The sequence below is a fragment of the Dyadobacter psychrophilus genome, assembly GCF_900167945.1.
GTDB lineage: Bacteria > Bacteroidota > Bacteroidia > Cytophagales > Spirosomataceae > Dyadobacter > Dyadobacter psychrophilus.
In genome coordinates this window covers 980,417-1,038,087 of sequence record NZ_FUZA01000002.1, presented here as the reverse complement: position 1 = coordinate 1,038,087, position 57,671 = coordinate 980,417, and the positions used below count along the sequence as shown (strand labels likewise).

The window sequence follows — 57,671 nt, the reverse complement described above, 5'->3', positions numbered from 1 at the left end:
CTACTCCACTCCCGCCGCATCCGGATCAAGCGTTGTCATTACTTCAAGTGACAAAAATATTTATTGTGTTGATATAAAATCCGGCAAGCTCAAATGGAAATTCAGCGCTGAAAAACCGATTGTTGCCAATCCTGTCATTGCGAACGGCAATGTTTTTACAGGCGGCTCGGATGGACATTTCCGGGCATTGGACCTGGAAACGGGGCAATTAATCTGGGACTTCAAAGATGTAAAAGGATTCGTAGTCACGAAGCCATTGATTTACCAGGGCAAGATCTTTTTCGGATGCTGGGCCAATGACTTTTATGCGCTTGACTTGAAAACTGGTGCGTTGGTTTGGAAATGGAACAACGGTTCTGCTAGCAGAATGTATTCACCAGCAGCTGTTTATCCCGTCGCTTCCGGGAACCGCGTCTTCATTGTTGCACCAGACCGTTTTATGACCGCGCTTAATGCTACTTCCGGCGAAGTAATCTGGCGCAAACAAATCCCAACCGTGCGTGTGCGTGAATCCATCGGACTTTCGTCAGACAGCAGCCTGGTTTTTGTCAAAACCATGGACGGCGACATTTATGGCATTTCTACCAAAGCCGATTCTATGGAACTGAGCTGGAAGGCGAAACTGAAACTCCCATACGAAATTTCCCCAACGGCCTTGGTCGAAACCAACAACATTCTTTACGTCCCCAGCAACTCCGGAATGGTTTGCGCCATTGACCGGAGCAGCGGGGAAACGATCTGGAAACATAAAATCTCCAATGGTCTCGTCAGTGGCATAACGCCTATTGGTAAACGCAAAGTGCTGGTTACGACCATGGACGGGAAGATTGCCCTTTTAAAATCGCGCTAATCGTGCCTGAACATTTCAGGAAATCACCATTCAGCAGCGCTTCCGTCTTCATGTTTCCAAAGCGGGTTTTTCCAATTGTGCCCCACTTCGGCCATTCTACGCACCTGATCTTCGTTGATCTCAATGCCTAAGCCAGGACCAGAAGGGATTTTTACAAAGCCGTTTTCATAAGTAAAAACCGTTTTGTCTTCCAGGTAATCCATCAGATCATTTCCCTGATTGTAGTGAATGCCCAGGCTTTGTTCCTGTATAAATGCATTGTGGCAAGTTGCGTCCACTTGCAGGCACGCAGCCAGCGCAATGGGTCCCAGCGGACAATGTGGTGCAGCTGCAACATCAAAAGCCTCAGCCATGGAAAGGATCTTTTTGCATTCGGTAATGCCTCCGGCGTGCGATAAATCCGGTTGGATAATGTCTGCATATCCTTGTGTCAAAAGCTCTTTGAATTGCCAGCGGCTGAACATTCTTTCGCCCGTGGCGATCGGAATGCATGTATGATTGGCAATTTCGCGAAGTGCCTCGTTGTTTTCTGGCAGCACCGGTTCTTCAATAAACATCGGCCTGAATTGCTCTAATTCTTTTGCCAAAACTTTCGCCATCGGCTTATGTAAGCGGCCATGAAAATCAACCCCGATATCCAAAGCATAACCCACCGCCTCCCGGATAGAAGCAACCCGGAGCAAAACCAGATCGATCTTTTCGTAGGAATCAATGTATTGCATTTCGTCCGTTGCATTCATTTTGATAGCTTTGAAGCCGCTATCCAGCGACAACTTCGCCGCGATCGCTACATCCGAAGGCCTATCGCCTCCAATCCACGAATAAACCTTGATCTTATCCCTGCATTTTCCGCCAAGAAGCTGATAGACAGGTGCATTGTAAAATTTCCCTTTAATGTCCCAAAGCGCCTGGTCGATGCCCGCAATCGCGCTCATCAAAATAGGCCCACCGCGGTAAAAACCGCCTCTGTACATGGTGTTCCAATGCCCTTCAATGTCCATCGGATCTTTCCCTATCAGCGTATCCATCAACTCAATCACCGCCGCTTTCACCGTCGCCGCCTTCCCTTCAATAACAGGCTCGCCCCAGCCAACAATCCCCTCATCCGTCTCTATTTTAAGAAATAACCACCTAGGCGGCACCTGAAAAAGCTCGTAACTTCTAATTTTCATTTTTGACAATTAATTAATGGTGCATTAAAGGAAACATATTCCTGTTGTTGATGAAAGTGTTGGACGGGGATTTTATAATGGATTGGTTTTTGGCAAAGGTTTAAAAAAGCAGAGCGATAAAATTTCGGAGACGGCAGGACGTCAGAAAAAAGCATTAATACTGAAAAAAATCCCGGAGGGATATAATATCGGTAGAAAAATATCAATGATAATGAAAATCAAATCCCCGAGGGATGAAACGACGTGCATGATGTTTCATCCCTCCGGGATTTTGCGGTTGTGCTGATTTGCAAGTTCTCATCAACGAGAAGATTTCATCAATCTGAGGTTTTGTAATTCGCTCCTGCCGGGGCTATATTTGTTCTGCATCATTAGCCAAACTTCCGAGTGTCCATGAATGAGGGTAAATACATCCTGTTTTTCTTTGGTGCGCTTGGCGCCTTTAATGGCCTTATTCTGGGAGTTTACTTCCTCTTTCTGTTTAGAAAACGAAATCTTTCCAGCTTTTTTCTTGGGTGCTTGCTGCTGGCATTGAGCATCCGGATCGGCAAGTCGGTGTTTGCTTATTTCAATCCTGCCCTGCCCAGAATTTACTTGCAAATTGGCTTGTCAGCGTGCTTTTTGATCGGTCCTGCGTTGCTTTATTTTATAAAATCAACATTGCAACAAACGGTTAAGGCGCCGAATAGCTGGAAAATACAGATTGCAGTTTTACTGGGAATCATCGTTGTGACTGGCATCCTGGTTCCGTACGCCACTTATCCGGCGATTTGGAATAAATATTTTGCCAAAATCATCTATACAGTTTGGCTTGCTTATATCATTGCATCGGGTTTTCAGCTAAGGGTGCTGATTTCAAATTTGATCACAAAAAACAATGTTAAAAGTGCAGAAAAATGGATTCTGGCTATTTTCTCTGCGAATGTAATCGTGTTCATTTCGTTTGCAATGGCGTTGTTTTTCGGTCGCATGTACAACACTTATTTCGGTGGCGCGCTTATTTTCTCGTTTGTGCTTTACAGCATGGTTTTCATGTATTTTTTGAAGGGAAAGGAAGATCCGTTTGCTTTGAATGCCAGCAAAACGGCTGCTAAAAAAATCAGCTTCGACGAGGCCTCTGCATCATTACAAAAACTGGACCAGCTCATGGAAAGCCAGGAGTTGTTTAAAAATCCAAACCTTACATTAAGCGAACTGGCCAAGGCCGTCAATATAACTCCTCACCTGCTGTCCCAGATTTTGAATGATCACGGTGGCAAAAATTTCACATCGTACATTAATGCTTTTCGCATTCAGGAAGCCTGCAAAATGATGGAAGCGAACCGTCCGTTTTCGCTGGAAGCCATCGGTTATGAGGTTGGTTTTAATTCAAAATCCACATTTTACACGGCATTTAAAAGGATAAAAAACACCACCCCTCTTTCCTACAAAGAAAAGCTGAGCAAAACCTCTGCTTTTTAAACACTTGAATAACAAGAATTTACGAATTTCAATGTGTGCAGATTTATAAATCCGTACACCTGAAACCAGAAGTCTAAACTCCTCTCCAATATCCCGAGCCTACATTTGAGCTGTTCAATTCCGCGTACAGTTTCAAATGTTAGCCATGCTCAAATTCATTACTATTTTCCTCTTCCTGTTTTTCGGGACATTACCACTTCACGCCCAAATCAATATTCCCGCCGCCGTCTCCGACAGTGCTAACCTTGCCGGTTATACCCTGACACGGGATTCGATCTTGTTAAACTCGGTCGTCATCAGGGGCGAAAAAGTCGCTGTACAATATCATTCCGACAAAATGGTGCTGAACATTGCCGGCAACAGCATTTTCAAAACGTCCGCGAACGCAATGGACATTTTGAGAAAAGCACCCGGCGTAGCCGTCAATCCCGACGGAACTTTGCTGCTCTCCGGACGAAACAATCCGGTGATTTTCATCAATGGCAAACCGGTGGAAATGAGCCCCGAAGAATCGCAGGCATATCTGAATAGTCTGAACCCAGACCAGATCGAGACCATTGAAATTATCAGCAATCCGTCTTCCCGTTACGATGGCCGTTACAAAGCAATCATCGATATTCGTCTCAAAAGCGATCTTTCAGTGGGTTGGAAGGGCAATTTAAATACGACTTTCAGGCAGAACATTTACGCGCTTTCTGACAACAGCCTGAATCTTGCTTACAAAACAAAAAAGGTTAATTATACGCTTCGGGGAAGCTATTTGCTGGGCCACGATTACTATCAATACGACGCGCTGCAACGGCTTGCCAACAAAAATTACATGACCACCAACACCTGGACTAGGACCTTCAATAACAATCCAATGGTACAGCTGGGCGCCGATTATGCGCTCGGCAAGAACCAGCATTTGGAAATCACATTGAAAACTTACCATGCTAACCGCAAGCTGGACGCACACAACACGCTGACTTTTGCCGATTCGCTGAAACAAAATACGGTCGGGATCAACCAAACAGAAAACCGGTCGGCTCCGACACAACGCAATTATTCTGTGAACGGCAGTTACGACATTGCATTGCGTAATGGGAAACTGACACTTTTCGGATCGCTAGCGAAGATCGGTAACCGGCAGAATGAGGACATTCAGATCCGGGATGTGTTTAAGGAAGCGCTGAGAAGTTATTGGAAAACAGCTTTGAGAAACGACATCACGATTCGAAATGTGCAGTTGGATTATATCAAAAACCTAAAAAAGGCAACGCTCGAAGCGGGTGCCAAATATGTGGCTATCGCAACAAACAATGATTTGAAATATGATACCCTGGCTCAAAATGGGACATTCGCTCCCGACGCAGGACGTACAAACCGCTTTCTTTACCGGGAATACATTACCGCCGCCTATGCTTCCTATGTTTACAAATTCAGTAAATTGGATGTAAATATGAGCTTGCGAACGGAGCAAACCCGCACCATTGCGAATGCTGTTACGGAAGAGACAATTTTGAAAAGAGATTATTTCAACTGGCTTCCCGGTGCTAATATTTCGTATGCTTTCAATGACGACGAGCGGCTTAGCTTAGCATTTACAAAGCGCATCACACGCCCAAACTTTGACCAGTTGAATCCCTTCCGTTTTTATCTGAGCCCATTAAACTATCGGGTCGGTAATCCAAACCTCCGCCCGTCCGTTACTAGCTCAGTTCAATTATCTTACAGCGTTAGAGAATTGAGCACAATCTTGTCCCTAGGCCGTGAAAAGGACTTTATGGTTCGCTATCCTGAATATAATCCGGTGACAAACGACTTGCTTTATCTCGGCATGAATCTGCCGTTTAGCGACTTTGCGAGCCTGGAAACGAGTTACACTTTGGCGATTTCGAGATGGTGGAAGGCGACGCACAATGTGCTGATTTATTATAACAAACAGGAAATGCCCTACCTCGGCAAAACCTACGCGATCGGCGTTACGGATTTTACGATCAATGGCAGCCAGGTTTTCAATTTGGTAAATGGTTTTACGCTGGACGCGACTTATCGTTATAAATCAAGAAGCGGAAGCAGCTTGTACATTGCCAAATCGCAGGGTAACCTGGATCTTGGTTTACAAAAATCATGGCGAAGCGGGAAGCTGAGCACGAAGTTGAATGTTTACGATATTTTTTACACGCACCAATACAGTCTCATTTTTCGCGAGAAATCAATCATTGACAACCAGTTTACACACCGCTTTAAAACCCGACGCGTGGCATTAACATTAACCTACAACTTCGGAAAAGCGGATTACAGCATTAAGAAAAGCAGAACTAACGTCGAAGAAGGACGGGCTGGTAATTAATAAAGCACATTGGCAGGCTGAAAAAAATAGGTGGGAATCTGCAACGTTTTCCCAGTTGAATCGTCATTGCGATACGACGAGACCAAACTCCTAGCCATGAGAAAATTTTTATTTACGATCGCTGCACTTACAGCCACCATTTGCCTTTCCTATGCCCAAAAAATCAAGATTTCAGGATTATTATTAGACTCCACAGCGGCCAAACCAGTTGAATTTGCAACCGTAGCACTCCTGAAAGATGGAAAGATCATTCAGGGTGTCAATTCTGATTCCAAGGGGCGGTTTATTTTTAATAAAGTGGAGAAGGGCGCGTATGCGATTCAGGCTTCATTGATGGGCTATGTTGCCAAAACCGTAGACAACGTCACTGCTGGCGGCGAAGACATCGAACTAGGCGTTGTCAAACTCGCCCCAACAGTTCAAAATCTGAGTGAAGTAACTGTTACTGAGCAGAAAGCATTATTTGAGGAAAAGGCTGACCGCATGGTTTACAATGCTGAAAAAGATATCAGTATCAAAGGCGGTGATGCGACCGATGTCCTTAAAAAAATACCGTCCGTTGCGGTGGACATTGAGGGGAATGTCCAGTTGCGTGGCAGTTCCAATATCAAGGTTTTAATCAATAATAAGCCGTCGAGCATTGTAGCGCGCAGCGTTTCGGATGCGTTGAAGCAAATCCCGGCAGACATTATCAAGCAAGTGGAGGTAATTACTTCTCCATCAGCAAAATATGATGCCGAAGGCACTGCGGGGATCATTAATATTATTACCAAGAAAAACACTTTGCGCGGCACGAGCGGCTCGGTGAGCCCGAATTTCGGGCAGTGGAACAACTGGCAAAACGCGAGCATTAATCACCGAATGAAAGCTATCAATATTTCTGCGAACGGTGGTTTTAATGATTGGAAAAATAAGCGTGTTATGCAACTGCGCCGCTCATTCACAAATGGCGACACGATCACCAACCAGGATCAGCCGCAAAGGATTACCGGAAAAGGGAAAAATTTCTATGGTACTGTCAATGTTGACTGGGATGTGGATTCGCTAAACCGGATCGGTGCGGGCCTCAATTATTACAACGGTGCGAATACTAATTTTTTCGACATTGAGTTCACAGAAAGCAGCTTGGGAACGGTCAGGCAATATTTCCAGCGGGATATGAGCCGCACTTACGATTGGGCAGGCGCCACGGTGAATCTCGATTATACGCGCTTGTTTAAAAAGCCGAAAAAAGAAATCAATCTGTTGATGATGTACTCGTTCGAAGAAGAGGACAGTGATTATTGGTCCAACCTGCTCAACCGCGAGAATACAGTTTACTATCGGGAGAAAAGTTATAACATCAGTAACAACAAAGAGGGCACGATTCAATTGGACTTTACCAATCCGCTCGATAGCATTAGCACGCTTGAACTGGGCTCGAAAACCATTTTCCGCCAGATCCTGAGTGATTACCGTATTTCCAGCGCATCCGACGGCTCAACCGATTTCAGGGACATGCCCGAGCTCGCCAATATCTTTGACTATGCGCAGCAAGTGACATCGGCATATGTTGTATACACCCGGATGCCCAAGAAACGCTGGGGCATTAACCTGGGGGCGCGTTACGAACATACATTCATTCAGGCCGATTTCCTGAATGGTACAGCTTCATTTTCAAATAATTATGGAAATCTGATCCCCAGTGTCAGCTTGTCACGCAGCATTAAAAAAGACCAGCAGCTGCGGCTGAGCTATACGCAGCGCATCCAACGGCCGCAATTTTATTACCTGAATCCCTACGTAAATCAAGCTGATTCTAAAAACCGATATGGCGGAAACCCTTATCTCAAACCTGAGCTAACGCATTCTATTGAAGCTAATTACAGCGTTTCCATTAAACAAACTAGCTTTAACGCCTCGTTCTTTTTACGCCAGACGAACAACGCCATTGAAAGCATCAACACCGTGGACACCAGCGGCGTACTGACACAGATCTTTCAGAATGTCGCCCAGAATTCAGCATATGGCTTAAACCTGAGCGCTAACACGAAGATTATCAAACAATGGAGTGTAAACGGCTCATTGAATGTATTTTACAATGTGCTGGAAAGTGAAGAGCTAAAAACCCGTAACGCGGACTGGATGTATCGGATCAACCTCAATTCCAGCATTGACTTCGGAAAAGGGATCAAGGCACAGCTTTTTGGATTCTATAATTCTGCACGTGTTAATCTGCAGGGAAAATATGGCGCCTTTGGATTTTATAACATGGTGCTGCAAAAAGAAGTGTTCAAAAAGAAGGGCACCATTGGTTTTGGCTACGACAATCCTTTCAACAGAAGGATCAAATGGCGAAACGATTTTGTTGGGCCTAATTTTGTACAAATCCAGGATGTAGCCATGTATCGCCGCGGCTGGCGGATTAATCTGAAATATGAATTCGGCCAGATGACGAGTGGTCCGCGTCAGAAAAAGCGGATCAGCAATGATGACAAAAAAGGCGGCGAAGGCAATAACTAGTGATTTTACTTCACTTCAAAAGTAGTAGAGCAACGACGGGATTAGTAGACAACCGTTGAGCCTCTCAAACCGCGGTTTCACTTCCTCTATTTTTTACGCAGTTGGTCGACAATATATCGTGGATTAAATTCTTTTCCTTTCATTTACAATACTCAAAAATACCCATTGATTTCCAGTAATTTAGGGAAATCATGCGCCACGATTTTAACAAAATAAAGATGGATTTCTTTGACCGAAATGTTAAAATTCCGTTTTCAAAACGTGAGATAACAGTCAAATACGCGCTGTTGCATGCTGCTTACTGGATATTCATCACCGGTTTCTTCATTTACGAGAAACGCTATCTGATCTATAAAGCCAGCATGCCGTATTTCGTGATCTGCGTTGTGGGCCGGATTTTAATGCTGATCGTGATCGCGTACTTAAACCTGCATTATTTCCTGCCTAACCTGCTGCTGAAAAAACGATACGGCTTATACGTGACGGCTGTTTTTCTTTCCATACTCGGCTATCTGCTTATGCAGAGCCTTTTCGACTTTTACCTTTATGGCTATGTCATCGGGCCGATGCGCAACAGCAACTGGATTGAAACATTATCCTATAATTTTTTCAGCACACTCTGGTATGTCGGGTTAATGCTCGCGCTGAAACTGAGCCTTGACTGGTATGAACAGCAGCGGATTTTGCAGAAAATAACCGTTGAAAAATTGCAGGCCGAAGTCAATTTTCTGCGATCGCAGGTGAACCCGCATTTCCTGTTCAATGTGCTGAACAACCTGTATGCACTTACATTAAAAAAGTCGGATCTGGCGCCGGATGTTGTGCTAAAATTGTCTGAAATGATGGAATATATGCTTTATGACAGCGACAATTCGCGCGTACTTTTGCAAAAAGAGATCGGTTATCTTAACACTTACCTTGAACTGGAAAAATTGCGTTTTGGTGATCATTCTGATATTATCCTGAATGTCAGCGGGGACGTAAATGGACAGGTTATCGCACCCTTGCTATTGCTGCCGCTGGTTGAAAACGCGATGAAGCATGGCGTCAGCCAGCAAAATGGCACGGCATGGCTCCATGGAGATTTGCGGGTGAATAAGTCGTCGCTTAAAATGGACATTGAAAACAGCAAACCCGCCATCCACGTGCCGGTTGGTAAAGGCGGCATCGGACTGGATAATTTGCGGAAACGCCTCGAACTGCTTTATCCCGCCAAACACACTTTAAAGACCCAGGACAAGGGAAACTCTTTCCTGGTTAATCTCGAAATTGAATTTTAGGACCTATGCTAAAATGCGTGATCATCGACGATGAGCCCCTAGCCCGGGAAGTTGTGGAAGGATATTTAAAAAAACTTGATTTTATTGAATCCATAACGCAATTCAGCAATGCCTCGGACGCGAAAAAACATCTGGAAATCAACGAGGCGGACCTACTTTTCCTAGATATTGAAATGCCGGAAATGACTGGCATTGAATACCTTAAAACATTGGAACAGCCGCCTTTAACCATTTTCACAACCGCTTACCGCGATTACGCTTTTGAAGGTTTTGAATTGGGCGTCATTGATTTTCTGCTCAAACCGATTTCTTTCGGCCGGTTCATACAAGCCATTGAAAAAGTAAGGGATTTTTTGGCGTTAAAAGATCAGAATGTCAACATTGAGGATAATGCCGGCGAAATGCACGGATCTGTGTTTGTTAAAAGCGGCGTTCAGCGTATCAAGTTGCAGTTCGACGATGTGACGCATATCCAGGGATTGAAAGACTACGCGATCATTTACACGCATTCTGCAAAAATCGTCATTAAAGGCTCCATTAAAGCGATGCTTGACATTTTTCCCAAAGCCAAATTTCTCCGCGTTCACAAATCCTTCATCGTTTCCATTGCCAAAATCACCCGCATCGAAAAAAACCGGATCGCATTGAATGGCCACCAAATCCCCATCGGCAGAAATTACAAAGAAGAGCTGGAAAGAGTGATCGGTGAGCAATAATTGCGCATGGCATACTTTTTGACCTCCTACCCGCTTTAAGGACCTCTAAATTAAATCACAAACAAAATATGGCAGGTAAGGCAACTTTTACTTTAAAAGACGGTGAGTCAGGCGAAATTGAGCTGCGTAGCGAGGACATTGAGGAAATTGTCCCGGATGCGGATTTCAGGTTCAGCCTTTTGATCCTGAAAAATGGCGATAAGTACTTTGTGAGCGGGACAAAGGACGAAATTGAAGAAAAACTGGGAGCAAACGCATCATTATAAAAATGGAAAATATTGAAAATGTAAATCTGGATCATGTGCTTATTCATGCCGCGCGATTAGGGAACAATCCGGTGGTGGAGGAAATCCTGAGCCGCGGCACCGACATTAATGTTCAGGATGAAAAAGGTTACACACCGCTGATTATTGCCTGCTATAACAACCGGTTTGAAACAGCTAAGTTGCTGCTTGAATCCGGCGCGGATGTAAATGCATATGATTTTGGCGGTAACACTGCATTGATGGGCGTTTCGTTCAAGGGTTATGCAGACATTGCGGAATTGCTCATAGCCAATGGCGCAGACCTGAACATGCAACACGGCAACGGCGGAACTGCTCTGATGTTCGCAGCAATGTTTGGCAGAAATGATCTGGTAAGGCTGCTTCTGGACCGCGGGGCGGATAAAACGATTCTTGATAATCGCGGACTTTCTGTGGAAGATCTGGCTTTGCAACAGGGCAATGATGAAGCTGTCGCGCTTTTGGCATAATCAAAAAATAAAACAAAACCCCGCACAACATAATGCTGTGCGGGGTTTTGTTTGTTTCAATCAGTCGGTTATGCCGGAACCTTACGTGGTTTTTCGCGCTCCCAAAACCGGTGCTGTGCAATGGCAAGGATAAATTTATCAGCTAGCCCATTTGCGTCGTCACCTACGATCACACCTTCTGCGAGAATGCTTTTGTCAGAAAAATCAGCTGGCAGTTTCTTTCCGAAATAAGTCGCTTCCAACACTTGCATAGCAGACGCATCCGCCGCAATTGCCTTGCAATGCCTGAACGCCTCATTCAGGAAATGGATCGCGTCTGCATCCGCCTCTATTGTAGCCACACTATTGGTGCCACCTGCAACATATACCGCATCATAAAATACGGATGCGACTGTAAGCAAACTGTGGGTTACCGGAATTTTTTCGTCGTTTTCCGCAACAATGTAGTTATGGTTTGGCGCCAGGATCTCAACAATCGCTCCTGCTCCTTCCAATGCAGTTTTCACGGTTTGCATTGAAGCGGCATTCACACCGTCGGCCGCTAAAAACGCAATTTTACGCGTCTTAATGCTGTCCTTTGGCGTATTAGCCATACTCAGTGCTTCTGAGGAAGTGAGTGAGCTCTCAAAAATGTATGATTCAAAATCAGCAGGATCGCCATCGGCTGGAATGCTATGATTAACTGGCTGTTGCGGTATTTTCGGAACTGGCAAACGCAAGGCAAATGCAACCTGTCCGGCCAGATCTTTGTCGATGAGGCCGAGAATACCCAGCATTCTTTCGCGGATTTCAGGAAAGTTAACCTTACCAAGCTCGAAACTCAATGCATCCACAATGTGATTTTTCTCAGGATCAGACTGGCTGTTGAAAAACAGCTTCGCCTGACTGAAATGATCGAAGAAACTTTTGCTGCGTGCCCTCACTTTCCGGGCATCAATGCGCTCTGGATAAGTCGTGAAACCGCCCTCCGATGCTTTCGCCTGCAACGGATAACCATTGCCTAATGTGTTCGGATTATAGCTCGATTTGCCCCGGTTGATGGTCTGGCGCATATGTCCGTCTCGCTGGTTGTTATGCACCGGCACTATGGGACGGTTAATGGGTATTTCGTGAAAATTAGGCCCTCCCAGGCGAAGCAGCTGCGTATCCGTGTAAGAAAACAGTCTTCCTTGAAGCAATGGGTCATTGGTAAAATCAATTCCCGGAACAATGTGGCCAACGTGGAACGCGACTTGCTCGGTTTCGGCAAAGAAATTGTCCGGATTGCGGTTCAATGTCATTTTCCCGATCCGTTGAACCGGCACAAGTTCTTCTGGTATAATCTTGGTTGGGTCCAAAAGGTCGAATTCGTATTTAAACTCATCCTCCTCCGGAACGATCTGCACGCCCAACTCCCATTCGGGGAAGTCGCCGTTCTCAATCGCATCCCATAAATCCCTTCTATGGAAATCCGGGTCTTTACCCGAAATCTTTTGCGCTTCGTCCCAGGCCACTGCATGCACGCCTAAGAGCGGTTTCCAGTGAAATTTCACAAAACTGCTTACTCCCGCCGCGTTCACAAACCGGAAAGTATGGACTCCAAACCCCTCCATCATGCGATAGCTGCGTGGCAGCGCACGATCGCTCATGGCCCACATGATCATATGCGCAGATTCGGGCATGATCGAGATAAAGTCCCAGAACGTGTCGTGAGCCGAAGCGGCCTGCGGAATTTCGTTGTCCGGCTCTGGCTTCACAGCGTGGATCAAATCCGGAAATTTGATCGAATCCTGAATAAAAAACACAGGCATATTATTGCCGACCAGGTCAAAATTTCCTTCCTGCGTATAAAATTTAACAGCAAATCCACGCACATCCCGCGCCAGGTCAGTTGATCCTCTTGATCCCGCAACAGTTGAAAACCGTACAAAAACGGGTGTTTCTATGCTTGTATCATTCAAAAATTGAGCTTTTGTTACATCACCCATCGGTTTGTAAACCTTAAATACACCGTGAGCACCCGATCCTCTGGCATGAACAATGCGTTCAGGAATTCGCTCGTGGTCGAAATGGGTAATTTTTTCTCTCAGGATAAAATCTTCCAGCAATGTGGCCCCGCGCTCACCTGCTTTCAGGGAATTTTGATCATCATTAATGCGCAAACCATGATTTGTGGTCATCAGCTCGTTTGTGGCGTCTGCAATATGCGGGTCCAAATTTTGAATTTTGGCATTGTCGGGTTGCTTAACTTCCTTGTCCGACGGCTTACTCGTTTTCATAAGGTGAATAATTTTTGGTGGCGGCGTTTGTTAACCGGATTTTTAGCCGTGTACTACAATATGCGTTCCACCTCAGGAAAATGCTCAACAGCCGCTTCTCGTACGAAACGGGCATCGAGTTACCTTAAAATTGAATAAAATGAGGGTTATTAGCAGTAACTGTGGAGATATTGCCCGAAAAATGGATAAATTTATGATATTGAACCGTATGCCGGATTTGCGCAGCCCCAGTTATCCCTTCTAAAAAATGGCTTTTAAAAATATATTGCTGATTGATGACGACGAAGATGAACATGACATTTTTCGATCTGCATTAAACCAGCTTTCCGATAACGTATCCTTTGACGCAATCTTTGATGCCAGTGACGCACTGAACAAACTGGCCAGCAAGCAATTGGAACCCGATGTTATTTTCCTGGACCTCAATATGCCAAAAATGAACGGCGAAGTTTTTTTGAGTCAGATAAAAAATAACAACAGCTTAAAAAATATACCCGTCATTATTTTTTCAACGGCTTCAAGCCCGTCAACTATTCGCACCGTGAAAGAAATGGGCGCTGCGGATTACATTACGAAACCCGACAGCTTTGAAGGCCTTCTGAACATTATGAAGCCATTGATAGCATAACGGTCAATTACCTTTATGAAAAAGCATTACTTCTGTTGAGCGGGACCTGCCTCATCCCCAGCGTGAAAGTCTTCCAGTAAAAAGACGATTTCCGTTTGCCATTTGTCCGGATTAGGCTCAAAGTCAGGATCTACCAGGTAAAACTCCGTGCGCCCGCCCCATTGCGTGCGGCCATTTTCACGGTGTGCCTTTTCAATGAACCCTTTTTCCCTGATCCAGTTTTCCAATGCAACGTGCGCTTGCATCATATCTTTAAAATGTCCGGTGTAAATGATGCTGGCATAATGTCCTGCCGGAAAACTCCCCGCAATTACACGTTCATCACCTTCCACAGGCTTGCTGACAGGAAAACCTGCCTCGCAATCCAGTTCACCCTTTTCATTCATTGATCTGTACAAAAAGAAATCCGGCCCGGCCGCGTCAATGTTTCGTTTTTGCATCCAATCCTTCACTTCCGGAATAAGCGGAGGCAGGATGTCCGGGATATCATGCATGTGGACGGTCTTGGATATAGACAGATAATGCAGCTCTTCCCGGCGCTCGGTTTTTGGTTCTGAAAGCATGGCGGATTTGGATTTGTTGTATTACAAATCTAGCAGTTCAAAACATAACCCTAAGAGGCTAATTGCGACAAATACAAGGGCTTGTTGCGACAAAAAATAAACTCACTTCCTTATTGCAATGTCAATCGAGGCACCAGCGTCACCTTGTTGCTTCATCCACGCTTGCAACTCTTTTTTGAATGTTTCGATCCGTTTCGCCTGGGCAGGGTCGCTTGCAAGATTATTCAGTTCGAAAGGGTCATTTTGCAAATCATAAAATTCAACTGGTGGCCGGTTTACGAAGCGGGATGTGATCTTTTTGGCATTCGGATCATCCGCAGCCTTATCAACCCAGGAAAACCAAACTGTGTTCCTGTCCTTGCGCTCCCGCGTCATCATAAAGCGATTATAATATTCAGTCTCAGGCAACAAGTTCACTATCAACTTGTAACGATCATCACGAATGCTGCGGATCGGGTAAGGATCGCCTTCGGGGATATTGTTATGAATGCCATACGCATAAGCTCTGGCCGTTTTGCTTTGGCCTTTTAAAACAGGGAGAAAGGTCTGCCCATCCAACCCGGCAATTGCTTTTCCGCCTGCAATGTCGATCAATGTGGGCGTAATGTCTTCATACTGGACGATCGCATTTGTTTCGGCTTTCGCTTTCACTTGTCCAGGCCACCTCACGATCATCGAGCTTTTTTGTCCGGAATCCCACAAATTCCATTTTGCACCGGGAAACTGTGCGCCTTGCTCACCGAGGAAAATCACGATCGTATTTTTATCCTGTCCCGTTTCTGTCAGCAGCTTTGTGATATCGCCTACCTGGTTATCCAGGCGCCTTATTTCAGCCAGATACTTCACATATTGGCGCCGCGTCAGCGGCGTATCCACCCAATCCGAAGGCAGTTTCAGCTTTTTTTGATCAAATTCTGTTGTATCGCCCGATGTCCACGGCGTATGCGGGTTAATGCTCATCACAAACAGACAGTAAGGCTTTTCACTTGCTGTCATGTATTTTTTGACAGCTTCCAAGCTGTATTCGTCCGTTGGAGACACGCAATTGGGTTCAAAACCTTCGATAATGTCGAACGGAAAAACCGCTTTTGGTTTCGTAACATGGTCTTTTCCCGTCAAACCAACGCGATAGCCCAGATCAGCCAGGTAATGTCCGACACTTTTGAGGTTGTCATAAACAGGTTTGTGATTTTGATAAGAGCCGTGGCGCACTGGATACAGGCCTGTGAAAAGTGATGCACGCGTAGGCACGCACATCGCTTCGGAAGCATAAATGTTGTTGAATTTCAAACCCTGCTCAGCGAGTTTGTCAATGTTCGTTGTTTGAAGATTCTGGCCGCCATAGCAGCTCAATTGCTTGCTATCCAGATCGTCCGCCATAATGATAACAACATTAGGCCGTGCTTCCTTTTGTTTATTTGCGCCGTTACACTCAGGGATTAACCTGAAACTCAGCATGGCTAAAACCGCTGAAAAACCTAGTATGTACTGGCCTGTAAATGAGATGATTTTTTTCAAAGCAATAACAGATGTATCCTGCTAAATAGATAAAATATTTTGCAGGAATCCAAATACAATTTCGGTAACTTTTGAAAGTAAATGCTTTCTTTAATAGGGAACAGATCCAAAACCTTTACAACGAACAATTATGAGCCAGATTAGAAAAGAGGACATTAAGCAAGAGGTGTTTGACCTTTATGACGACTATGCACACGACCGGATCGACAGGCGGAATTTTATGCAGAATTTATCCGCTTACGCTGTCGGCGGCATCACCGTTGCCTCGCTGATGAGTTTCTTAATGCCTGATTACCAGGGAACAATCCAGGTGCTACCCAATGATTCCCGGTTAAAATCGGACTATATCAACTATGATTCACCGAAGGGCGGCAAAACGATCAAGGCGTTGTTCTCAACGCCGGAAGGCGCAACCGGGAAACTGGGCGGCGTAGTGGTAGTCCATGAAAATCGTGGCTTGAACCCTTACATTGAGGACGTAGGCCGAAGAGTCGCATTGGCGGGATTCATTTCCATCGCGCCGGACGCTTTGACACCACTCGGCGGCTATCCCGGAAATGATGACAAGGGACGTGAAATGCAAAGCAAACGCGACCGGAATGAAATGTCGGAAGACTTCATTGCGGCTTATGAATATTTAAAAAACCATAAAGATTGCAACGGAAAAATCGGAGTTGTAGGTTTCTGTTTTGGTGGTGCGATCGCCAATATGATGGCTGTCAGAATTCCAGAACTTGCGGCTTCTGTGCCTTTTTACGGTGGCCAGCCTGCCGTTGAGGATGTCCCCAAAATAAAAGCGCCCCTTCTCCTTCATTATGCAGGCCTGGACACCCGCGTGAATGAGGGATGGCCTGCATATGAAAATGCTTTGAAGGAAAATAAGAAAGAATATACAGCCCACATGTATCCAGATGCAAACCACGGTTTCCACAACGACAGCACGCCCCGTTACGACAAAGCAGCCGCGGAACTTGCCTGGAAACGCACGATCGACTTTTTTAAAGAAAAGCTGGCGTAGTCCTTTTTAGTAACCTGGCAGAGCTGATCACATCCGTTTCTGCCAGGATTTGCTGGGGTGTCGGATAAGCAATATAATCGGCGTAGAGCGTTTCAGTAACATGGCGAATGACCATATTTCGGCTCCTTAAATGCTCAGGCACGGAGAATTCAAGGATCCGGTGCTGGCAATGCCAGGGCGTATGCTGCGGGTTGGTTTGCGCGTAAAGCACGATCATTGGAGTCTGCATTGCGGCGGCAATGTGGATCGTTCCAGTGTTAACTGAGATCAGCAGGCTCGCTTTTTCGAGCAGACAAATAAATTCTCCAATTGAAAAAAGCCCGGCAACCGAAACGGCGGATTCGCCTATTTTGGTTGCAATCCGGTCGGTTAGCTGCTTTTCTGCCCCTGAACCTGAGATTAAAATTGGTAATCCATACTTTTCTAAAAGCGCTTTTCCCGTTTCGATCCAGTGCTCTGCGGGATACTGCCTTTTTTCCTCTGAAACGCCCGGATGAAGCACGATAAACGGTTTTTGAATGTCAATTTTAATGTTGGCAACACTTTTCGTTAGCGCTGCACGGTCAGCGTCCCTTGTATCAAGGATAAGCTGGCTTTCTTCCGTCTCAGCGCCGATATGTTTAACCAGTTCCAAATCCCGCTCAACCTGATGGCGAATCATTTCATAAGGTTCCAAATCTGGTAACCAATGTGTTAGCAATTGGTAAGGATTTTCCCTTGCATAAGCCAGTCGCACAGGAATGCCGGCCATGTATGCCAACATTGCAGCCGGCAATGCACTTTGGCTGTAAACCGTAAAAATAACCACTGCGTCAAATGCTCTTTGCTTCAATTCTGCTGCCAGGGATTCGAGCGTTGGATTTTCGGCGTTCGTACTCTGGACCCAGGGAAGATCAGCGACCATCACGTCATCCACACCTGGAATGTGAGGTGCTATAATAGAGCCCGCCTTGGAAGTTAACAGGGTAATTTTGCTATCAAATGTCTCCTTTAAAGCACGGAATGCAGGTGACGCCATAATGACGTCGCCCATATTATCGGCACGTATGCAAAGCACATTTTTATATTTGTTATGCCTGTACATAGGACGTGGTAATTTTGGAATAAATGAAATTCACTGCTTCCGTAAAGTCTTTCGCAAGACAATCGGGCGTTCGGAAAGGTCCGGCGAGCCATTCCGTTTCGTTGCCGTTATTGATCAGAACAGTTTGGCAGCCAGCGCGGTTGCCGGCTTCCACATCATTCAAAATATCACCTATCATCCACGATTGCTGTAAATCAATTTCCAACGCCGCTGCCGCCTGCAAAATCAGTCCGGCCTGTGGTTTTCTGCATGTACAAAGATCCGGGTTTTCACCCGGACGGTGCGGGCAATAGTAAAAGCCCGAAAGTGTGAGGCCATTCTGTTCGAAAATTTGATAAAAATAAGTGATCAAATCATCCAGCTGCTTCTGAGAAAACAACCCCAACGCTATGCCGGGCTGATTAGAAATAATCACTAACTGGTATCCCATCGCCTGCAAAGAAGCCAATCCCTGGAAAACGCCAGTTTCAAATAGCACTTTTTCAGGATCGGCATTATACGGCACATCTTTGATCAATGTGCCGTCTTTGTCTAAAAAAACGGCTTTGGCTGGCATATGCTCAGGATGTGGCATAGGTTATGGCGCCTGGTTGGTAATTTTTCAGTCCATTTCTTCCAAGCTCTTTTACATGCAGAAGGTAAACGCGGCCGCTGTAATTGCGGTTGGTTACTTTCATATAAAGCTGATGCGCACTTTTAGCCACTTTATCCCATGTGAACTTTTCATTCACCCGGCTCAATGCATTCCGACAAAGATTCCGGTATTTTTCAGGGCAGGAAATGCCTTCACGCAATGCTTTGGCAAGTGCTTCCGGATTATGGGGCGGGACCAGAAAACCCGTCCGGTTATGCTGTACTGTATATTTTATGCCTCCCACATTAGATCCGATCACGGGCGTTCCGCAAGCCATCGCTTCCAGGGGTGTGATGCCAAACGGTTCATACCAGGGTGTAGAAATGAAGAAATCCGCTGCCTGATAATAGTCACGCAGCTGCTGGCGGTTCCGGCGACCCACAAATTCCACGTGGTTTTGAACGCCTTCTGCATCTGCAATCTCTTTAAGCCTTTTCAATTCCAGGTTCTTTTCAAAATCAGGCTTCTCATCCGATCCTCCCACAACGAGCAGTTTGATCCTGGGAACGTCTGTGAGATGGCGCATGGCCCGGATCACATTATCAATGCCTTTGCGAGGCACCATTCTGCCTAATTGTAGTAAAATCACTTCATCTTTTTTCAAACCAAGTCTCCGTCTGGCGGCGGTTTTGGAAGCTGGATAGAATTCGTCCGAACTAAATCCGCACGGAATAATACTGATGCGACTCGGGTCGGCATTGTAATAATCGATAAGGTCCTGCCGGTCTTGCGGACATTCGGCAATAATGAAATTGGCATCATTCACAATCATCTGCTCAATGTCAAGACGCGCTGCGGGAAATGCATCCTTTTCCTTTTGATGGATCATCCTGATTTTTCCCAAAGCATGAAATGTGATCACGTACGGAATTCCCAGTGCTTTCTTGATAGAGGAAGCAACCAAACCCGACATAAAGAAATTGGCATGGATCAGATCATATTCAATACGGCTGTTACGGATAAAACGGATCATATTGGTTGTAAAATCATCCATATAGCCCAATAAGAGCTCTTTTGCTACTTCTGTTGCAGGACCCGCATCAACATTAATCACCCGGATGTTGGGCAGCCATGAGACAATTTGCGGCAGTTCCTCATTATCCTTTCTGGTAAAAATGTCGATTACATAGCCAAGTTTCGCAAGTGACTTGCAGATCTCGGCCACATATACATTTTGTCCTCCGCTATCCACCCCTCCCAGAACTGCAAGCGGAGAAGCGTGTTCACTGATAAATGCTATCCTCTTTTTCATGATTGCGAATATTTAATTGAATAGTCTGTCTGAAGATTTTTTCCCAGTCACTGGTAAAGCGGTCAATGCTGAATTTGGCCAAAGCAATTGCTCTGGCATGTTGACCCAGGCGCCTCGCTTCGCCCTGGTCCGCGATCAGCCTGTTCATGTTTTCGATAAGATTGTCAATGTTGGTATCAATAAATCCCGACTCACCGTTTTTGATCACAGTCACATATTCCGTCGTCGCCATAGCCACCACGGGCATGCCTGTCATCATGGCTTCGCAAACGGCCAGGCCAAAACTGGTGTAGCGGATCGGGTTGAAAAAGAACCGATAATGGCTGATAAACTCCGGCAATTGTGGGTTCAGCACCTCTCCCAGCCCGCCGGATTCCAATGTACCCATTCCCACAAGATCGATCGGTACATGCTTTCTTACTTCATCAAAAACATCCCAACCCGTAACTCTGCCGCGTTGCTGGATGTGGTTGATGACAACGATTCCTCGCGGGATGTCGCCCTGGTAAGTAACATCGGGAATGCAAACCCCATGCTCAATCACACGCACATTGCGCAAGCCGGCGCTATCCCACATCAATTTGTTGAAATGTGTCACGTGAACCAACGTAACCTCCGGGTCCGTCATGACATGCCTCGTATTCGTAGGGTGTTGCTCGGGCGTGTTATGCTCAACGTATACTCTGGGGAGTCGCTTCTGCCAGTCGGCAAGTATCTCATGCTGGTCTATCAGGAAATTTCTTTCGGATTGGAACAGGATACAGTCGAAGTCCATGTTCCGGACTTCCGCCGCGGGAATTTCTATGACATTAGGCCCGAAAGGAAATGTGGTGCCACGACCATAATAACCTTCATCTTTGGCCCCCCTTACCGGAATAAAGATGTCATATTCTCCCTGCGAAAGATAGTAGAGATAGCTTCCATGTATGTGCCATGTGAAAATTTTAAGCCTCTTTTCCGTACTGATATTCCCGTTCATATTTGTTGCATTTTCCGTTAAACAGAACGCCCCTTGTAAAAAACGGTGCCATCCCGAAAGAACCGCTTCCCTGATACACACTATTTTAGCAGATTTTATGCCTAAACGCAGGAGAAACGCTTCTAACTCAACGTATAAGGATACAGCCGTAAACAAACTGGGAATAGAAGAATGTCCACAGTTTATCCCCACTTGCAAGCAGGGCTAAACAACAGAATTGTTGAATTTTTGCATTCAAATACATGAAAAGCTATTATATGTATAGCATGCCATATGGCAATTCGCTTTCGGGGTAAATTAATCCTGCTCAGCCACCCGCGTTGGCATAATCCTTGTAAGGTCGGGCTGCATTTTAACCTGACCGATGAGCTATGTATATTTTAGGGATTAACGCGGCATTTCATGACACCGCTGCTGCCCTCGTGAAAGACGGCAAGATCATTGCCGCAGCCGAGGAAGAAAGATTCACACATATCAAGCACGGCAAGCGCCCCGTGCCATTCTCCACTTGGGAATTGCCATTTCATGCCATTGACTACTGCCTGAAAACGGCTGGTATCACGATAAAAGATGTCGACCGTATTGCCTATTCATTTGATCCGGAAGGTGTTAACGAAGCATCGGTTTACGAGGAAGATCTGCTTTCAGGATCTGATGTGCTGGTCCAGGCTGACGTTTACAATGGCTGGGACACTTTGTTCCTGAATTATATCCGAAAAGCACCCGAGCAGTTGCGTGACGGTTATCCGCATCATTTACAAAAACGCCTGGCTGGCGCCGGATCCCTTACAGAAAAATGGGAATTTGTGAACCACCACGTTGCCCATGCAGCAAGTGCATTTTTTCCTTCGCCATTTACCGAGGCAGCTGTAATGACGCTGGACGGCCGTGGCGAAAAAGCAACCACGGGTTATTTTTTGGGTAAGGATAATTCGCTGGTGCAACTCGCGACGGTCGACATGCCCCACTCGCTGGGAATGTTGTATGAAAAAATCACTACATATCTGGGTTTCCTGCATTCATCCGACGAATACAAAGTGATGGCGCTCGCATCATACGGCAAGCCGGTGTATCTGGAAGATTTCCGTTCCATCATCCATGTTCAGGAAAATGGCCGGTACACGATCGACGAATTTGACCCGCAACAATGGTGGGGTCCGGGGCGCACAAAGGAAGATCCTTTTGAACAGCTGCACCATGATATCGCGCATTCCCTGCAAAAAGCGTTGGAAGAAACCGTTTTGAAACTGGCCGACTGGCTTTATCAGGAAACGCAGGCAGAAAACCTGTGTATGGCAGGCGGCGTTGCATTGAACTGTGTGATGAACGCAGTAATCCGTGACAAAGGTCCATTCAAAAATGTATGGGTGCAACCTGCGGCGGGCGATGCCGGAACTGCATTGGGCGCGGCGCAGTGGCTCGATGTGCAGCTAAATGCGCAAAACGGTGCTCGATATACGGCGCCGATGGATCATGTCTACTGGGGACCTGAATATACAGATGATGAAATTGAAAAATTTATGATCTGGGCCAAAATGCCTTATAAACGCTTATATGATGTTGCCAAAGAAACAGCTGCAATACTGGCCGAGGACAAGATCATTGCCTGGTACCAGGGCCGTATGGAATTTGGCCCGCGGTCGCTGGGAAGCCGGTCCATCCTCGCTTCGCCGATCCATCCCGACATGCAGGCAAGGTTGAATGATATCAAGGACCGAGAGGATTTCAGGCCGGTTGCGCCGGTGGTTTTGGAAGAAGATGCGCCCGATTGGTTTGAGCATGCCGATGTCTCACCCTTTATGCTTTTCGTGTATCCGGTCAAAGATGAAAAAGCAGATCAGATCCCGGCCGTCAGGCATACGGACGGAACGGCTCGGGTGCAGACAATTAATGCACAGCAACATCCGCTTTATTACAAGCTGATCAGCGAATTCAAAAAGTTGACAGGCGTGCCTGTTCTTGTGAATACATCATTCAATACGCGCGGAGAGCCTATCGTATGCTCACCCAGGGACGCAATTGAATGCTTTTGGACTTCGCCCTTTGATGCATTGATCATCAATTCCTTTATACTTGAAAAATAATGCGAACCGCGAACATCAGTGTCATTATCCCTACTTACCGGCGTCCGGCCTTACTCAGCAGGTGCCTCGACGCAATCCGGCAGCAACATTGTCCGGATTGCTCGTTTGAAGTGCTGGTCGTTTCCGACGGCCCGGATGAGGCAACGCGTTCGCTTATAGTGAGTTTAATACGCGAACATCCCGATTTCCCGCTATCATTCCATGAATTGCCTGCCAAAAAAGGTCCGGCAGCTGCGCGGAATTATGGCTGGAAAAAGGGCGCAGGCGAATTGATCGTTTTTACAGATGACGACTGTATCCCTGAAAGTCGCTGGCTCGATGCATACTGGACCGCATACCAGCTTCGTAACCGACACTTTATCGGCTTTACGGGCAAAGTAATTGTTCCGGTTCCGGCACGTCCGACGGATTACCAGAAGAATGTAGCGCATCTTTCAACCGCGGAATTCATTACTGCCAATTGCGCCTGTTCCAAGGCTGCACTTGATCGTATCGGTGGCTTTGATGAAGACTTTCCCATTGCCTGGCGCGAAGATTCTGAGCTGCAATTCAAGCTTTTAAAGGAAAATTTGCCCATCATTCATGTGGCCGAGGCAGTGATTTGCCATCCCGCAAGGGCAGCTTCCTGGGGAACCAGCATCCGCGACCAGCAAAAAAGTATGTTCAATGCGTTATTATTTAAAAAGCATCCACAACTGTACAGGGAAAAAATTGCCCGGAGCCCCGTCTGGAATTACTATACGATCATAATTTCAAGCATTATTGCCATTATAGCATTCATATCAGGGTTCAATAGCCTGGCAATAACAGCATTGTCGGTCTGGGCTGCTGCTTTGATTTTGTTTATTATAAAACGGCTGAGAGGCACAGATATGTCTTTCGCACATCGGGCGGAAATGATCATCACGTCATTGGTAATCCCATATCTTTCCGTTTACTGGACACTTCGCGGAGCATTGCGATACAAAGTCTTTTTCCTATGAAATTCCCTGCCGATACCACCCACAAAATCGCCGTTTTCCGGGCTTTGCAGCTAGGTGACATGCTTTGTTCCGTTCCCGCATTGAGGGCGCTGCGGAAGCAATATCCGGATGCTGAAATTACACTCCTGGGCCTGCCGTGGGCCTCTGGTTTTACGGAGCGCTTTTCGAGCTATATCGATAAATTCATCCATTTTCCTGGTTATCATGGCTTGCCCGAGCAACCTTTTGACCAGACATTATGGAACGATTTCGTAAGCCGCATGCAACAGGAAAAATTTGACCTTATCCTGCAAATGCAAGGCAGCGGCGGGATCGTGAACGATATGCTGGAAAGTCTCCGCGCCGGGCCGGTTGCAGGATTCCATAGCGCGGGAAGTTACAGGGAAAGCGGTTTATTTACTGAATATCCCAATGGCATTTCTGAGATCGAAAAGCACTTATTAATGCTGGCTAACCTGGGGATCCAGCCACAGGGAACAGCACTGGAATTCCCGGTAAACGAAATGGAAACAGAGCATTTGAATAAAATAAAATCTAAGCTGCCGCAAGGGCCTTACGTATGTGTGCACCCGGGCTCTCGCGGTGCGTGGCGACAGTGGCCAACCACCCACTTTGCCTGCCTCGCCGACCAGTGTGCGGGAATGGGTTTCCAGGTTTATGTGACTGGAACCAAAGAAGAAGCCGACATTACAGCCGAAGTTATAGACCTGATGGACTTTCCGGCCATTGACCTTACCGGAAAAACAAACCTGGGTGAAATCGGACAGCTTATTAAGGATGCCAAACTGCTGATCAGCAACTGTACCGGGGTGTCACACATTGCAGCAGCCATGGAAACCCCCAGCATTGTGATCAGTATGGACGGCGAACCGGAACGCTGGGGGCCATTAAATAAGGATCTTCATAAAACCATCGACTGGACAAAAGCACAGGATTTCAACTCTGTGCTTGCCCTCGTCGATGTTTTGAGATCGCCAGTCGTTTGAATCAACCAAGATGGCATTTCAGCACAAGCACTGAACGCCCCTGAACTTTAATGCTGCTACCCGGTTCAAATTCCTCGGTATCATCACCGATAAAGCCGTCGCTTGTATCGATGGCTTTTTTCCAGTTGTTGTTGCACTGATCGGCCGGAAGCACATAATCCAGCGCTTGCTCATGTGCATTGAAAATGATGTAAAAACTATCGTCCGTAATCTTCCGACCGTCATAATTTACACATCTGATTCCCTTGCCATTGAGATAAACGCCCAAAGATTTCGCAAAATCATGCTCCCAGTTCTCATCGGACATTAAGTTGCCGTCAGGAGAATACCATCGGATGTCTTCTACATCTGATCCGGTCACCGGCAAGCCCTGGAACCACCTTCTGCGCCTGAACGAGGGGTGGTCTTTGCAAAACCAGATCAGCTTTTTAGTAAAATCAAGCAGCTGATGATCCGCTTCTTCCCAGTGGATCCATGAGATTTCGTTATCCTGGCAATAAGCATTGTTATTTCCACCTTGCGTTCGCCCCAGCTCATCCCCTGCAACCAGCATAGGAACACCCTGTGAGAGAAATAGTGTAGTTAAGAAATTACGTTTCTGCTTGTTACGCAAGGCTATAATGTCCTGATCGTCTGTTGCACCTTCCACGCCGCAGTTCCAGGAACTGTTATCGTTGTTGCCATCCTTGTTGTCTTCCCCATTGGCCTCATTATGTTTATCGTTGAAGCTAACCAGATCGTGCAATGTGAAACCATCGTGCGCAGTGATCAGATTGACGCTGGCCATCGGGCTACGGTAACCACCCTGGTATAAATCGGGACTGCCGGTAAAGCGTTGTGCAAATTCCGAAAGTGTACGTTCGGCTCCGCGCCAGTAACAGCGTACGCAATCGCGATATTGATCATTCCATTCGGCCCATCCAGGCGGAAATTTGCCTACCATATAACCGTCTTCGTGAATGTCCCAGGGCTCTGCGATCAGCTTAACTTGTGAAATAATCGGATCCTGGTATATAATGTTGAAGAAAGATCCCAGTGTATCCGTTTCGTCCAGTGTTCTGGCCAGTGTGGATGCAAGGTCAAACCTGAACCCATCCACATGCATTTCTGTAATCCAGTAACGCAGGCTATCCATGATCATTCCGAGCACATTGGGAAGCTGGGTGTTAATGGTATTTCCTGTTCCGGTGTAATCCCTGTAATATCTTGGTTGTTCGGGTTCCAGCCTGTAATAACTTTTGTTGTCAATTCCTTTAAAAGAAAATGTCGGGCCCAGGTGATTCCCTTCCGCCGTATGATTGTAAACAACATCCAGAATTACCTCAATCCCGGCACTATGCAATGCTTTGACCATGTTTTTAAATTCCAGAACATGTGCCCCTCCATCGCTGTTACTCGCATAGCGCACATCCGGGGCGAAAAAGCCGAGTGTGTTGTATCCCCAATAATTCGTAAGCCCTTTTTCGAGCAAATGCCGGTCAGCAACAAAATGATGCACAGGCATAAGCTCAATAGCGGTAATGCCCAGATCCTTTAAATACTGGATCATCACGGGATGCGCAATGCCTGCATAAGTGCCCTGAATTTCTGCCGGAATTTCCGGATGTAGCTTGGTAAGGCCTTTGACGTGCGCTTCGTAAATGATGGTGTCGTGATAGGGAATTTTTGGAGATTTATCATCTTCCCAGTCAAAAGCGGTATCAATGACGATGGATTTGGGTAAGTGCGGTGCACTATCGGTTTCGCTGAAAGAGAGGTCTTCCTGCTCATGACCAATCTCATAGGCAAAGAGCGAATCGTCCCAATCTATTGTTCCGGACAATGCTTTTGCATAAGGATCGATCACCAATTTGTTTGGGTTGAAACGATGCCCTTTCTCAGGTTCATAAGGCCCATGAAAGCGGTAACCATAGAGCTGCCCCGGTCCGATCCCCTGCACATACACATGCCAGATGTTGTGTGAAACCTCTTCAATGTCTATTTTGACATTCTCCGCTCGGGCGTCGGCGTCTCCAAAAAGACACAATTCCACTTTCGTAGCATTCTCCGAAAAAATGGCAAAATTAACACCTTCTCCATCCCAGGTCGATCCCAACGGATAAGGGGCCCCAGGCCTGATGCCCAGTTCAAGTGAATCGGGCGACTCAATTACTTCATTTTGAATAGTATAGCTCATAGCGCGTGGTAATTTAATTTGTACTGTTTTTAAGATGTGGTAAAACCTTTTCCCCGAATACGTCAATGAAATTCTTTTGTTCCAGATTCACATTGTGCAGATACAAATGCGAAACGCCCGCTTCAATATCGCGTGACAGCCATTCCACATGCTGGTCCGTACTTTCCGAAATACGTACAGCCGAATGCATATCCTCCGGCCTGACCATTGCACCGGCTGCGTCAAAACCCTCTGGACCACGAATATCGGCCAAAAGTGACGAAGGGAACACATTGTTTTTCCATTGCTGGTGCGCACCGGTCAGTGCCTTCTCCATGGAGATATCGTATGAAAGCTGCACTTTGAGATAAATAGGTTTGCCTTCGCCACCGCCTTTCCTGAATGCCTCGACCATCTTTTTCAATTCGGCTGGTGGACGCGAAGTAGTGATCATGCCGTCCGCCCATCCTCCTACCCATTCGGCGGTTTTCTCAGTGATGGCGGCGCCGATTATTGATGGCATGTAACCCGGAAGCGTGTACAATCTGGCGTCATACACTTCAAAGAGCCCATTGTGTGTAACCGTTTCTCCCGCCCACAGTGCCCGCATTACGTCCACACTTTCTTTAAGGCGTTGGTTACGCACCATTTTGGCGGGCCATTCTTCACCGGTAATGTGCTCATTCAGGAACTGGCCGCTTCCGGCTGCGATCCAAAAGCGCTGCGGGAACATTTCGCACAACGTCGCAACGGCCTGTGCAATGATAGCGGGATTGTAACGCTGACCCGGCGCATTCACTATTCCAAAACTCAGGTTTGTAGCCTGCATAGCCGCTCCCAGCCAGCTCCAAGCAAAACCGCTTTCACCCTGCGTTTCACCCCAAGGATAAAAATGATCGGAGCTGAGCGCAGCTGTAAATCCCGCTTTTTGGGCCTGGATCGCATATTCGGTTAACTGACTTGGTCTAAATTGTTCGTGTGAGGCATGATAGCCGATCTGTATCTTAGTCATATCTGGTAAAATGGATACCGGTTGATTATAAAAATCGTACCCATTTCAACACATATGGTTACCAAGCCTGTTAAATTTTGCACATCTTTGAGTTGATGATTTAAAGGTTTACTGCAAACATTCCTTAGCCATGATCTATTATACACAGCTTATTTTTATCAAAGAAGGCCAAGAAAGCTCCTTCCACTTTTTTGAAGACCAGGTTTTGCCATTGCTCAAACAACATAATGGCGAGCTGATTTACCGCATCAGGCCGAGCGTGTCTTCCGTCGTTGCCACCACATTAGGCCATCCTTACGAGATCCATCTGGTGACTTTTCTGGACAGGAAGAGTTTTGAAAGCTACCGGGATGATCCCCAGCGCTTGAAGCATATGCATTTGAAAGACGAGTCCGTTGAGCGGATTATACTTATTGAAGGAAATGCGTTATAAGAATCTAATTCAGGCAGCCGCTAGTTGAAGGATTGCCTGAATTCCAATGGCGAAAAGTTCGTTTTTGTTTTAAATAATTTGCTGAATGATTGTGGATGTTCGAACCCAAGTTCATAAGCGATTTCGCTGACGGAAAGGTCCGTAACAGACAGCTTCTCCTTGGCTTTTTCAATCAGTTTGTCGTGAATGTGCTGTTGCGTGGTCCGGCCGGTCAATAGTTTGAGCATATTGCTCAGGTAATTGGGTGAGATGTTCAATGTTTCGGCAATGTATTGGACTGTCGGTAAGCCTTTTTGAACGAGGTCTTCACTATTGAAATAATCAGCGATGACGCGTTCAAGCCTGTCCAGGATCTTGTGGTTGCTTATTTTTCTGGTGATAAACTGGCGCTGATAGAAACGCTCTGAATATTTGAGCAAAACTTCCAGCTGGGCAATGATCAGGTCCTGGCTGAACTTGTCGATATTGGAATGATATTCCTGCTGGATACCCTGCATAATTCCCGAAACGATCACTTCTTCTTTATCCGACAGGAAAAGCGCTTCGTTCACAGAATAGTCAAAATACTCGTACTGCTTGATGGTTTTGGCCAGCGGCGTGTTCCATAGGAGGTCGGGATGGACAAGCAACATCCATCCCGATTGTTCCAATTGCATATCGCGATCCACTTCAAGCCGCAGGATCTGGCCCGGCGACATGAAGAACATCACCCCTTCATCGAAATCAAATTCCTGCTGACCATATTTGATCTTCACATTAAAATTCCTTTTCAGCGAAATGGAATAAAAATCGTTGACCAGACTCCACTCATTTGCCGATAAATGGCTGATCATCTCCAAATTGATCACACTGATCAGCGGATGTTCCGGCTTCGGTAATCCTCTGAACTTGTGAAATTCACTGATGGTTTTAAATCGACGAAGTTGCGCGTTTGCCATAATACAATGTAACGATTAATGTTGAAAAGCAGCGGCAAATTCTTTGGCAAAATCTTCCAGCTTCACTTTGCCCATCACGGGCTTATGGCGAAGATAATCCGCTGCAAGCACGCCATTATGCAAACTTCCATACATTTCGACCAGACCTGCAGCGATCCTGGGGTTCATTCCGATTCCTTCGAGTGCACTTTGCACTTGCGCGTCGGAAGCAATGATCCATTTCAGATCGGGCTTTCCGATAGCGGCGCCCAAAACGGCCGCCGTGTCATTCCCGGTGCGGTCGTCGCTGGCTACATATCTTACATTTCTGCCGGAATCCGGCTTTACAAGTTCCTCAGCCACGGCTGTCGCAATATCAACGGGCGAAACCCATGGAATTTCGTCCTCTGCACCGTAATTGGCAATAATAAGCCCCTGACTTTTAATCGCTTCTACATAACCAAACAAGTTGTAATAGAACGAGGTGGGCCTTATATGCGTAATGGAAACTTCCGAAGGCAACTCATTCAGGATCAACTCAACATCGTGCGCACCAAGTAAAATCCCGGAGCCTTCTCCTGCACCAAGATGTCCGCCAATGGTGCTGAGGTTAACCACGCGTTTTACGCCGGTTTCTCTGATAGCTTTTGCATAATTACGTCCTTTGCTGCGATAATATCCAAGCAAATCCAGGTTATGATCGAAATAATTAGCTGGCGGCACCATCGTGTAAACTGCGTCTGCATTCGCAAATGCGGCTGTAAGAAAATCGGCATCGTCCATTGAGCCGATCGCAGGCGTGGCTCCCAATGTTTCAATGTCCTTCTGCTTTTCCGCATTGCTGCTGATCACGGTAACCGCATGTCCTTTTTGAATCAATTCTGCTGTCAATGGCTTGCTGATGTGTCCTAACGAGCCTGTTACTACAATTTTCATTTGTCTGTTTTTTAGTTTATGCAAAATTGCGCAGCAGCTAAAAAGCGGACGTAGCCAAATCTATGGTTGTTGTAGCCGAAAGAAGGATGATATTGTAAAATTTGGAAAGATATTTGCAGAGAGTCGAAATAGAATGAATCATTAACCAACAAGATTAATGTCGGAACCACAACTTACAGGCTTGCAAAAGCGGGCTTCGAAATATATTGATAAGGCGATTTCTTACCAGCTAAGGCCAGGTGAGATAATAGAAGGGCATTTTATTGGCTTTGACAAAACCAACATTGACCGCGCCGTCATACAAATGTCCAACGCCGCCGACCGGACCACCCTGCCGCTCATGACTGTCGTTAATTATTTCGAGGGGGTTGAAGATGAGGAAGAAAGTGAGGATTAAAAGAATTTACATGGTCTTTAAAACAAATAAATACGGCCTTTAAAACAAAAACGCGGAGAAGCGCGCAGCCTAAATTTGTTCCATCATTTAAATCAAAAAATCATGGAACAAATAACCATTTCAAGTCATTACAACGGGGCATTACAAAAACCAATTCAGTCGGGCTTTACAGCCCATTCCACAGCGGCCGAAGTCATTAAAGGAATTGATCTCACTGGCAAAACAGCAATCGTCACGGGCGGATATGCCGGAATAGGACTCGAAACAGTGAAAACATTCATTGGAGCAGGAGCGAAAGTGGTGGTTCCTGCACGCGATATAAACAAGGCAGCCAAAAATCTGGAAGGCATACCGAATGTAACAATCGAACATATGGATCTTATGGATCCGGCCTCCATTGATACATTTACTGAAAAATTTCTGCTTGCCGGCAGCCCGCTTCACTTGCTGATTAACAATGCAGGCATTATGTGGGTGCCGCTTCAGCGTGTTGCACGAGGCTATGAATCACAGCTGGCAACCAATCATTTAGGCCATTTTCATCTTACGCTGAGGCTCTGGCCCGCGTTAAAAAAAGCGGGACATGCACGGGTTGTCAATGTGTCTTCCTATGGTCATCAGATGGCACCGTTTAATTTCGAAGATCCTAATTTCCAGCACCGGGACTATGACACATTATCCGGATACGGGCAATCGAAAACCGCGAATAACCTTTTTACGGTAGAACTGGACCGGCGCGGTAAAAATGTGGGTGTCCGTGCCTTTTCGCTTCATCCCGGGTCTGTTAACGGAACGGACCTGGGGCGTGTTGCGCCAATGGACCTGTTTCAGCAAATGGGCACGCATGATGCGGATGGAAACATTTTCCCGGAAGTCGCCAGTAAGTTAAAGACCATTGAACAGGGAGCCGCCACCACGGTTTGGTGTGCAACAAGTCCGCAACTGGCAAATCTGGGAGGGTTATATTGTGAAAATGCAGACGTAGCCGAACTGGACGAAGGAAACATTGAGCAAAACTATAATGATCCGTTGACGCTTCGCGGCGTAAAACCGTATTCTCTGGACCCTGAGCATGCAACGCGCTTGTGGAAATTGAGTGAGGAGCTCATAGGTTTAACGTTTTTGGCAAATTAAGATCATATAACCATTGAAATCGTGGGACATCAAACGCAGTATATCCACCCCGACCTGAAATTATCGCGCTTCGATGATACATTTTATAAAGCGGATGTGCTTTTTGAACAGCATTTGCTGGTGTGGCTGATTTCGGGTGAAACCAAGATCGTACAAGGCGATAAAACCTACTGGTTTTCGGCAGGAGACATTTTGCTGTTCCCACGCAATCAATTGGTTACGGTAATTAATTATCCAAAATATGGCCAGCCGCATCAGTCGGCGGTTATGCATCTCACCAAGAAGCGGCTGACCGACTTTTATAATGTGAATAAGGTGGAAGTCAAACAAATGCATCCGCCGATCTTTCGCACATTCGAACAGCATCCATTGCTGAAAAGTTGTCTCCATTCGCTGATCCCCTATTTTGAGCTGCAAGAGCCGTTGCCGGAAAATATTGCTTCTATCAAAATCGAAGAAGCCATCACCATTCTCAGGACCATTGATCGCGATATCGATCATTTGCTCGCCAACTTTGACGAACCGGGTAAAATAAGCCTGACCGATTTTATGGAGAAAAATTACATGTTCAATATGTCCATGGACAAGTTCGGATATCTCACCGGCCGCAGCCTTACCACATTCAAACGCGATTTCAAAAAGACTTTCCAAACCACACCCCAAAAGTGGCTGACCGAAAAACGCCTCGATCTGGCACATTACCAGATTCGCGAAAAGAAACGGAAGCCTTCCGAAGTTTATCTGGAAGTCGGATTTGAAAACCTGTCGCATTTTGGGTTCGCGTTTAAGAGGCGATTTGGCTATGCGCCTACCGAAACGGCGGGCTAAGCTCAACTTGTACGAACTTGGCATGGATTTGAACCGGCCTGACGGTGGCTAAAATGCATTTTTGCAAAAAAATTAAACAGCAAAAATGTCATGAAAAAGTTCGTTCAAATGTTATTGATCCTGCTCGCGATCCCCTGTTTTGCGCAGAAGAAAAAAGAAATCCCGGCAGCTAAAAGGGCAGATTACCAGGTTGCGCTGACGCCGGACAATTGGGAGTTCAAAGAAGGAAAAGTAAAGTTTGAGGATTACAAAGGCCAAAAGGCCATGAAAATCTCCCAGGGTTCCGGTCAGGTTGTTTTGAAAAATGTGGTCTTCAAAGACGGGACGATCGAGTATGACATTGAGCCGGTGCTGCCGGAGTTTGCACTTTCCATTTATTTCCACCGGAAAGACGAAAAAGAACAGGAGATCGTGTATTTGAGGGCAGGCAAAATGGGCAATAAGCTTGCAAACGAGGGAATTCAGTACACGCCCTATTTCGATGCGGTCAACATGTGGGATATGTATCCGGAATACCAGGCGCGCGCCATGACAAAAGCCGGTGAATGGAATCATTTGAAGCTGGTTATGTCTGGTGCCAGGATGCAGGTTTTCCTCAACAACGCGCCTCGTCCGGTGCTGGACATCCCCAAACTGGAAGGCAATGAGGCGCAAGGCAGCATTGCTTTTGAAGGTTCGTCATACATTGCCAATGTCCAGGTCAAGCCAAACGAAACAGAAGGACTCAGCCCGCTGGCATTGCCGGACCTGACGGATAATGACGCCACCTATCTCAGAAAATGGGCGGTAACCGCGCCGCAAAACTTACCCGACGGCAGCGAACTATCTTTCCGTAATTTGCCACAAGCTTCCGCATTTGCCGACACCATATCAGCAGAACGGAGGGGCCTGGTAAGTCTGACCCGCAAGTATGGCGGCAGTAAAAACAGGCGGGTTGTATGGCTAAAAACCAGGATCACTGCAAAAGAGGCTGTAAAGACTAACCTTCATCTGGGTGCTAGCGATGAAATATGGGTGTTTTTGAATAACCAAATGATATTTGTCGACAAAAACCTGTTTGCGCAGGGAATGCGAAAATATCCGGAAGGCCGCATTTCCATAAACAACACATCTACACCATTGAACTTAAAACCAGGTGAAAATGAGCTGCTTATCGGTGTCGCGAATGATTTTTACGGGTGGGGAATAATGGCCAGGCTTGAATCCTCAGAAGGCATTACCGGGACCGACGAAGTTGGCGGCATCATCACGATGGCTAAGGAAATCGGAAACCTCGACTTGAACCAGTATGAGGGCATTTACAGCAATGCGGACGTCAATTACAAACTCACTTTCACCCGAAAAGAAAAGCAGCTATCGTGCAAGTCACCGGCCAGGAACCTGCGCAACTTCAAACGCTCGGCAAAGACAAATTTGCATTCACATCCGCCAGTGCAACCTTCGACTTCCTGCCCGATAGTAAGAAGTTGATTTTAAGGCAGGGAAATGAGACTAAGGAGTTTATGAGGGATTAGGTTTTGCTACCAGCCTTTGCATTTCCTTTTCAATAAATTTTTTCTCAAAAGCGTTGATCGGGCAGATCAGCGCTTTTTTGTAGGAAGCTAATGCATTGGTGCTATCGCCTCTGCCGGCATAAATTTTTGCCCAAAAACAATGTAACAAATGATAAGTTTGGAAGAAGGGATTTGAAATCAGCTGAGTCAAAATGGCGGTCGCGGCAATTTCATTTCCGCCAAAATATAGCGCGGCTGCCCGGCCCATTTTTATAAATGGCGATGGATTTATGGCCACAAGCCTTTCATATAGTGCTGCGATGCCTTTCCAGTCCGTTTCCGCATAAGTTGGTGCTGTTGTATGCTTAAAAGCAATAATCGCTTCCAGTTGATACGCGCTCGGTTGTGCCGATTCTTTCTGTGAGAGCAGCAAATAATGGCTGGCTACTGCGATCATTTCCTTGTTCCAAACCGTTCGGTCCTGTTCAGCCAGGGTCAGTAATTCATTCCCTTGATTCGTTCGGGAACCGGCCCTTGCCAAATTGTATAATAGCAGCGCATACAATGCTTTCACATCCCCATTGGCACTAATGCCGGTTTTCTCAATTTCCTGCAACAAGCTTAATGCATCCTCGCACAACGACTCGTCGGTCAGGTTACCGTCTGCTGCCAGCTGATAACCTTCGGTAAACATCACATAGAGGATTTTCAGTGCCATTCTCACCTTTTGCGCATCGGGCTCCGTGGACTTTTCGGCCAGCAACCCATTTTCAACAGCATGCTGCGCCCGCCATCGATAAATGATCTTGGCAATCCCTTCTTCACCGGAAGCCATTAATGCAGCAATTCGCTTCACCCGCAATCCGCACACATATCGCAACACGATCACGAGCTGGACCTTTGGCGGAAAAGCAGGTTGTAAGCACGCAAAAAGCACACGTAATAAATCCTTATCATCAGTCTGTTGCACTTCCTCGGCCATATAATCCTTCTCGATGGCCTGATGCCGCTTGTCTTTCTTGAGGAAGTTATAGGCCAGGTTTCGGATGGTTTTATAAAGCCAGGCCTCCGGCTGATCAGGAACATTTGTTTGCCAACTTTTTGACGCAATAGCAAACGCTTCCTGCACAATGTCTTCCGAAACCGCCAACTCCTTAATGCCTGTATGGTACATCAAAACCGCAACCATTTTGCCAAAATGATTGCGGTAGATCTGAGAAATTAAGGATGAAACATCTTCACTCACGATTCTTGCGGAATTTCCATAATTGGACGCACTTCCATGTTGATTTTTCCCTGCACAATGTGCGGACACTGGGACGCTATGGCGGCAGCTTGTTCCAGGTTTTCAGCCTGAATGATCATGTAGCCACTAATTCCTTCCTTTGAATCAATAATTGGGCCGTCTGTAGCAATTGGTTTACCAACCGTCTTGCTTTCATTTTCCAGCGGTTCGCCCCCAACAAAGCTGTCGAACTTAATCAACTCTTCCACCCAGCCATTCATTTCAGCAATGTCTTGTTGCATTTCTTCTTCGGACATTTGAGCAAGCCGGCCCATGTCTTCCCGGATCAGTAATAAGAACTTTTTCATCATCAGTTTTATGGTATAGTACGCGGGCAGATACTTTTCCGGACAAGTTTGCAGTAAAAATGATAACAAAAAAACGCCACCCGTTTTGCTGGAAGCAAAGAGGCGGCGCGTGGGCACTCATAAAGAACAGGTTATTTTACATTAAATCATTAAGCTCCAATGATAAATATTCACCTTTAAAGGATTGTCCGCTGCAATTTCCAGCAGATAATATTTCCCGGCGGAGGTCTTACAAGCGATTACAGTTTTAACGGGCATATAGTTGGTCCAGAAAGCCGATCCCGCAGGAGCATTAGCAATGGGAACCTGATTAAATGGCAGATTTTTGAAAGATGCCTGGGTAATTGAAGATATGTCTGCGAATTTGAGATTAGAGAAGGAAACTTTCAATGGTTTTAAGGCATAATAGCAGCCATATTCGTCCCAGGCAATATCTCCGGTTGTTTCAGATGTGATGGCAAAAGGTGATGTTAAATTAAATCCTTTTCCAGTAGGAACGTCCAATGTTTTAGCTAATCTCCATGCATAACGGGAGTTTATCGAACCCTGTCCCATTGTCCCCTGCCCCGGGTTGCCTGCAAATGCTTCGGCTGTTGGTGTGTTTGCTGCAGCACTGTTTTGAGATGTTTGAGACGCTCCGTAAGGAGTTGGTTCATTAGAATTATTGCAATTAAATAATGTGAATGAAAGACTTAATAGCGCGATACTTTTGATTATATTTTTCATGATTTGTTGTGTAATATTTCTTAAAATAGGTTTTAATATGAATTTAATTTTAACGAGAAATGGACAAGCTTATAGCCCGTTCTTATAGTGTCTTTTTTATCTTTTCAAATGATCCTATTTAAATTGTGAGAGATATATTTTTTGCTAACGCGGTGCAAAACAACCATGAAAATCCGAGAAGGTTTATATCGGGAAGCTTTATGTTTATTTTGCGGTAACCGTTTTGATTTAGCGGCTTTTGAAGACTTAAAGGAGGGGCTTAAAACACAAAAAGCAACCCGATCGGGTTGCTTTTTGGAATGTTGTTACCGGGCTATTATGCGAAACTATTGTCTTGAAATTTCGAAACTAATGCACTGGATTTATCTTGCCGGTAAATAAATTAAAAATAGGATTATTTCTAACTTGGACTCCTATTTCGGTTAATCTTTGTAAGCAATATCTTTAACCAATTTTTTTCATTACCCGACAGGATTACTTTACGAGGCAGACTGAATTCCCCATACACTAACCGAACGCCCGTTTACTTTAAATTCTGCATTACCATCTTCACCGATGGTAACAGGTTCCGTGACGAAATTGAGGTAATCGACAAACGTTTTGCCGGCATGCTGCTGGCCAACGAACATTGTTTTTGACGCATTTTCATGATTGGAAATCAAAACTGCACACCCGGAATTTTCATGCGAATCATCTCCTTCGCGCGTCCATCCGATGCAATTGATATCATCCAGATATTCGTGTTGTGTGCCGTATGCTAGCTTTTTTCTCACATATAACAATGTTTCCAGCACATCCAGCTTTTCGAGCGTTATTTCATGCTCCTGGTCATCATTGCCTTTATCCTTATATTTCGAACCGTACAAGTCGGTGTAAAAAACGCAGGGGTAGCCGGCTTCACGGAGCAAAATGATCGCATAAGCCATCGGTCTGAACCAGCCTTCGACGGTTTGTTCCAGCGATTGCAATGGCTGTGTGTCATGGTTTTCCACCAATGTTACCGCCAGCTCAGGCATCGTTTGGACCAGCGTCTCGTCCAGTATTGTGCGCAGATCGTAATGTTCATTTTCCTTTGAAGCCCTGAAAAAGTTGGCCTGCAGCGGCGCGTCGAAAAGCGAAACACGCTTATCGGTTGCTTCAATGTAAGCGAGCATGGAACCCAGATCGTACGGTGCCCAATATTCGCCCACCGTATAAAATTCTTTCTGATATTTCCCGCGCAGATGGTCCAGCCATTCATTGAAAAACGCCGGGTCCATATGTTTGATCGCATCCAGCCTGAAACCGTCGCAATTTACAGTTTCAACAAACCACTCGCCCCAGTTCTTCAACTCCTGGCGTACATGCGGATTACGGAACTCAATGTCTGAGAGCATCAGATAATCATAATTGCCATTTTCGAGGTCCAGCACATCCTGCCAGCCATCACCATATTGGTTTTGAATGCTGTAAATGGCGCTCTGCTCGGTTGATGCATTGTAGTCCACACCTGAAAAACATTGGTAATCCCATACAAATTGAGAATACTGCCCTGCCCTGCCCGGAAATGTAAACTTTGTATAAGCCTCAATTTCGAAAGTATCGCTCACAAATTCGTTGCGATTTTCCGGCGTAACTTCTTTTACCGGGACTGTTTCTTTCTCATCAGCACCACCCATATGGTTCAAAACAATGTCGCAATACACCTGCAAACCAGCTTCCTGACCGGCAGCAATGGCTTCGATCAATTCCTGTTTGGTTCCGTATTTTGTTCTTACTGAGCCTTTTTGATCAAATTCCCCGAGGTCATACAGATCGTAAGAGTCATAACCGGAGGATTCCGGTCCTTCCATTCCTTTGTGTGCAGGCGGCAGCCAAGCTGAGTCGATGCCTAAATTTTTCAGTCGGGGAGCTTCATTTTTGAAATGATTCCATAGTGTTCCGTCCGCAGGACAGTACCATTCAAAGAATTGAAGCATTGTAAAATTGTCCATAAAATATCAATGAAGCGCTACGGGATTAAATGCAGCTGCATTTTCAGCATAAATAACCATACCGGCGCAACTGTATTAAAACAACATTCACTAATTTCGCCCGCATTGATCCTAATCAAAGCCAGGCCATGAGGCATCCGCTTATCGAACATATCAGCAAGCAGGTTGACGTGGCTTCGGAAGATGAAGCGCTGCTATTATCGTTTTTCCAATCCGTCCGCGTGAAAAAGAAGCAAAATCTTGTGGAGGTCGGCCAACCCTGTTCGTCGCTTTTCTTTGTTGTGGAAGGCTGCATCCGCATGTTTCATCTGAGTGAAAAAGGAATTGAACAAACCATTCAGTTTGCCCTGGAAAACTGGTGGCTTACCGACTTTTCAGCATTTACATTGCAGAACAACACCGGTTTCACGATTCAGGCCGTGGAGAATTCGCAGTTGATGGTGATTGATCTGGCGGCACAGGAAAAGCTTTTGCAACAATTCCCCAAACTGGAAAGATATTTCCGCTTCATATACCAGCGCGGTTACGGCGCTGCCCAGGTGCGGATGAAATTTCACCACGACATGTCACGGGAAAAGCTCTATCAGCATTTTGTCGAGAACTACCCGCAATTCGTTCAGCGTGTGCCACAATATTTGCTGGCCTCCTATCTTGGCTTCACGCCGGAATATTTGAGCGAGCTGCGCAAAAAGCGTTCTTAAATTAGAATTATTATATTAATTGTTTGATATATTTATCATTACTTCGCAATGACCACATGGAAAACTGGAAGGCGATCCTGTATCTGCTAGCGTTTGGACAGGGAATCATACTGAGCATTTCGCTGATTTTCAGGGGAATAAAAAGAGAGCGCGCCAGTATATTTTTGGGCATTATCCTGTTTGTGCTTGCTTTGGAGATCCTGAACGCGTGGGGAATACAGGTTCGTTACCATAAAGCCTCCTATGCCATTCCGTTTTGGAACATTCAAAGTTACTTGTTGCTTCCGCTGTCATTATGGTTCTTTGCCAAGCTTACAACCGATCAGGATTATGTTTTCAGAAAACGTTATTGGCTCTTCTTTACCCCAATTCTGCTTGAATTGACAATCAGGTCATTATGGCACAGTTATGCGCGGTGGACTGGCAAATCATTTCCATCTTTGCTCGACATCCCAATCTGGTTTTTCCTTACGGAGCTGCTGCCGATCATTGGTATGTGTATAGTATTGGCCGTTTACGGTCGGAAATTATTCGCTTTTCAGTCGGACTGGAAGAACAATGGATTGCCGCTGACCATCCGAGGATACTTCCGGCTCTACGGTCTTTTCGGTTTCCTGCTCGTCCTGACAATCTTATGGTTTGCAGGAGTGGTTTTGGAATGGCCTGTTTTTGCAAGTGTCGAAGCGCTTCTGACGATTTGCCTTTTTGGCCTGGGTTACATTGGATATCTGAGCCCGACGTTTTTTAATTTGCCTGTTTTGGTAAAACCAAAAGTTGTAGAAAAGCCCGACTTTCTGAATTACGATGACCTGGCCGAGCTGAAACGGCTTCATGCCGCATTTGTGCAGGATAGCTTGCACACGCAGTCCAAGCTTACTTTGGAAGAATTAGCCGCCACATTACATTTGCCTTCCCGGTATGTTTCCTATCTGATCAACACGCATTGCGCTTCCAACTTCAACAATTTCGTTAACCGTTTTCGTGTGGAAGAAGTGATCCGCAAACTAGGCGATCCGAAAGAACAGCATAAGACGGTGCTGGCTCTTGCGTTTGAAGCAGGTTTTAATTCCAAATCAACATTCAACCAGGTGTTCCGCCAGCATACCGGCAAGTCTCCGTCGCAATATCTGTTGGTGCACAAATAAAACTTCTGAAATGCATTCTGAGCGGATATTCACATGTCCGGGATCATGATTCCGGACGTCCGGAAAAGTGTTTCGAGGCGCAGAGAAGCGGACTATCCGTTTGCTTTGCTCCGAACCAACCCAATTCGACATTCCATTATGCACAAGCAACTTCTCCTCATGGCCACTTTATTTTGGTCCATTCCATCTTTTTCGCAGCAAACCAGCCCTGGTCGCGGTGACCATGGTTTTGTGATAAAAATCAATAAGAATGTTGAGCTGCTCGGATTTGTATATTTCCTTGGATACGAAGGTGGGCAATCTGAAACAGCTGGTTATTCCAGCAGAACCAAAGCCCGTTACGCATATGGCCTGGATGTATACAAGCAATACAAATCCCACGCAGGCAGCAAACACCTGGCGGTTGCAATCGGTTTTGCACAAAACATCTGGCTCGACTATTTTCTGAATCTGCTGGTTCAACTGGACGAGTTTCCACATGCCAAACTGGATAATGATATCGCGCTTGCCTATTATCGCAGGTTTTCTCCGAAAGGCGATTCGACCGAAGCCAGAGCGAATGCATCTGCTTTTATTGATGCCATGAACGGGCTATACAGGGAAGTGGATTTTGAATTGTATATGCAGCAGAATGCTTGCAAATATGAAAATGCAAAAAGTCAGGTTACGGCCGGGCTACCGGACAGTCGTTTTGTGCCTGCTATGGAAAGTTTCTACCAGGGACATCTAGATAGCTACAACCTGCTGCCGAGCCTGATGATCCCGGCGGGAATGGGCTTTGGCGTTAAATACAAAGCCGGTGAAAAAACACATGCTTTTCATATTTTCGGATCATTCGCGCCCCCGGTTTATCATGTTGATTCGCAGCTAAATATGGGTTTTGACAACAAAAAACATCTGCTCGAACTCAGTACACACGAGTTTGGACATTCATTCGTCAATTCCGCAATAGACCGCCTTCCCGCCGAAATGATAACCGCGACCGAAAGCTTATATGAACCAATCTCCCAAGCCATGTCCGACCAGGCATATACAACCTGGAAATCATGCTTGTACGAACATTTTGTAAGAGCTGGCGAGATAGTCATTGCGCAAAATCTTGGCAACATGGCCGACGCCATGGCTTTAAAAGAACATTACATTGCTAACCGCAAATTCATTTATCTGCCGGAATTGTTAAAGGAACTGGAAAGCTATAATGCAAGCAAAAATGGCTCCTATATGCAAGCCGTTGAGCGTGCTATGGAGCGGCTCCGGGAGAAAACATCCAAATAATAGAAGCATTTATTTAGAAAAAAACCGGTTTGCGCAATTAAACTGCCGGGATTTTGTTTTAAGATAATATGGCTGTAAATTTACAACTGTAAAAATAAAAATGAGCGATGACTTATATTAGTGCGCAACCGGTTTTAACAGATAACTGGGATGACATCTGTTATCCTGTTAACCCTGTTTGGCTAACCGATCTTTTGCCGGATTACGACATTATAGCAACGGACCGTCAGCAGCTTATCGTCGGTGAGCCGCTGCGCGGCAGAAAGACGATTTTTGGCATTCAAAGCGCGGATTATACCATTATTCCAAACGTCTGGATCCGTGAAGTGATAGACAAAGTGTTTGGGAAAAATTATACGGTTCAGATAAAATATACGAGTACAGGCGAATTCAGCATCAGCATTATCCTTTCGGATGGGTTTTCGGTCGGGAGTGAAAGTTTGCAGCGCAGCATGATCCTGACCAATAGTTACAATGGCAAAACACCGCTGACTATTCAGGGACAGACATTTACAACCATGGCGAGCGAAGGTAACAAGCCCGGAACGAGCATGTACCGGGAAATTTGCCAGAATGGCCTCATGGGCTGGGCCGATTCCTTTGGAAAGCTGCCAGACTATCAACATTGGCTGGAAGAAAAACCCAAAACAAAGGATAAGAAGCAACCGGTTAAAAGCACCCAGGAACTGCGCAAAATTCATCACAGCCGACTTACACCAGCACTTTTTCAGTCACAGCTTTATGAAATGCTTGCTGGACAAAAGAAGGCTCGACCGACGCTGACGGCAACTATTTACGAACATTTGCAGCAGCGCACAATGACAAAGGCAGATGAAGGGATGCTGAAAAAACTACCGATTCCGGTCCAATTGGCCAAACAGGCGCAAGAAAGGCTCCGGCTGGAAGAACGGATTTTAGGGGCCAGCCCCTCCTATTGGCTTATGTACAATGCGGTGAACCATGCGCTTTTTAATGCACGGAGCAGCCTGACCTTAAACGACCGCTACAAGTTGGATGAACGGGTTTTTCACCAATTGGCGGCCAGCTCTTTCGCATAAGGGCACATCCGCAATGCCGGGAGGCGTTGGGATTTTTAACTTTTAATTTAATTATCATGAATACACAAAGAAACCATGTGATACTGGGTGAAGATGATTTTCGCATGTTAAAGCAGTTTGCCGAGAATTTCAGCAGCACCAACGCGAACGAAATGTCGCTTTCCTATGAACTGAACAGGGCCATTGTGGTGGAAAACGACGAATTGCCGCCCGACAGCATCCGTTTAAATTCCGAGGTGAAAGTGAGAGAGCTGACCACGAATAAAGAGATGGAGTTTTCGATCGTTATGCCCGCTTTTGCAGATATCAGACAAAAGAAGATTTCCGTTCTGACGCCGATGGGCGCAGCATTGATCGGGCTTTGCAAAGGCGAAACGGTGGAATGGAAAATGCCTGCCGGCATGAAAAAATTCCAGGTTTTGGACGTACGGCAAGTCGTATGAAAAAGCCACGACAATCTTTCATGATCGCAATGCTGTCTGCATTTGCGATCATTACTGCGTATATAGCTTTTTGTGTCATCACCTTGAAGCTGTAAAAATCCAGATCAATTTCTGAAACCGGGGTATGGTATTTGCTGGAAGGCAGGAAATCCTTTTTTTGACAAATACCTACTCAAAATGGCGAAAAATAAATCCGAAAAACTGACCCAGGCAGGAGAACTGGCTGCATTTCTACGCACCCGCAGGGAAGTTCTGCTCAACAAATGGCGCGAAAGGTGCGATGCGGACCCCATGCTTAGCAGCAAAAGCAGTTTTTCAAGAGAAGAATTCAACGATCAGGTCCCCGTACTGCTCGACATTCTCGATCATCGCCTCAAACTGACTAAACCTTCAAATGATCCGGTCGAAGTTTCGAGCCAGCATGGGCTTCACCGTTGGCAAAGTGGTTATGCCTTACAGGAACTGATGATTGAATTGGAACACCTTTTCGCAGTCCTGATCCATGAAGTGGCACTTTATGATCCCGGTTATACCAAACTGAACACCGAAAATGCGTCGCACGTTTACCGCGAGCTTAACCGCTTATACTCGGACGCGAACAGAGGGAGTATTTTGTATTACAATGAACTACGGCAGACCGCAGCCGCCGAACAGGCTGCCAACTTGCAGACTGCGCTCGATCAGTTGCATCAGGTATCCAAAGAAAGAAATGAACATTTACGACATAGCTCCCATGATCTCCGTTCGAGTTTCAGTGTGATGCTAATGGCCTCTCAACTTTCACAGACGCCTTCAACGGAGGAAGAAAGATCGGAGCTGATGACCATTATCAACCGCAATCTGACCTCTGTCCGCGATATGCTCCTTCAACTAAGCGATTATGCCCGTATTGAGGCAGGCCAGGAAACGCTTAATATCAAACGCTTTAATGTGGGTGCATTAATCAAGGAAATGGTTGAAAACGTGCGGCCGGCTGCCGAACTGCGCAAACTAACGCTCGATGCCGAAGGTCCTGAAAAGCTGGAAGTAACAAGCGACAAAGTCCAAATCCAGCGCATTTTGCAAAATCTGCTGTATAATGCGTTGAAATACACGGAAAAGGGTGGAATAAATGTTAGCTGGGCCAATGAAAATGATTCCCGATGGGTTTTGAGCATTCAGGATACGGGTCCTGGATTTGAGGAAAATACGCCGGCAGCATTATTTGTTGGTCAGCTCAAACCGGCTTCCCACACCACGGCAATTCACAAGCAATTACCCATCGAAAAACCCGCCCCAACTTTTGCCGATAAGAATGAGCACGTGAAGGAAAGCGAAGGACTTGGCCTTTTCATTGTTAAAAAAATCTGCGAACTGATGAAAGCAAACATGGATATTGAAAGCAGGCCGGAAACCGGAACGCTGGTAAGAATCCGCTTTCAGTCAAAACAGGAGCCTAATGCATAAGATTAACACGCCAAATCACTCCTTTGTAACGATTTCAATTTCACCACCATTTTTAAAAAGATCATGGGGAACAAAATAGCCGTTATTTTCCTTTCCGTTCACCTTAATGGCAGTTAGCGCCCTGCCCCTGCCCGGCTTACGGATGGTAATGACTTTCCCGTTGCTTGTTCTCCATTTGACTTGGTCAAACAGCGGCACCGTCACCAGATATTCGGGGTCTGTGGCTGAAAACGGATACAATCCCAACGCCGTAAAAACATACCATGCCGACATTTCTCCCGCATCATCCATCCCGCAAAGTGCCAGCCCATTCTCGCCGATCCCATATAAATTGTTGAGAATGTTATCGAGCTGCTTTTGTGATTTTTCTGGTTTACCAATAAAATGGTAGGAAAAAGGCGCTTCGTGATCCGGCTGGTTGCCGTGGCAATATTGGCCCACCATTGTTTCCACATTCCGGGCGATGTGCTTGGGGTTCCAGGGAACAGTAAACAGCGAATCCAGCTTCGACTCGAAGCCTGCCGCGCCTCCGTACAAAGCGATCAAACCGGGCATATCATGCGGTGCAAAGAATGAAACCTGCCAGGCATTGGCTTCACGATACATGTATTCGTAATAAGGATATTGCGGGTCAAATGGCTTGATCCACTCGCCGTTGGCCAGTTTTCCGCGCATGAACCTTGTCGAGGGATCAAACATATTTTTGAAGCTCTTTGACCGTGCCATTAACTTGCTGTAATTAGCTGTGTCACCCAGGCTCCTGGCGATCTGTGCCACGGAGTAATCGTCATAGGAATATTCCAGCGTTTTGGAAACACCGGCCGCAGCTTTGGTCTCCACTTCCGGATTTGCAATGTCAGGGTCCGGGATAAAGCCCAACGCCCTATATTCCTTAATGTAAGGCCGCGCTCCGCCTTCGACATTGGCGTTTTTCAGCAAGATTTCATATGTGCCTTTTATATCAAAATCATTGATTCCACGCAAGTAAGCGCCTGCAATAGACGAAGCGCCGTGGTCACCGTGAAAGAATGTTGGAATAAAACCCTTCTTATCGCCTACATCCTTCATAGATTTGATCACATCCAATGTTACTTTTGGCGAAATTAGTCCCAGCAGCACATCCTTATTCCGGTAAGTATCCCATAGTGAGGGTTCTGTATAATAATCGAAGCCCGTTTTTGCGACTTGCTTTTTGGCATCGGTGAACTCGCCATTCACGTCACTGCGCAATGCTGGCCAGAGAAACGACCGGTACAAACTTGAATAAAGCATTTGTTTTTGCTTATCCGTTCCGCCTTTTACCTGGATCGTGGATAGCAACGTTTCCCATTTCCCGGTTGCCTCGCTACGGATCTGGTCAAAGGTTTTGGCACCAATTTCGTTTTCAAGATTCTCCTTTGCATTGGCTATACTCACAAATGAAATGCCAATTTTGAGCTCCACGCGCTCTTTACCATCCGCTAAATGGACAATTGCATAACCCGTTTGAGCGCCTTCCTCTTTCTCTTCCAGTTTTGAAATGTTTGTATTCAGCTTTGCATAGAAGTAGATTTTTTCGCCTGTCTGCTGATAACCCTGCACCACATTGTTCCCGATCTTTTCAATGTTCCAATTCGAAATTTTATTGTTGGCTTTTGCCAGATCGAAAAGGATTTGCCGTGCTTTATCATTTTTATATTCATACTTATGAAATCCCGCGCGCAATGTGGACGTCAGCTGTACATTTACCTCATAATCATCCAGATAAACCTGGTAAAATCCCGGTGCAGCGCTTTCTTTTTTATGGCTGAACCGGGACCCAAATTTTGCGCCTGGATTGGATAACGGCAAAGCCGGAATGTTACAAAGGTTCCAATGTCCTTTATTGGTGTGGGTAAAAGCCAGTATAAGCGAGTCCTCATACTCGTAACCTGCGCCAGAGCCATATTCAGTCATAGGGCTCAACTGCACCATGGCATTGGGCAGCGAGCTTCCGGGAAATGTGAGCCCGGCCCATGAACGCCAACCCTTTGGTAATTCGTAACCCAATATTTTCGGATCAGTGAGCGGAGCAGTTCCGATGAATGTATTTACATATTGAGTGTAAACCGCTTTTTGCTGGGCCATGCCTTTGGAGGCAAACAAAATAATAATGAATACAATATGGAAAATGTTCTTAATCGGTGGAATGGTCATGCAGATAGGATTTAGGCGATTTCAGTAAAATGCTTATTGGGGTTATGTCGCATTTCCCGGCCAATTTACCGGATTATGCGTGTTTTGCAAACTACAATCCGTCAACCTCTATTTAACTATTTATAAAAAGTCTAAATAAATATTGCATAAGATAGAGTTAGCACATACTTTTGCCGACATAATTGGTACAACAAAAAATAAATTTCTAGTCTCATTTTTACTACTCACAATGAAAACTACCTTTTCTATTATTGCCCTGATGCTTTTGTCTGTAAGTAACCTTTTTGCGCATGCGCTTTGGATAGAAACCAACACAACTGGTAAGGCGGGCCAAAAACAGGCAGTCAAAATCGTTTATGCAGAGCCAGATGAAAAGCCCGAGAAACTGGCTGACTGGTACTCGGACGTTAAAGAATTCGAACTTTGGCTTACTACGCCTGACAAACAAAAAGTGAAGCTTGTTACAGTGGCTGGCGAGGATCATTTTACATCAGAATTTACACCGGACAAAGACGGCGTATATACATTATCGATCAGCAAAGCAGCAAAAGAACTGGGCGGATCGACGATCTATCAGTTCAACGCGGGCGCGATTGTTAAGGTGGGTAAGTCATTGGCGGGAAATGAGCCTTCTTTTAATGGTAATGAGATCAAGGTTTTTGCGGATGCTTCCAAGTCATTTAAAGCAAACCAGCCCTTGAACCTGACCACAATTTTAAAAGACAAACCAACTGAAAAACTGCATGTCGGGATTTCCTCTCCAAGCGGATGGAACAGAAACATCAGCTCCGATGCGAACGGCGTTGCCGCATTTACACCAATATGGCCGGGCACTTACAAGATTGAAGCTTCAACGAGCGAAAAAGCGGAAGGAGACCATTTCGGCAAACCTTACAAGGCGATCTGGCGTTGCGCAACGCTGCTTGTGGATGTAGCGCAGTAAAAACTATTGCAGGAAAAATGTGGCTATGGAAACGAGTACAACAGATAGCAACATGGATAAAAAGACCAGGATCGAAGATTGTTCTTCATCCGCTTTGAGGAAAGCTGCGAAGACGGTCACATTAGCGGCAACCGGAAAAAGCGGGACCAAAGCCAGCATTTTATAATCCTCTTCTTCCAGATCTTTCGCGAGAAAAGACGCGGCAAATGCTATTACCAAGAGGATAACTGCCGCAGCGAAGGTGCGAAAGCCGAGTAGTTTGCAAAAATAGGAAACCTTAATGTGCTTGAAATCAACATCGGCCAGTTGGAAACCAACAATCATCATTCCGGCTGCCGATACAGCAAAACTGACGACATCAAGGGCGGGTTTCACAACATCCGGGGTTTCGAGCCCGGCGACTTTGGCTATTATTCCTGCTACGAAAACGTAAAGAAAAGGAATGCTCAACATTTCCCTGAATGCTTTTCCAGCGGGATATTTAGTCTTGGCAACCTGAAAATAGCCAATCGTATCGCCGTACAAAGCCGAGCCCAGATAAATGCATATCAGCACAGTGACCTTATCCTCTCCAAAAAGAGCAGTAACTGTTGGGATGCCGAAAAATGCGATATTAAAAAACGAAAAAGAGCTGCGTAAAAGCAGCGGTTCGGTTTCAGAAGCCAGGTTGTTCTGCACCAATCTGGCCGCGAAATTCATCCCTAATGCGAGCAGGAACGTCAGAATTGGCAGCACGATCAGCTTGGAAGGCTCCGCATCGAGCATATTGGTAAAGACTAATAACGGCAACAGCACATTAATCAGCGGCTTGCTGATGTAATCCGAATTGAAATTGAATTTCTTGCTGATCAGATAGCCGGCGGGGATAAATGCCATCACAGGCAAAAGCTCGCCGTAAAGTTTAAGAAGGGTTTCCAATGATCTGGCTGATAAGGTGACGAGATAAATTGCCGATCATTTTTACATTGAACCAAACCGCATTCACATCCAGGAGCAGGCCGTTGGTAATGTGCCCGACCGCATAAAAATTGGGATAAGTTTTTTGGCCGGTGATCACCTGCATCGTTTCCGTATTGATCTTGATCCCACCCGCATCTTCCGGTTCGATCAAACCGCCCTTAGCGAGGTTTTGCATCAGCTCCGACTTCATCATTTTGACCGAAGATGCAGGTCCGGTTGCATTAATGACATATTTTTCCACCGTTTCCCTTCCCTCATCGCAGGTCAGCACAAAACCTTTCTTTTTTTCGTCGTAAACCACTTCTTTCAATTCCGGCACAACACGTAGTTGTTTTGTATCAAACAGATCATTAACCCGTTCGGCATTTACGAGCGGCATGCAATGGCGGCTCACAGCCCAGTAAGCGCCAAGCCATTTCTTGAATTTTAACTTTTCCGATTCATCCAGCCATTTCCACATTTCCGAACTTGCATAACGCAATGAATAAGGAATGTTGACGAGCGCATCGCCGCCATTTTTGGCAATTTCAATATCTGTTTTAAGTAGCTGATCCGCGGGTTTCCCGGTTCTTTTTGTTTCGTCCCAATCAATTTTTTCCCCTGCATATGCTTCCGCTTCTTGCATAAAAAGACGGAATATTTCCATCACAGTTGGGTTTCTCAGCTCATTTCGCTGAATTTCATGCAGCTTTTTTAGTGTCAGGAACTTGCATTCAATCATTTCCTGCTCCTCTGGCTGAACTCTCGGCATAAGCCCATCGGGAGAGTAGCAAGTGATTTTTCCCGTATAACCATTATCGGCCAATGTCATTAAAGCGTCAACAGCGCTAAGGCTCGAACCGAGAATGGCAACATCTGCATTCTTTGGGATTTTATCCAGGATGGGTGACGACGGCCAGGGAGAGCCGAAGTAATTTTTCTTTTTATCCAGATGCGGATAATTATTGGCAACGGGAGTGCCAGGCGCAAGAAGCAGAAAGTCGCACGAATGTTTCCTGTTTCCTGACAAGTGAATATTGAAACCGGATTTCAGCTTCGTTACTTTGATGGCGGTCGCTCTTATCACCTCCACAGCCATGCGTTCTTTTTTCGCCAGCTCAAAATAATGTTCAAATTGCTCCTTTAAATAATCCCCATACAACCGCCGGGTCGTAAATGCCTTATTTTCACCCTGATTATCAACAACCTCATTGCCAATGCGAGCATCATGCTCAATAAGCCAGTCGCTGAAATGCTGAGGTTCTGCAAAATGTATTCCCATTAAATCGGCCTGGGTGTTGAGAATATGACCCGGCTGGTTGGTTCCAAAAGCCAGTCCTTTCCCAACTTCCTTGTTCTCCTCAATGATGGTAATGCTAACTTTCTGGTGACTTTTTGCAATGCGTAATTGAAGAAAAAGCTCAATAAATGCAGATATGCCACAGGCTCCGCCACCTATAATCGTAATATTAGTCAAACTCATTTTAAATGTTCCTGTTTGCGATCCGCATGCTTAAAAAGCGCGATAAACCAGTGAGCTTAAAAGAATCATGCTAATCAGGCCTCCAAATAATTTAAAATGAAGTTACGATCATCAGGCTCATTTAGCTGGAAAGATGCGGTTCATGAAATCCTCAATCGTTTTCAGCGTCGGTTCGAACCAGGGATCGAAAAACATGAATGTGTGCGGCGCATCGGGAAATGTCTTCACTTCTGAATAAATATCGAAGCCATTTAGTTTTTTGATAAAATCTTCCCTGCCCGCATGCATGCGGCTTACCGAACTGTTGACGAACAAATAAGGGGGCGTATTTTTGTTAACGTGCGTAATGGGTGAACCATCGTTCCAAAGGTCGGCTCGTTCACTTTTAGGATATCCAAACCAATATGTTGCTGCCGATATTGATTTTGAATCGTTTCCTTCGCCGGATTCCGGATGTATAAAGGCAAGAATGCCATCAATATCGATCACAGCCTGCACCGTGCTGGACCGGGTCATATTTTCACCTGATCCTTCAAATTCTTTATTCCCATTGGTCGCGCCAATGAATGCAGCCAGCTCACCGCCTGCTGAAAAACCAAGAATTGCAATCCGGGCTGTATCAATGTTATAATCGTTCGCATGCGCCCTGATCCACCGTATTGCAGCTTTAAGATCGTAAACTGCCGCTGGAAATAAATCTTCCGTTGATAGACTGTAATCTGCGGTGATGGTAATAAACCCTTTTTCCGCAAGTCGCTTTGCCAGTGTCGCGTTGTGCGTGCGGTCGCCCGATCGCCAGCCGCCGCCATGGACCATCAGGATTGCAGGCGCAGGTTTCGGGAGCCTCTGCTTACGCTGATAAATATCAAGCAACAAATTTCGGCCCGACAGGCTTTGCCTGTATGGAACATTCCGATTAGCATTGACAGAAGAAGGCATGGTGGGATCAGCAATGCGAATGTCCGGATAATGCTTGATTTCGTTGCGATAGGAACCCAATACCGAGAAACTGGTGTCCGCCACGCCCGAAGGTTTGATTTGTGCGGATCCCGGTTGAGCAATGGAAAGCAGAACAACGAGAACAAAAACAGCGTTAAGCGAAATCTTCGTAGCCATAATGATGTCCAATTAATACAGGATAATTTCTTCTGAATGGTAAGGTAAGAACTTTGGTAATGAGGCATGGTAAGTGGATAATAAGTTTTTAGATTTGGAATATTTTGTTTAATGAAAAAGGCCATGGCTGAAAATTCAAAAAATACAGGGGCAGAGGATATGCAAGCTGCATTTATCAGGGCGGCGATTTGGCATGGCTCGCTCACAGAAGCCGATTCCATGTTGGCATTATACCCGGAACTGGCCGGTATGAGCATCCATACCGCTGCTATATTGGGTGACGCTCCGGTTGTTCGCGATTTTATTTCGGCAGATCCTACCCTGATAGACAGCACCGCTGGTCCTTATGGAGGCAACGCGCTTGTTTATTGTTGTATGTCGAAATATTTAAGGCTGAATAAAGAAAAAGGCACTTCATTCCTGGAAACAGCGCGGATCCTTCTGGATGCCGGCGCCGATCCAAACTCAGGCTTTTGGACAAAAGGCGCTTATCCCGAATTTGAGACAGCATTATATGGCGCAGCGGGCATCGCACACCACGCCGATCTAACAAAACTGTTGCTAGCATACGGCGGTGACCCTAATGACATTGAGGCAGTATATCATTCGCCGGAAACCTATGAAAACGACGCCATGATCACGCTTGTAGAAACTGGCAAAATCACAACCGAAAATCTGGTGCTCATGCTGATCAGGAAGCATGATCTACATGATTATCAGGGCGTTAAATATTTACTCGAAAAGGGTGTTGATCCCAATGGGCGCTGGTCTTACACATCGCCTTTTCATCATGCGTTAATGCGTTGCAACCACATCGGCATTATATCACTCTCTCTGGATTACGGAGCTGATCCTGCGCTGGTTTGCCAGGATCTCTCTGCAGCAGCCCGGGCAGCCAGGGAAGGGCGGAACGATGTGCTCTCAGAATTGCAAAAGCGAGGCTTAACTTATCGTTTAGAGGGTGTCGACAGGCTCATAGAAGCTTGCGCATTCGGTGATAAAACATTGGCGCAAAACATTTTACAGCAAGATCCGTCACTTCTGCCAGATCTTATGTCCATCGCCGGAACATTGCTCGCAAAATTTTCGGGCGCGGGCAATGTTGAAGGTGTAAGGCTGTTGCTCGACCTGGGCGTGACGGTGGATACGCCTTTTGAGGAAGGTGATGGCTATTTCGAAATCCCAAAAAGAAGCCTCGCAATCCACGTAGCAGCATGGCGCGCGCAACACGATGTGGTGCAACTGCTCATTGAAAGAGGATCACCCATAGACATTCCGGATACAAAGGGCCGCACTCCCCTGCAGCTGGCGATCAAGGCTAGCGTTGATTCTTACTGGACAGACAGGCGGTCACCAAAATCGGCCGAAATGTTGCTGAACGCGGGTGTAAAATTCGACCAGGCACTGCTTCCAACAGGCTACGAAGAACTGGATAAGCTCCTTCTTAAATTCTGCTAAAAAGACCATTTACTAACAAAAATCCGGCAAATTTTTCCTTCCAAACCGCCTTGTTTGGCAATTAGTTTTATATCTTTCAGTTTCCCGATCAGGTCTAAGCGAAACATTTGGATGTCACTTTGCCTCTGGCCTGACCTTTTTGCGGGTCTTCCAGGACCTATCCTCATTTAAAATTTAATTCATGAAGTCTAAACTCTCGCTCCCACGCTGGTCTATCATTACTCCCATCCTGGCGTGGCTACTATATTATGGAAAAACTTTAGAGTTTGGCGGCATATATGATTTATTCCTGGCATTCGCACTCATCGGAACCGTGCTGGCGGCTGTCCATCATGCCGAAGTAATTGCCCATCGCGTAGGCGAACCAGCTGGAACACTCGTTCTGGCCATCGCCATTACGATCATTGAAGTTGCACTTATTGTTTCCCTTATGCTGGCTGGCGGAGCGGAAACCGCCGCCCTTGCAAGGGACACCGTTTTTGCAGCTATCATGATCATTCTTACCGGGATAATCGGGCTATGCCTGCTCGTAGGAGGTTATCGCTATCAGGAGCAACAGTTCGGCAGATTTGGCGTAAGTGCAGCATTGGTCACGCTTACGGCTATCTCGATACTGACACTTGTTTTACCAAATTACACCACAAGCGTACCGGGGCCCATTTACAATACCAGCCAGTTGATCTTTGTAGGAATTATCTCGCTTGTGCTTTACGGCACATTTGTAATGGTGCAAACGGTTCGGCACCGCGCTTATTTTCTTCCGGAAAAAGTAGATTCAAAAACCGAAGCACACGTGGATCCGCCATCCAATCAGGTTACCATTCTCAGCACGGTGTTGCTGCTGGTATGCCTTGGAGCCGTAGTGCTTTTGGCTAAAATGCTCGCACCCACTATTGAAGGTTTTGTAGTTGATATGGGTGCCCCCGAATCATTGGTCGGGGTTATTGTTGCCGCTGTCATTCTGCTGCCGGAAGGCCTGGCTGCATTGCGGGCTGCTAAGAAAAATCGCCTTCAAATCAGCTTGAACCTGGCTCTGGGCTCTGCATTAGCGAGTATCGGCCTCACAATTCCTGTTGTGGCCCTGGTATCCATCTTCACCGGCTTAACGATCACATTGGGCATCGACACTAAATCAACGCTCCTGCTTATACTGTCGCTCTTCACCGTAGCACTGTCTTTCGGCACCGGACGCACAACCATTATGCAGGGAGTCGTGCTGTTAGTCCTCTTTGCAGTGTATCTCTTCACGACGATTGTTCCTTGAAGGGATCGGTCGTAAAATCGGTAACTATCAACAAAAAAGCCTTCTAATGAAGGGAGGCTTAATTCTATTAAATTTATTGACTCGCCCTAAAGGCTTACAATACAATGATGTCCTTATTCATGTCGTTCGTGTTTTGTGTACAGGTAAATCTAAGCAATGTTTTTTGATTAAGAAACAATTTCAAAGGTATTTCCCGATTTAAAGGTGCCATTCTTGATATCATGCTTTGAGTAGTTTTTAACAAACACACTTCCCAAGCCAGTTAGCTCATGTTTTGCGATAACACGGATCTCAATACTATAATGTTCATTTTCATTTAGAATCTTCGCAATATTATCCGTTGTCATAAACCACAATGCATATTCTGATTTTTCGCCAAATCGGAACGGAGCAACGTAGTTATATCTGTCTTTATGCAAACGAAGCAAAATCGTTCTGTGGTTTTGCCTTCCCTCTGGTCCTGTCACGGGGATCTTCTGAACAACCTCAACTCTCAAATCAAACGCTCTGAAAAATGAGCCGTTAACTACTTTAAAACAATACCAGGAACTGGGTGTAGTTTCGCCGTACGATTTTACATGTGTTGCGATCTGCGGACTGATTTTAATTCTTGGCCTGAAAAAAAATAATAGCGCAAATAAAAAGATAAATGAAGTTAAAAATCCGGAGATAATGTCGGAAGCAAAAGGGAGGCAAAGAATGTGATCATCGCAAAATTCGTAAAACGACTGCATAGAGGTCAATGCTAATTAATCCCTACAAGGTAGATCCCCGTTCCCTAAAAGCGAAGTCCGATTATTATTCGGCGGGTTTCAATTAGCTAACTACAAAATTTGTCGAACGGAAAAAACCTCTGCAACCAAATCAATTAGCTGCCAGCGAGCTTACGCCGGAAACGGCTTCGAGTATGCCGTTTTGGATCATATTGAATTGCAGGCACATTTTGTTGTGGGACTTGTTGTAATCTAGGAGGAAGGATTTTAGGACGCGGCGTTTTTTGTACAGCTTGGCCAGGACTTTTTTGTTTTTGGTGATGGAAATTTGCCTGCTAGTGTCATCGATGTCCTGTCCATACATCCCCATGTTCGAAAAATCCATGTCTGCCGACATGTAAGTGGCCGATCCGGGGCTTAGCGTCTTAACGTTGTTGATCGTGCAGGTGTAGTTTCCATCTTTTACATCAATGGTCACCCGGTAACTGAACGATTTGAATCGCTCGGAAACAATCGGTTCGCGATCCTGAATGATAAAATGACCGGAGCTCATATCCTCTGCCCGCACAACTTCGCGATAGTTAGGATAAGTCTTGGTTATCCAGCCTTTTATAGCACTGAATGTCTTGTCTCTCGACTGGCCGGTCTGGACAGTTTTTGTTTGGGTGATTTCTCCCGTAAACCGGTTATAAGGCAACCCTGGCTTTTGCGCAAAGCCGGGTGTAAATAAATGCAGCGAAAAGATTAAGGTCGTTGAGAATAAAAACCGTTTCATTACTTATTGACGGAGGTAAAATCGTCAGTAATGATAAGAATTATAGAAAATCTTTCAAAATTAACGCATAAAATAGTTCTACAAAAATCACTTGAACGCCTTACCTATTACTATTTTGTCACCAGTATCATCTACTTCGAACAGGTGAGGGATCCTGACAGTGCGGTTGTTAATGCTTTTATGACTGTGAATAGACGCCCAGATCATCGGGTTTGGGCCCATCCAGGATTTCGGATCTGTTTGTGCAATCTAATATGGACCCGTCCATTTTCGGAGGTCCGTGCTTTTCCACAACCTCCCTCCTGTCCCGGTCATGTAATATGTGGACGTATTTTTGTCTGCCAGAATAAAAGGGTCACTCAGGCGGATAGAGTCGATTGGAATGTCAATCCGGAGAGCTGGTTCGCTGTTTTGAGCACAAACCGGCATCAATTGTGATAAAGTCAATGTCAGAATTAACAGTATTTTCCTCATTATCAGGATTTCATTTCAGACCATATTTCCTTATGCCCCCCCAGATGCATTCTTGAACGGAGCGCCTGGGCAGCTTGCTGCCCGGATTGAATGGTGCCGTCAATATAGCCAACATTGCCACCAAAATCAATCCAGTCGCCGCATAGGAACAGGTTGTCAAAACCGCTCGCATCCGCTTTCAGCCTGTGAATGGCACTGTTGGGTACGGACAGCGTGTAATGATCGGTCGGGCGCACATTCGCTTTAAAGAACTGACCCGAAAAACGCGCATAGCCATCTTTGGAATCCTTAACATCGGCCAAAAGCTGAAAATTGAGTCCCTGGGGATAGAGATAGGTTCCGGCTTTTGGCCAAAACCACGCGCTGTTGTCCTGCAACCATTGTTCAAATGCATTTTTCAATCGCTCATTTTCACTCGCCTGATAAGCGGTGTCCGGCCCTTCCGGCAACGGTTTGCGCAGGATATAAGGACCTGTGTAATAAGCCAGAAACTTAGGCTGCTGGTTCTTGGGCCAGTTTTCACTCGGTAACGCAATGGTGCTATCCAGCCATGAATACATCGGATTTTGGTAAACCACAACATTCGGAGCACTGAACCCCGGAGCCAGCCCCCATTCAGCAAGCTCGAAACCCAGCTCCTGCAAGGTTGGCAAAAACCAGAGCTGCGCCGACTGCGTAGGCGTAGTCACAATGTTTGCCGCCATTGATTTCCAGCGTGGCTCTTTTTCAATAATTTCACTGCAAATCGTTTTCAGCGTTCCGATCGGGATTCCCAGGACGATTTCATCGAAATCGGTCCCTTTTGTCAATTGTCCCTTCTGATAATCCGGCCAATCCGTCCATGGGTCTTCCAGATTTACATTTCCAGCTTGCAATCGTGACGCATGTTCCGGGTCCAGCTGGTCGTAAAGCGGCGCACCGGGCCACACACGGAGTTCGGCATTGATCTTTTTGACGGGATCGTATTCCGGCACCTGTAATTTCACCTGCTCGGCATAAGATACTGTTTGAATTGACTTGCTTGTATCATAATGTATCTGCTCGATTTTATGGAAAAATTTGAACTTCACGCCCCGGCTCTTTAAAACTTCATAAATGGGCATCACCATTACATCGCCGGTGCCATAAACCATTTGATATACAAACGAACCCTTATAACCCGCTGATTTTGCAAAAAACTGAAGTGCCGTTCCCGCAGCGACCGCTCCCCCATTTTCGTTGACCAGGTTGGCAAATGTTCCGGTGTAAAAGAAACGTACGATCACCGAATCCACCAGCCATTGCGGCGCGCCCTGCATTGCCAGCCAGTCGCGGTAATCGTATTTATCAATTTTATCAAAATCAAAAAGCTCTGTTTTACGGTCGTAAACGTCTTTAAGAACACCCTTAATGTTGTAGTAAGCAAAGCAAACGGCTATGGCCAGACGTCTTTTCTCCTGCTGGTCTTCCCGGTAAGGCAGGCCCTCGCGCTCGATGTGTTTAATTTCCCTTTCAATTAGGGTTAAAATAAAGCTGTGGTGCTTATGATTATCGCCGGATTCCTGTGCCAACAATTTGATAGCCTCATTGATGTGCGACATTTCGCGCTTAACGAGGCGTCCAAAAAATC

At 45.9% G+C, this 57,671-nt stretch carries 52 protein-coding genes (2 of these 52 running past the window's edge); 28 read left to right on the top strand and 24 right to left on the bottom strand.

Annotated features, from left to right (window positions below; genetic code table 11):
• Nucleotides 1-850 carry the 3' end of an outer membrane protein assembly factor BamB family protein gene (locus B5X68_RS11255; protein WP_082214767.1) on the top strand. The gene continues 998 nt to the left of window position 1, outside the view, so only the last 850 of its 1,848 coding nucleotides appear in the window; its start codon lies off the left edge, out of view; it ends in the stop codon at nt 848-850.
• A gap of 23 nt (nt 851-873) precedes the next feature.
• On the opposite strand, the gene dgoD is transcribed toward B5X68_RS11255, so the two are convergent.
• Nucleotides 874-2,022: a galactonate dehydratase gene (gene dgoD / locus B5X68_RS11250; protein WP_082214766.1), complete on the bottom strand. Its 1,149-nt coding sequence runs from the start codon at nt 2,020-2,022 to the stop codon at nt 874-876.
• Between the two features lie 393 nt (nt 2,023-2,415).
• On the opposite strand from dgoD, the gene B5X68_RS11240 reads away from it, so the two are divergent.
• The 7 genes from B5X68_RS11240 (at nt 2,416) to B5X68_RS11210 (ending at nt 11,070) form a co-directional block, all read left to right on the top strand.
• On the top strand, nt 2,416-3,483 hold the full coding sequence (locus B5X68_RS11240) for a helix-turn-helix domain-containing protein (RefSeq protein ID WP_082214764.1): 1,068 nt from the start codon (nt 2,416-2,418) through the stop codon (nt 3,481-3,483).
• 145 nt (nt 3,484-3,628) lie between these two features.
• Nucleotides 3,629-5,818 (top strand): outer membrane beta-barrel family protein, encoded by a 2,190-nt coding sequence (locus B5X68_RS11235; RefSeq protein ID WP_170916630.1) that lies wholly within the window; start codon nt 3,629-3,631, stop codon nt 5,816-5,818.
• Nucleotides 5,819-5,914: 96 nt separating this feature from the next.
• Entirely contained in the window at nt 5,915-8,320 is a 2,406-nt protein-coding gene (locus B5X68_RS11230) for a TonB-dependent receptor (RefSeq protein WP_082214762.1), read from the top strand.
• Between the two features lie 218 nt (nt 8,321-8,538).
• A complete protein-coding gene (locus B5X68_RS11225) occupies nt 8,539-9,600 on the top strand; it encodes a sensor histidine kinase (protein WP_229208367.1) in 1,062 nt (353 codons plus the stop codon).
• Nucleotides 9,601-9,605: 5 nt separating this feature from the next.
• Nucleotides 9,606-10,316: a LytR/AlgR family response regulator transcription factor gene (locus B5X68_RS11220; protein WP_082214761.1), complete on the top strand. Its 711-nt coding sequence runs from the start codon at nt 9,606-9,608 to the stop codon at nt 10,314-10,316.
• A 68-nt stretch (nt 10,317-10,384) separates the two neighbouring features.
• Entirely contained in the window at nt 10,385-10,582 is a 198-nt protein-coding gene (locus B5X68_RS11215; protein WP_082214760.1) for a hypothetical protein, read from the top strand.
• Between the two features lie 2 nt (nt 10,583-10,584).
• Entirely contained in the window at nt 10,585-11,070 is a 486-nt protein-coding gene (locus B5X68_RS11210) for an ankyrin repeat domain-containing protein (protein ID WP_082214759.1), read from the top strand.
• 68 nt (nt 11,071-11,138) lie between these two features.
• Here the strand turns inward: B5X68_RS11210 and B5X68_RS11205 are convergent, their stop codons facing one another.
• Nucleotides 11,139-13,328 (bottom strand): catalase, encoded by a 2,190-nt coding sequence (locus B5X68_RS11205; protein ID WP_082214758.1) that lies wholly within the window; start codon nt 13,326-13,328, stop codon nt 11,139-11,141.
• A 247-nt stretch (nt 13,329-13,575) separates the two neighbouring features.
• Here B5X68_RS11205 and B5X68_RS11200 point away from each other — a divergent pair, with 247 nt between their 5' ends.
• Nucleotides 13,576-13,956, top strand: coding sequence for a response regulator (locus tag B5X68_RS11200; RefSeq protein WP_082214757.1), 381 nt, complete (start codon nt 13,576-13,578; stop codon nt 13,954-13,956).
• 26 nt (nt 13,957-13,982) lie between these two features.
• Here B5X68_RS11200 and B5X68_RS11195 read toward each other — a convergent pair whose 3' ends face one another.
• Together B5X68_RS11195 and B5X68_RS11190 are read right to left on the bottom strand one after the other, a co-directional pair.
• Nucleotides 13,983-14,519, bottom strand: coding sequence for a GyrI-like domain-containing protein (locus tag B5X68_RS11195; RefSeq protein ID WP_082214756.1), 537 nt, complete (start codon nt 14,517-14,519; stop codon nt 13,983-13,985).
• A 102-nt stretch (nt 14,520-14,621) separates the two neighbouring features.
• The gene (locus tag B5X68_RS11190; RefSeq protein ID WP_229208366.1) at nt 14,622-16,037 is read right to left on the bottom strand and encodes a sulfatase family protein; all 1,416 of its coding nucleotides are present in this window, start codon (nt 16,035-16,037) and stop codon (nt 14,622-14,624) included.
• Between the two features lie 130 nt (nt 16,038-16,167).
• Here B5X68_RS11190 and B5X68_RS11185 point away from each other — a divergent pair, with 130 nt between their 5' ends.
• Nucleotides 16,168-17,055: a dienelactone hydrolase family protein gene (locus B5X68_RS11185; protein ID WP_082214755.1), complete on the top strand. Its 888-nt coding sequence runs from the start codon at nt 16,168-16,170 to the stop codon at nt 17,053-17,055.
• Here B5X68_RS11185 and B5X68_RS11180 read toward each other — a convergent pair.
• From B5X68_RS11180 to B5X68_RS11165, 4 genes are read right to left on the bottom strand one after another with little or no spacing between them, the layout of a single operon-like run.
• Entirely contained in the window at nt 17,036-18,139 is a 1,104-nt protein-coding gene (locus B5X68_RS11180; RefSeq protein ID WP_082214754.1) for a glycosyltransferase family 9 protein, read from the bottom strand. The genes B5X68_RS11185 and B5X68_RS11180 overlap by 20 nt on opposite strands.
• Complete coding sequence (locus B5X68_RS11175; RefSeq protein WP_082214753.1) at nt 18,126-18,713, bottom strand: D-glycero-alpha-D-manno-heptose-1,7-bisphosphate 7-phosphatase; 588 nt, start codon at nt 18,711-18,713, stop codon at nt 18,126-18,128. Before B5X68_RS11175 ends, B5X68_RS11180 begins: the two co-directional genes overlap by 14 nt.
• Complete coding sequence (locus tag B5X68_RS11170; protein WP_082214752.1) at nt 18,700-20,025, bottom strand: glycosyltransferase family 4 protein; 1,326 nt, start codon at nt 20,023-20,025, stop codon at nt 18,700-18,702. The genes B5X68_RS11175 and B5X68_RS11170 overlap by 14 nt, the downstream gene beginning before the upstream one ends.
• Nucleotides 19,997-21,004, bottom strand: a complete 1,008-nt coding sequence (locus B5X68_RS11165; RefSeq protein WP_082214751.1) for a glycosyltransferase family 4 protein — start codon at nt 21,002-21,004, stop codon at nt 19,997-19,999. Before B5X68_RS11165 ends, B5X68_RS11170 begins: the two co-directional genes overlap by 29 nt.
• A gap of 371 nt (nt 21,005-21,375) precedes the next feature.
• Between B5X68_RS11165 and B5X68_RS11160 the strand changes: the two genes are divergently transcribed.
• The 3 genes from B5X68_RS11160 to B5X68_RS11150 are packed head-to-tail and all read left to right on the top strand — an operon-like array spanning nt 21,376 to nt 25,057.
• Nucleotides 21,376-23,088 carry a carbamoyltransferase family protein gene (locus B5X68_RS11160; RefSeq protein ID WP_082214750.1) on the top strand — a complete coding sequence of 571 codons (1,713 nt, stop codon included), beginning with the start codon at nt 21,376-21,378 and terminating at the stop codon, nt 23,086-23,088.
• Nucleotides 23,088-24,071 carry a glycosyltransferase family 2 protein gene (locus tag B5X68_RS11155; RefSeq protein ID WP_229208365.1) on the top strand — a complete coding sequence of 328 codons (984 nt, stop codon included), beginning with the start codon at nt 23,088-23,090 and terminating at the stop codon, nt 24,069-24,071. Before B5X68_RS11160 ends, B5X68_RS11155 begins: the two co-directional genes overlap by 1 nt.
• Complete coding sequence (locus tag B5X68_RS11150; protein WP_082214748.1) at nt 24,068-25,057, top strand: glycosyltransferase family 9 protein; 990 nt, start codon at nt 24,068-24,070, stop codon at nt 25,055-25,057. Before B5X68_RS11155 ends, B5X68_RS11150 begins: the two co-directional genes overlap by 4 nt.
• Before the next feature lies 1 nt (nt 25,058).
• Here B5X68_RS11150 and glgX read toward each other — a convergent pair whose 3' ends face one another.
• Together glgX and B5X68_RS11140 are read right to left on the bottom strand one after the other, a co-directional pair.
• The gene (glgX, locus tag B5X68_RS11145; RefSeq protein WP_082214747.1) at nt 25,059-27,233 is read right to left on the bottom strand and encodes a glycogen debranching protein GlgX; all 2,175 of its coding nucleotides are present in this window, start codon (nt 27,231-27,233) and stop codon (nt 25,059-25,061) included.
• 13 nt (nt 27,234-27,246) lie between these two features.
• Nucleotides 27,247-28,224, bottom strand: coding sequence for a TIGR03885 family FMN-dependent LLM class oxidoreductase (locus B5X68_RS11140; protein WP_082214746.1), 978 nt, complete (start codon nt 28,222-28,224; stop codon nt 27,247-27,249).
• Between the two features lie 130 nt (nt 28,225-28,354).
• Between B5X68_RS11140 and B5X68_RS11135 the strand changes: the two genes are divergently transcribed.
• Complete coding sequence (locus B5X68_RS11135) at nt 28,355-28,657, top strand: DUF1330 domain-containing protein (protein ID WP_082214745.1); 303 nt, start codon at nt 28,355-28,357, stop codon at nt 28,655-28,657.
• Nucleotides 28,658-28,677: 20 nt separating this feature from the next.
• Here B5X68_RS11135 and B5X68_RS11130 read toward each other — a convergent pair whose 3' ends face one another.
• Complete coding sequence (locus B5X68_RS11130; protein WP_082214744.1) at nt 28,678-29,595, bottom strand: helix-turn-helix domain-containing protein; 918 nt, start codon at nt 29,593-29,595, stop codon at nt 28,678-28,680.
• Between the two features lie 15 nt (nt 29,596-29,610).
• A complete protein-coding gene (locus B5X68_RS11125) occupies nt 29,611-30,510 on the bottom strand; it encodes an NmrA family NAD(P)-binding protein (protein WP_082214743.1) in 900 nt (299 codons plus the stop codon).
• 157 nt (nt 30,511-30,667) lie between these two features.
• Between B5X68_RS11125 and B5X68_RS11120 the strand changes: the two genes are divergently transcribed.
• The 4 genes from B5X68_RS11120 (at nt 30,668) to B5X68_RS11105 (ending at nt 34,339) form a co-directional block, all read left to right on the top strand.
• Nucleotides 30,668-30,907 (top strand): hypothetical protein, encoded by a 240-nt coding sequence (locus tag B5X68_RS11120; protein ID WP_082214742.1) that lies wholly within the window; start codon nt 30,668-30,670, stop codon nt 30,905-30,907.
• Nucleotides 30,908-31,009: 102 nt separating this feature from the next.
• The gene (locus B5X68_RS11115; protein WP_082214741.1) at nt 31,010-32,041 is read left to right on the top strand and encodes an SDR family NAD(P)-dependent oxidoreductase; all 1,032 of its coding nucleotides are present in this window, start codon (nt 31,010-31,012) and stop codon (nt 32,039-32,041) included.
• A 21-nt stretch (nt 32,042-32,062) separates the two neighbouring features.
• Nucleotides 32,063-32,869, top strand: coding sequence for a helix-turn-helix domain-containing protein (locus B5X68_RS11110; protein ID WP_082214740.1), 807 nt, complete (start codon nt 32,063-32,065; stop codon nt 32,867-32,869).
• Nucleotides 32,870-32,959: 90 nt separating this feature from the next.
• Entirely contained in the window at nt 32,960-34,339 is a 1,380-nt protein-coding gene (locus B5X68_RS11105) for a LamG domain-containing protein (RefSeq protein WP_082214739.1), read from the top strand.
• A 30-nt stretch (nt 34,340-34,369) separates the two neighbouring features.
• On the opposite strand, the gene B5X68_RS11100 is transcribed toward B5X68_RS11105, so the two are convergent.
• From B5X68_RS11100 to B5X68_RS11090, 3 genes are read right to left on the bottom strand one after another with little or no spacing between them, the layout of a single operon-like run.
• Nucleotides 34,370-35,608: an RNA polymerase sigma factor gene (locus B5X68_RS11100; RefSeq protein ID WP_082214738.1), complete on the bottom strand. Its 1,239-nt coding sequence runs from the start codon at nt 35,606-35,608 to the stop codon at nt 34,370-34,372.
• Nucleotides 35,605-36,072, bottom strand: coding sequence for a YciI family protein (locus B5X68_RS11095; protein ID WP_082214737.1), 468 nt, complete (start codon nt 36,070-36,072; stop codon nt 35,605-35,607). Before B5X68_RS11095 ends, B5X68_RS11100 begins: the two co-directional genes overlap by 4 nt.
• A 24-nt stretch (nt 36,073-36,096) precedes the next feature.
• Nucleotides 36,097-36,681, bottom strand: coding sequence for a hypothetical protein (locus B5X68_RS11090; protein WP_082214736.1), 585 nt, complete (start codon nt 36,679-36,681; stop codon nt 36,097-36,099).
• 165 nt (nt 36,682-36,846) lie between these two features.
• On the opposite strand from B5X68_RS11090, the gene B5X68_RS28630 reads away from it, so the two are divergent.
• Complete coding sequence (locus B5X68_RS28630) at nt 36,847-37,062, top strand: hypothetical protein (protein WP_141110267.1); 216 nt, start codon at nt 36,847-36,849, stop codon at nt 37,060-37,062.
• Between the two features lie 98 nt (nt 37,063-37,160).
• Here B5X68_RS28630 and B5X68_RS11085 read toward each other — a convergent pair whose 3' ends face one another.
• The gene (locus B5X68_RS11085) at nt 37,161-38,654 is read right to left on the bottom strand and encodes an alpha-amylase (protein WP_082214735.1); all 1,494 of its coding nucleotides are present in this window, start codon (nt 38,652-38,654) and stop codon (nt 37,161-37,163) included.
• 128 nt (nt 38,655-38,782) lie between these two features.
• Here B5X68_RS11085 and B5X68_RS11080 point away from each other — a divergent pair, with 128 nt between their 5' ends.
• The 6 genes from B5X68_RS11080 to B5X68_RS11055 all read left to right on the top strand — a co-directional run bounded on the left by B5X68_RS11080 (nt 38,783) and on the right by B5X68_RS11055 (nt 44,722).
• A complete protein-coding gene (locus tag B5X68_RS11080) occupies nt 38,783-39,355 on the top strand; it encodes a Crp/Fnr family transcriptional regulator (RefSeq protein ID WP_082214734.1) in 573 nt (190 codons plus the stop codon).
• Between the two features lie 56 nt (nt 39,356-39,411).
• Complete coding sequence (locus B5X68_RS11075; protein WP_082214733.1) at nt 39,412-40,500, top strand: helix-turn-helix domain-containing protein; 1,089 nt, start codon at nt 39,412-39,414, stop codon at nt 40,498-40,500.
• Between the two features lie 33 nt (nt 40,501-40,533).
• Nucleotides 40,534-41,775: a DUF4932 domain-containing protein gene (locus B5X68_RS11070; RefSeq protein WP_082214732.1), complete on the top strand. Its 1,242-nt coding sequence runs from the start codon at nt 40,534-40,536 to the stop codon at nt 41,773-41,775.
• A 107-nt stretch (nt 41,776-41,882) separates the two neighbouring features.
• Nucleotides 41,883-42,833, top strand: a complete 951-nt coding sequence (locus tag B5X68_RS11065; RefSeq protein ID WP_082214731.1) for a hypothetical protein — start codon at nt 41,883-41,885, stop codon at nt 42,831-42,833.
• 56 nt (nt 42,834-42,889) lie between these two features.
• Nucleotides 42,890-43,276, top strand: coding sequence for a GreA/GreB family elongation factor (locus B5X68_RS11060; protein ID WP_082214730.1), 387 nt, complete (start codon nt 42,890-42,892; stop codon nt 43,274-43,276).
• 177 nt (nt 43,277-43,453) lie between these two features.
• A complete protein-coding gene (locus B5X68_RS11055; protein WP_082214729.1) occupies nt 43,454-44,722 on the top strand; it encodes a sensor histidine kinase in 1,269 nt (422 codons plus the stop codon).
• Nucleotides 44,723-44,737: 15 nt separating this feature from the next.
• Here the strand turns inward: B5X68_RS11055 and B5X68_RS11050 are convergent, their stop codons facing one another.
• Entirely contained in the window at nt 44,738-46,897 is a 2,160-nt protein-coding gene (locus B5X68_RS11050; RefSeq protein WP_082214728.1) for a GH92 family glycosyl hydrolase, read from the bottom strand.
• A gap of 229 nt (nt 46,898-47,126) precedes the next feature.
• On the opposite strand from B5X68_RS11050, the gene B5X68_RS11045 reads away from it, so the two are divergent.
• Nucleotides 47,127-47,840 (top strand): DUF4198 domain-containing protein, encoded by a 714-nt coding sequence (locus tag B5X68_RS11045; protein ID WP_082214727.1) that lies wholly within the window; start codon nt 47,127-47,129, stop codon nt 47,838-47,840.
• 3 nt (nt 47,841-47,843) lie between these two features.
• Here B5X68_RS11045 and B5X68_RS11040 read toward each other — a convergent pair whose 3' ends face one another.
• The 3 genes from B5X68_RS11040 to B5X68_RS11030 form a co-directional block, all read right to left on the bottom strand.
• The gene (locus tag B5X68_RS11040; RefSeq protein ID WP_082214726.1) at nt 47,844-48,758 is read right to left on the bottom strand and encodes an AEC family transporter; all 915 of its coding nucleotides are present in this window, start codon (nt 48,756-48,758) and stop codon (nt 47,844-47,846) included.
• Nucleotides 48,742-50,262: an FAD/NAD(P)-binding protein gene (locus B5X68_RS11035; protein ID WP_082214725.1), complete on the bottom strand. Its 1,521-nt coding sequence runs from the start codon at nt 50,260-50,262 to the stop codon at nt 48,742-48,744. The genes B5X68_RS11040 and B5X68_RS11035 overlap by 17 nt, the downstream gene beginning before the upstream one ends.
• 117 nt (nt 50,263-50,379) lie before the next feature.
• Nucleotides 50,380-51,378, bottom strand: a complete 999-nt coding sequence (locus tag B5X68_RS11030; RefSeq protein WP_082214724.1) for an alpha/beta hydrolase family protein — start codon at nt 51,376-51,378, stop codon at nt 50,380-50,382.
• A gap of 123 nt (nt 51,379-51,501) precedes the next feature.
• Here B5X68_RS11030 and B5X68_RS11025 point away from each other — a divergent pair, with 123 nt between their 5' ends.
• On the top strand, nt 51,502-52,836 hold the full coding sequence (locus B5X68_RS11025; RefSeq protein WP_170916628.1) for an ankyrin repeat domain-containing protein: 1,335 nt from the start codon (nt 51,502-51,504) through the stop codon (nt 52,834-52,836).
• A gap of 181 nt (nt 52,837-53,017) precedes the next feature.
• The gene (locus B5X68_RS11020; RefSeq protein ID WP_082214722.1) at nt 53,018-54,100 is read left to right on the top strand and encodes a calcium:cation antiporter; all 1,083 of its coding nucleotides are present in this window, start codon (nt 53,018-53,020) and stop codon (nt 54,098-54,100) included.
• Between the two features lie 167 nt (nt 54,101-54,267).
• On the opposite strand, the gene B5X68_RS28625 is transcribed toward B5X68_RS11020, so the two are convergent.
• From B5X68_RS28625 to B5X68_RS11000, 4 genes are all read right to left on the bottom strand, one after another.
• Entirely contained in the window at nt 54,268-54,597 is a 330-nt protein-coding gene (locus B5X68_RS28625; protein ID WP_141110266.1) for a hypothetical protein, read from the bottom strand.
• Nucleotides 54,598-54,964: 367 nt separating this feature from the next.
• Complete coding sequence (locus tag B5X68_RS11010; RefSeq protein ID WP_082214720.1) at nt 54,965-55,588, bottom strand: DUF4468 domain-containing protein; 624 nt, start codon at nt 55,586-55,588, stop codon at nt 54,965-54,967.
• 249 nt (nt 55,589-55,837) lie between these two features.
• Nucleotides 55,838-56,062 carry a hypothetical protein gene (locus tag B5X68_RS11005; RefSeq protein ID WP_212567997.1) on the bottom strand — a complete coding sequence of 75 codons (225 nt, stop codon included), beginning with the start codon at nt 56,060-56,062 and terminating at the stop codon, nt 55,838-55,840.
• A 2-nt stretch (nt 56,063-56,064) separates the two neighbouring features.
• On the bottom strand, nt 56,065-57,671 hold the 3' portion of the coding sequence (locus B5X68_RS11000) for an NAD(P)-binding protein (RefSeq protein WP_082214719.1). Its footprint extends 628 nt past the window's final position; only the last 1,607 of its 2,235 coding nucleotides appear in the window; its start codon lies beyond the right edge, outside the window; it ends in the stop codon at nt 56,065-56,067.

Bases quoted from the DNA above. Each gene is read 5' to 3' on its own strand.
- dgoD (WP_082214766.1), bottom strand. From the start codon at position 2,022: ATGAAAATTAGAAGTTACGAGCTTTTTCAGGTGCCGCCTAGGTGGTTA.
- B5X68_RS11240 (WP_082214764.1), top strand. From the start codon at position 2,416: ATGAATGAGGGTAAATACATCCTGTTTTTCTTTGGTGCGCTTGGCGCC.
- B5X68_RS11235 (WP_170916630.1), top strand. From the start codon at position 3,629: ATGCTCAAATTCATTACTATTTTCCTCTTCCTGTTTTTCGGGACATTA.
- B5X68_RS11230 (WP_082214762.1), top strand. From the start codon at position 5,915: ATGAGAAAATTTTTATTTACGATCGCTGCACTTACAGCCACCATTTGC.
- B5X68_RS11225 (WP_229208367.1), top strand. From the start codon at position 8,539: ATGGATTTCTTTGACCGAAATGTTAAAATTCCGTTTTCAAAACGTGAG.
- B5X68_RS11220 (WP_082214761.1), top strand. From the start codon at position 9,606: ATGCTAAAATGCGTGATCATCGACGATGAGCCCCTAGCCCGGGAAGTT.
- B5X68_RS11215 (WP_082214760.1), top strand. From the start codon at position 10,385: ATGGCAGGTAAGGCAACTTTTACTTTAAAAGACGGTGAGTCAGGCGAA.
- B5X68_RS11210 (WP_082214759.1), top strand. From the start codon at position 10,585: ATGGAAAATATTGAAAATGTAAATCTGGATCATGTGCTTATTCATGCC.
- B5X68_RS11205 (WP_082214758.1), bottom strand. From the start codon at position 13,328: ATGAAAACGAGTAAGCCGTCGGACAAGGAAGTTAAGCAACCCGACAAT.
- B5X68_RS11200 (WP_082214757.1), top strand. From the start codon at position 13,576: ATGGCTTTTAAAAATATATTGCTGATTGATGACGACGAAGATGAACAT.
- B5X68_RS11195 (WP_082214756.1), bottom strand. From the start codon at position 14,519: ATGCTTTCAGAACCAAAAACCGAGCGCCGGGAAGAGCTGCATTATCTG.
- B5X68_RS11185 (WP_082214755.1), top strand. From the start codon at position 16,168: ATGAGCCAGATTAGAAAAGAGGACATTAAGCAAGAGGTGTTTGACCTT.
- B5X68_RS11180 (WP_082214754.1), bottom strand. From the start codon at position 18,139: ATGTACAGGCATAACAAATATAAAAATGTGCTTTGCATACGTGCCGAT.
- B5X68_RS11175 (WP_082214753.1), bottom strand. From the start codon at position 18,713: ATGCCACATCCTGAGCATATGCCAGCCAAAGCCGTTTTTTTAGACAAA.
- B5X68_RS11170 (WP_082214752.1), bottom strand. From the start codon at position 20,025: ATGAAAAAGAGGATAGCATTTATCAGTGAACACGCTTCTCCGCTTGCA.
- B5X68_RS11165 (WP_082214751.1), bottom strand. From the start codon at position 21,004: ATGAACGGGAATATCAGTACGGAAAAGAGGCTTAAAATTTTCACATGG.
- B5X68_RS11160 (WP_082214750.1), top strand. From the start codon at position 21,376: ATGTATATTTTAGGGATTAACGCGGCATTTCATGACACCGCTGCTGCC.
- B5X68_RS11155 (WP_229208365.1), top strand. From the start codon at position 23,088: ATGCGAACCGCGAACATCAGTGTCATTATCCCTACTTACCGGCGTCCG.
- B5X68_RS11150 (WP_082214748.1), top strand. From the start codon at position 24,068: ATGAAATTCCCTGCCGATACCACCCACAAAATCGCCGTTTTCCGGGCT.
- glgX (WP_082214747.1), bottom strand. From the start codon at position 27,233: ATGAGCTATACTATTCAAAATGAAGTAATTGAGTCGCCCGATTCACTT.
- B5X68_RS11140 (WP_082214746.1), bottom strand. From the start codon at position 28,224: ATGACTAAGATACAGATCGGCTATCATGCCTCACACGAACAATTTAGA.
- B5X68_RS11135 (WP_082214745.1), top strand. From the start codon at position 28,355: ATGATCTATTATACACAGCTTATTTTTATCAAAGAAGGCCAAGAAAGC.
- B5X68_RS11130 (WP_082214744.1), bottom strand. From the start codon at position 29,595: ATGGCAAACGCGCAACTTCGTCGATTTAAAACCATCAGTGAATTTCAC.
- B5X68_RS11125 (WP_082214743.1), bottom strand. From the start codon at position 30,510: ATGAAAATTGTAGTAACAGGCTCGTTAGGACACATCAGCAAGCCATTG.
- B5X68_RS11120 (WP_082214742.1), top strand. From the start codon at position 30,668: ATGTCGGAACCACAACTTACAGGCTTGCAAAAGCGGGCTTCGAAATAT.
- B5X68_RS11115 (WP_082214741.1), top strand. From the start codon at position 31,010: ATGGAACAAATAACCATTTCAAGTCATTACAACGGGGCATTACAAAAA.
- B5X68_RS11105 (WP_082214739.1), top strand. From the start codon at position 32,960: ATGAAAAAGTTCGTTCAAATGTTATTGATCCTGCTCGCGATCCCCTGT.
- B5X68_RS11090 (WP_082214736.1), bottom strand. From the start codon at position 36,681: ATGAAAAATATAATCAAAAGTATCGCGCTATTAAGTCTTTCATTCACA.
- B5X68_RS28630 (WP_141110267.1), top strand. From the start codon at position 36,847: ATGAAAATCCGAGAAGGTTTATATCGGGAAGCTTTATGTTTATTTTGC.
- B5X68_RS11085 (WP_082214735.1), bottom strand. From the start codon at position 38,654: ATGGACAATTTTACAATGCTTCAATTCTTTGAATGGTACTGTCCTGCG.
- B5X68_RS11080 (WP_082214734.1), top strand. From the start codon at position 38,783: ATGAGGCATCCGCTTATCGAACATATCAGCAAGCAGGTTGACGTGGCT.
- B5X68_RS11075 (WP_082214733.1), top strand. From the start codon at position 39,412: ATGGAAAACTGGAAGGCGATCCTGTATCTGCTAGCGTTTGGACAGGGA.
- B5X68_RS11070 (WP_082214732.1), top strand. From the start codon at position 40,534: ATGTCCGGGATCATGATTCCGGACGTCCGGAAAAGTGTTTCGAGGCGC.
- B5X68_RS11065 (WP_082214731.1), top strand. From the start codon at position 41,883: ATGACTTATATTAGTGCGCAACCGGTTTTAACAGATAACTGGGATGAC.
- B5X68_RS11060 (WP_082214730.1), top strand. From the start codon at position 42,890: ATGAATACACAAAGAAACCATGTGATACTGGGTGAAGATGATTTTCGC.
- B5X68_RS11055 (WP_082214729.1), top strand. From the start codon at position 43,454: ATGGCGAAAAATAAATCCGAAAAACTGACCCAGGCAGGAGAACTGGCT.
- B5X68_RS11050 (WP_082214728.1), bottom strand. From the start codon at position 46,897: ATGACCATTCCACCGATTAAGAACATTTTCCATATTGTATTCATTATT.
- B5X68_RS11045 (WP_082214727.1), top strand. From the start codon at position 47,127: ATGAAAACTACCTTTTCTATTATTGCCCTGATGCTTTTGTCTGTAAGT.
- B5X68_RS11035 (WP_082214725.1), bottom strand. From the start codon at position 50,262: ATGAGTTTGACTAATATTACGATTATAGGTGGCGGAGCCTGTGGCATA.
- B5X68_RS11030 (WP_082214724.1), bottom strand. From the start codon at position 51,378: ATGGCTACGAAGATTTCGCTTAACGCTGTTTTTGTTCTCGTTGTTCTG.
- B5X68_RS11025 (WP_170916628.1), top strand. From the start codon at position 51,502: ATGGCTGAAAATTCAAAAAATACAGGGGCAGAGGATATGCAAGCTGCA.
- B5X68_RS11020 (WP_082214722.1), top strand. From the start codon at position 53,018: ATGAAGTCTAAACTCTCGCTCCCACGCTGGTCTATCATTACTCCCATC.
- B5X68_RS11010 (WP_082214720.1), bottom strand. From the start codon at position 55,588: ATGAAACGGTTTTTATTCTCAACGACCTTAATCTTTTCGCTGCATTTA.
- B5X68_RS11005 (WP_212567997.1), bottom strand. From the start codon at position 56,062: ATGAGGAAAATACTGTTAATTCTGACATTGACTTTATCACAATTGATG.